The following is a 48,075-nucleotide window of genomic DNA, read 5'->3' as shown; positions in this document are numbered from 1 at the left end:
GCTTCAGCTTTCCAGGTACCGACAAGGTGAAGGTATTCGGCACCAACCTATGGCGTTCAGGTCGTTTCGTCAGTCTGAAGGGCTTGGGATATTGGCCGGAAGCGCATCCGCTTCCGGCCGAGTACCGCAGTGCCGAGCAGCGCTCGTCGATGCTCAAAGGATAGGGCAGACGGACACGGCTCACTCCGCAGCCGGCAGGTAAACGTCCCCACCCCTCTCCCGAAGCCGCTCACTCATCTCCGCCATCCCGGCCTCCGCGTCCTCCACCGACACGAACGTCTGCACCGGCGCATTCTCCATCGCGGCAAAATCCCGCACCTCCTGCATGATCTCCATCGAGCAGAATCTGGGGCTGCACGTCGAGCAGAAGTAGGCGGCCTTGGCGGCCTCCCCAGCGGATGCGCGGCCAGTGGATCACCTTCATTCGAAAATCTCGCTGGTATCCATCCGCACGCCCCGGAGTCTTTCCGTTTCACGGTGCTCCGCCTGCAGCGCCGCTGCCGCATAGAGTAGCAGCAGCGACCGGCGGGGGGCGCCGCTGTGGTTGGTGGTCGCGCCGTGGAGGGTGTCGGGATCGAAGATCAGGATATCGCCCGCTGCACCGGTCAGCACGGTCGGCTCTGCCGCCGCCTCGCCCCCCTCGCCCTCCTCGCCGCGATGCGAGGCGGGGACGATCTGGGTCGCGCCGTTGTGTTGCGCGTAAGGGTCGAGCCAGATCATCGCCGCCATCAGCTGCCTGGGGGAGCCCGCGCCGTCCCGGTGCAGTGGCTGCGCCATATTGCCCCGGCACGGCGCGCGCCCCTCCACCTGCGACAGGAAGAACGGGGCGTTCAGCACATGCCGCGCGGCGTCGAGCAGGACCGGCAGGCGGCAGACGCGCTGCACGTACGGATCGGTGTCGAGCAGCGCGTGCTGCCAGTCGCGGCCGCGCGGCACCGGCCACTGGTCCGAAGGGAGCACGCCGGCATCGAAGGCGGCGCGCAGCGGGCCGATCCAGTCGTCGGGGACGCCGGCGCGCACCACCAGATAGCCGTGCTCGTCCAGCTCGCGTAGCGCCTGCGCATCGAGGCCCCGGCCGGCGCCAGGTGTCGCGACGGGCAAGGCATCACCGCTTGCCGTCACTGGCGGATGGTCAGTCATGCTCCCGCGCGGCTGCTCCCATGTACAGCTCGCGACCAGTCTCGTTGTAGAGCTTGCTCATCCCGGCCATCCCGGCTTCCGCGTCCTCCACCGCGACGAACGTCTCGACCGGCGCGTTCTGCTTCGCGGCGAAATCGCGGACCTCCTGCGTGATCTTCATCGAACAGAATTTGGGGCCGCACATCGAGCAGAAATGGGCGGTCTTTGCGCCCTCTGCCGGCAAGGTCTGGTCGTGGTAGTTCTCGGCCGTGTCGGGATCGAGCGACAGGTTGAACTGGTCGCGCCAGCGGAAGTCGAAGCGCGCGCGTGACACCGCGTCGTCGCGGAGCTTCGCGGCGGGGTGGCCCTTGGCGAGGTCGGCGGCGTGGGCGGCGAGCTTGTAGGTCACCACGCCGACCTTGACGTCGTCGCGGTCGGGCAGGCCGAGATGCTCCTTGGGGGTGACGTAACAGAGCATCGCGGTGCCGTACCAGCCGATCATCGCAGCACCGATGCCGCTGGTGATGTGGTCGTAACCGGGCGCGATGTCGGTGGTGAGCGGCCCGAGCGTATAGAAGGGAGCCTCCCCGCACGCCGCCAGCTGCTTGTCCATGGTCTCCTTGATCTTGTGCATCGGCACGTGGCCGGGGCCTTCGATCATCACCTGGACGTCCTGTGCCCAGGCGCGCTTGGTGAGTTCGCCCAGCGTGTAGAGTTCGGCGAACTGCGCCTCGTCATTGGCGTCGGCGATGCTGCCGGGGCGCAGGCCGTCGCCGAGGCTGTAGGCGATGTCGTACGCCTTCATGATCTCGGTGATCTCGTCGAAACGCTCGTAGAGGAAGCTCTCCTTGTGGTGGCTGAGGCACCATTTCGCCATGATCGAGCCGCCGCGGCTGACGATGCCGGTGACGCGCTTGGCGGTCAGCGGCACGTACGGCAGGCGGACGCCGGCGTGGATCGTGAAATAGTCGACGCCCTGCTCGGCCTGTTCGATCAGCGTGTCGCGGAAGATCTCCCAGGTCAGCTCCTCGGCGATGCCGCCGACCTTTTCCAGCGCCTGATAGATCGGCACGGTGCCGATCGGGACGGGCGAGTTGCGGATGATCCATTCGCGGGTGTCGTGGATGTTGCGGCCGGTGCTGAGGTCCATGACCGTGTCGGCGCCCCAGCGGATCGACCAGACGAGCTTGTCGACCTCGGCGGCGACGTTGGACGCGACGGCGGAGTTGCCGATGTTGGCGTTGATCTTGACCAGGAAGTTGCGGCCGATCGCCATCGGCTCGGTTTCGGGGTGGTTGATGTTGTTGGGGATGATCGCGCGGCCTCTTGCCACTTCATCACGAACAAACTCGGGGGTGACATGGTCGGGGATCGACGCGCCGAAATCCTGGCCGTCGCGGATGTGCGCGACCAGCGCGTCGCGGCCGATATTCTCGCGGACGGCGACATATTCCATCTCGGGGGTGATGATGCCGCGGCGGGCGTAGTGCATCTGGCTGACGTTCGCGCCGGCCTTGGCGCGCAGCGGGCGGCGGACGACGTTCGGGAAGGGCTGAACGCCGCCCGAGCGGTCGGGACCGAGCTGGCCGTTGTCCTCGGGACGGAGTGCTCTCGCGTCGTAGCTCTCGACATCGCCGCGCGCGACGATCCACTCGCGGCGGCGCTGGGGCAGGCCGGCGCCGATGTCGATGCGGGCGTCGGGGTCGGTGTACGGGCCGGACGTGTCGTAGACGTTGAGCGGCTGCTCACCCGAGGAGGGGTCGAGATCGATCGCGCGCATCGCGACGCGGTGTTCGCCGACGTGGATCTTGCGGGATCCGCGGATCGGGCCGGTGGTGACGCCGATGTCGAACTTACTGGGGATGTCGGCCATGCGTTTCGCTCCAAGGAAACGGAGCGAGCGCGGGTTTCGGGATCGAAAGCCGCTCCCTCCCTCCGCCGGTATCAACCGGATCAGGTTCGGCGGGTCCTGGACGCTCTTGCCCAATCTCAGCCGTTTGGCGGCTCCCCGGGGATGGGAGGGTAGTAGTGGCGTTGTTACGGCGGGTCCAGCGAACATCACGCGTCTGTCGATCCACCACGGATGCCATCCGGACACGAAAAGGCCGCGCGGGGTCGCCCTGCGCGGCCATTCGTTCTGCGCCTTGGATCAGTTGGCGGCGCTGGTCCTGAACACGCCGTTCAATCCCGCCGGGAAGAATGCGCCGGCGCTGACCGATGTCCGGGTGCCGTACACGATGTTCAGCACCTGCTGTGGCGTGCGGCTGTAGGCCAGCGCGTTGGCGCTGGTCGGGACCAGGTTGGACACGCCGGCCGTGCTGGGCGTCGCCGTGATGCCCTGATCGTCGTCAGGTCCGATGCCGCGGATCGCGTCCTCGGTCGGCGTGCCGTCCACCGTATCGCGAAGGTCGGAGACCTGCTGTGCGGTGGCGATCAACGCAGGCGTGGTCTGCCCGCGCGAATACAGGATCGCCCGCACCAGACCGGCATGAGAGGCCTCCGCAGCCAGGATGCCCGCCGCTGCTTCCAGGAAGGTCGCGCTGGTGAGCAAGGGCGCCGCGCCCTTGTACGCCGTCACGCCGACATCCTCGAAGATGAATGCACCGATCAGGAAGTTGTTCGGCGACTCATAAGGATCGAAGATCCCGGTCGGGCCGACCACGCCGGCGGCACGCGCCACCGCCGTGAATGCACCCGTGGCATCGCCGGAGATGTTGATCGCCGGCTGCGCCACCGCAGCCGATGCCAGCGCGGTGCGCAGGGTCGTGTGACTGCCGGCGCTAGAACGTCCAGGCCAGCCCGACCGCGCCCAGCCATTGACTGCGACTCCCCGCGACGCGGGTCACCGGGCTGTCACCGAAATCGTTGAGCAGTCGCGCATAGGTGACGCCGCCGACCAGCTTGAGCCCGTGCAGCAGGTCGCCGGTCAATGCGACGGTGGCGAGCGCGCCGACCGTATAGTTCTTCCACCCACCGCGCGCGGCATAGGCGGGCAGGCCCGACGACAGCGTCTGCGCGGGCCTGACGGTGAAATAATAGGCGGCATAGTCGTCGTCGGCATGTTCGGCCGAGGCGAACAGACCGATCGCGGCCTTGCGGCTCAACGGGGTCAGATAGTTGATCGACGGCTGCCAGATGCCGCCCTCGTGCGCGCCGGCCACGTCCTTGCGATAGGAAACCGACACGCTGAGCCGATCATAGTCGCTGGTGAAGACGCCCGTCTTGCCGATGCCGACGAAGCCGCCCAGTTCGATCGCGGTGTCCAGTTCGCCCAGCGCCCTGACGCGCGCGTCGTCGATGCCCTTGATCGACGAGCGGTTGAAATTGACCACGGCGACCGGCCCGAGCTGGAAATCGACGCCGGGGCCAGACGCGTTGGGGATCAGATCGGCCGAGAAGCGATTGCCCGCCAGCGTGAAGCTGAACCCCTTGTACGACCCGATCGCGCCCGGCGCGGCGGTGAAGCGATAATCGTCCGAGCCTTCATAATCGGGCAGGTACACCCCGCCCGCGCCGATCGTGATCGAGTCGCCGTCGGCATCCTCGGCCACACCCCCGATGTCGGGCGGCGTCGCGGTGGGCGCGCTCTGCGCCAGAACCGGAGCGGCGACGAACAGGCCAAGGAGTGCAGAGGCGAGATAGATGGGGTGCAAGGCTGTGCTCCGATAGGAGATTGTTTCCTTTGCGTAACACCTGCGCCGGCGTTTGTGTCCGGTCAGCCGTTGCTTCGCGTTGGTGGTGTTGCGGCCCTGCATCGGTGGCGAAGGTTGGGACTTACGTCGCGGCAGAGCCGCGCCGTCACGTCGGACGGGTTCGACTGCGTCGACCCGCCGGCCGAGCCTGTCGGTCGCGCGCGCAACTGCGCTGCGCGCGGACCGCCTGCGCTAGAAGATATACCGCATCCTCACGCGCTCCGCTCCCTCGTCGCCGGCCACCGCGAAGCGCGCGGCGGTGAAGCGGGGCGGGCCGAAGCGAGCGGCGGGATTGCGCGAAAAGCCATAGCCCTCGCGCGGGATGCCGGCGAACGTATCGAGCCGGCCGTTGCCGTTCTCGTCATGGATGACCGCCAGCGCGTAGAGGCCGTGGCGCAGCGCCGGCACGGTGAAGCGGCCTTGCGCGGCGGGAACGCTGAGCGTCACCGCGTCCGCGTCGTCGATGCAGGCGGGGAAATTGGCAGGGTCGGCGGTCAGGCAGACCCGGATCAGCCCCTTGGCGGAGCGCAGCTGGTCAATCGTGACGTCCAGCCGCGCCACCGGCGCCGCGCCCGCCAGCAGCGTGCTCGCCAGCGCCAGCGCCGCCGTGCCGTACAGCCGCCCTGGAGTGGTCTCGCGTAAAGTCGCCAACACCCCGGTCGGTGCCGCAGAGCCGATCCCAGACGCGGAAGTAGAGGCCATAGTTACACCCGTATTGTTCGTGGTGCCGCTGGTGATGACTGGCGGTGATCAGCCAGCCACCCAGTGGACCGCGCCACATGAACCGGGGGAAAACCTCCCATCCCATATGATTGGTCACCCCCATAACCGTCATGATCGCGAGCACCAGTCCGAGGGCGGCGACATGGATCGGAATGAGGAAGACCAGTAGCGGAATGGCCACAGCCCCGGTCAGCGCCTCCAGCGGGTGAAACGCCATTGCCGCCCAGGCGGTCGGCGGGCGGCTGGCGTGATGAACGGCATGGGCGAGCCTGAACGGCCGAGGCCGGTGCATCCAGCGATGCGTCCAGTAGAACCAGGTGTCGTGCGCGACGAGGAAGAGCAGCACGGACACCGGCAGCCACCACAGCGGATAGGCGGCGACATCGGTGTAGATCAGCGTCCACCCGCGGTTCTGCCACCCCCAGGCGACGATCCCCGCTGGCACGCCGTAAATGGCGGCGGAGGCGAGGCTCCAGCCGATCTCGCGCCGCACCTGCGCGTCGAGTCCGCGATACAGGCCAGGATGCCGCAGCCGCGTCGCCCACGCGAACCCGCCGGAGGTCAGCAGGTAGCGCACGCCGACGATCGCGGTCATCGCGACGGCGGAAAGGAAAAGCGCGAGGACGGCGGTCATCGCGGGGGCGATACAGGTCCTTGCCGTTCGCTGCCACCTTCGTCGACCTTATGCCGCCCCCAGCGTCCAGATCAGCCAGTCGCGGAACATCCGCACCGGCTTGGTCTGCAGCGCGCGCGGACGGCAGACGAACCAGTAGGAATACGGGCTCTCGACCACGATCTCGAACAGTCGCGCCAGCCGGGGATCGTCCGCGTCGACGAAGTGGCTTTCGTGCATGAACGCGACGCCCAGCCCCTGCGCGGCGGCCTCCAGCATCAGCGCGCCCGAATCGAAGTAATCGACCGCGAGCGGCTCGATGCCGCCGACACCTGCCGACTGACGCCACGCGGAGAAGGTATCGGGCATGTCGCGGTGGACCAGCACGGTGAGCTTCGACAGCTGCTCCGGCCGCATCACCGGGTCGGGGCCCTCGACCAGCGCGCGGGCGCCGATCGCGAATACGCTGTTGCGGTCCAGCCGGTCGGCGTGCAGCGCCGGGTCGACCTCGCGCGCCAGCACGATCGCCGCGTCCAGCCCGTCGCCGAGCCGGGTCACGCCGTGGCCGGCGGTGTCGATGTCGAGGTGCAGTTCGGGATGATCGCGGCGCAGATCGCCCAGGTGCGGGAACAACCGCTGGGAGGCATATAGCGGCAGCACCCCCAGCCGCAGCCGCAACAGCTCGGTCTCGCTGGTCATCGCCTCGACCGCGTCCGACAGCTGATCGAGGGCGGGCGCGAGATGCCCGAGCAGCCGCTCGCCGTCCGCGTTCAGCACCACCGCCTGGTGCCGCCGGTCGAACACCGGCTTGCCGATGAACCGCTCCAGCGACTGCACGCGACGGCTGAGCGCGGGGGCCGACAGCGAGAGTTCCTCGGCCGCCGCCTTGATGGAGCCGGTCCGCGCGACCTGGACAAAGGCTTCGATGGCTCCCAGCGGCGGCAAGCGACGCATCCGCGTTCTCCGGCACGATCCAAGTTCGCGCGATTGCACGAAACGCAAGCGTAAGCGATCACTTCGCACTTGCAACATAAAATGCCGCACTGCACATAGGACAGGCCTTTCAGGCATCCTCTCCTATAAACTTTCAAGCGCCGGCGGCCTTCGGGTAGCCGGCGTTTTTTTGCGCAGTTCGCACGCGAGCAGCAAAGCTGCGCGCCCGACGAACAAGCACGGCGGCGGGAAGCGCAGCGCTCCCGTTCGACGACGCGGCTGTGCCGCAGGGTGCCGCGAAAATGCCACCCTCGCAATCCCGGAACCCTACCCCCACTTCCCGCGCTTCCCCTTCTCCACAGGCTCGAGAAAACGACAGATGGCCGACGCCGACCCCACGACCCGCAAGATTCAGGTCGCCAACAGCCGCCCGGATGATTCCGGCCGTGGCCTCGCCCATGTCCCGCGCGCGCTGATGGCGGCGCTGGGGCTGACCGAAGGCGATGTCATCGAGGTCATCGGCAAGCGAGCCACACCGGCGCGCGCGGTGCGCCCGTACCAGGAGGACGAGGGCCTCGACATCCTGCGCATCGACGGCCTGCAGCGCGCGAACGCGGGCGTCGGGTCGGGCGATTTCGTCGAGGTGCGCAAGGTCGAGTCGAAGCCGGCGACGCGCGTCGTCTTCGCACCGGCGCAGCAGAATCTGCGGCTGCAGGGCTCGACCAACGCCTTGAAGCGGACCTTCGTCGGCCGGCCGCTGGTCAGCGGCGACATCGTCGCCACCGCCGGGCACCAGCGCGTCGACGAGATGAACCCGGTGGTGCGCAGCCTCATCACCCAGCCCGCCTATGCGTTGCAGGAGATCAGGCTGCTGGTCGTTTCGGCCGTGCCCAAGGGCGTCGTCCATATCGACGAGAATACCGAGGTCGAGCTGCGGTCGGAATATGAGGAGCCGCACGCGGCGCGCCGCGCCGACGTTACCTATGACGATCTCGGCGGCATGGCGACGACGATCGACCAGCTGCGCGAGATGGTGGAGCTGCCGCTGCGCTATCCCGAGCTGTTCCAGCGGCTGGGCGTCGACCCGCCCAAGGGCCTGCTGCTCTATGGCCCGCCCGGCACCGGCAAGACCCGGCTGGCGCGCGCGGTGGCGAACGAGAGCGACGCGCAGTTCTTCCTGATCAACGGCCCCGAGATCATGGGTTCAGCCTATGGTGAGTCGGAGGGCCGGCTGCGCTCGGTGTTCGAGGAAGCGGCCAAGAACGCGCCCTCGATCGTCTTCATCGACGAGATCGATTCGATCGCGCCCAAGCGCGGCAATGTCACCGGCGAGGCCGAGAAGCGGCTGGTCGCACAGCTGCTGACGCTGATGGACGGGCTGGAGCCGCGCGCCAATCTGGTCGTGATCGCCGCCACCAACCGGCCCGAGGCGATCGACGAGGCGCTGCGTCGACCGGGCCGGTTCGATCGCGAGATCGTGGTCGGCGTGCCGGACGAGCGCGGCCGGCGCGAGATCCTGGGCATCCACACGCGCGGCATGCCGCTGACCGACGGCGTCGATCTGGGCGAGCTGGCGCGTACCACCTATGGCTTTGTCGGCGCGGACCTGGCGGCGCTGACCCGCGAGGCGGCGATCGAGGCGGTGCGGCGCATCATGCCGCAGCTCAATCTGGAGGAGCGCACGATCCCGCCCGAGGTGCTCGACCAGCTGTCGGTCACACGCGACGATTTCCTCGGGGCGCTGAAGCGCGTCCAGCCGTCGGCGATGCGCGAGGTGATGGTGGAGGCGCCGCGCGTGCGCTGGGAGGATGTCGGCGGCCTCGACGATGCGCAGATGCGCTTGAAGGAGGGCGTCGAACTGCCGCTCAAGGATCCCGAGGCGTTCCGTCGGCTCGGCATCCGTCCCGCCAAGGGCTTCATGCTCTATGGCCCGCCCGGCACCGGCAAGACGCTGCTCGCCAAGGCGGTCGCGCGCGAGGCGCAGGCGAACTTCATCGCCACCAAATCGTCCGACCTGCTGAGCAAATGGTATGGCGAGAGCGAGCAGCAGATCGCGCGGCTGTTCCAGCGCGCGCGTCAGGTCGCGCCCTGCGTGATCTTCATCGACGAGCTCGATTCGCTGGTCCCGGCGCGTGGCTCGGGCGGCGGCGAGCCGCAGGTCACCGAGCGCGTCGTCAACACCATCCTCGCCGAGATGGACGGGCTGGAGGAGCTGCAGGCGGTGGTGGTGATCGGGGCGACCAACCGCCCCAACCTCGTCGACCCCGCGCTGCTACGCCCGGGCCGGTTCGACGAGCTGATCTATGTCGGCCTTCCCGACGAACCCGGCCGCCGCCGTATCCTGGGCATCCAGACCGCCAAGATGCCGCTCGCCGAGGACGTCGATCTCGACGCGGTCGCGCGGCGCACGGAGCGGTTCACCGGCGCCGACCTGGAGGATGTGACGCGCAGGGCCGGCCTGTCAGCGCTGCGCCGCTCGCTGGAGTCGGCGGAAGTGACGATGGCGGATTTCGAAGCCGCGCTGACCGACTCCCGCGCCAGCGTCACCCCGGAGGTGGAACGCGACTACGAACAGATGGCGTCGCGGCTGAAGCAGGACGCGAACGCGATCCAGCCGCTGGGCTTCATCTCGCCGGGCCAGCTGACGCCGAGGGGGGCGAAGGGGGTGGATTAGCCAGCCAGGTCGGCGACACGTCGATCGAACAGGCTGTCGACGACCGTAGCAAGTCCAAGCGTCGGATGATTCCGGAAGCCAGAATAGCTTTCGTTAGCAGCCGCTATCGCCGATCTCGCCGCCGCTTGCGCAGCGTCCGCTTGTCCAATGTCGTCGAGGATCAACGCTCGCGCTCCATGCCCATGATGTCGCTCTACTGGAAACGCGGCCTGCGGGACCTCTCGTTGGAGGATCTCAAGGGCGCGTGAGTAATGCACCGTTAGACCCGCCTCTGCGACCAACATCGCAAATCCGAGCCACGAGGAGGTCCGGTGACCCGGCTGCAATGCTTGCTCAGCCAGTGCTCCTTCAAATGCGTCCAACGCCGCATCAATATTGCCGGTGTCCCGGTAAATTTCGGCTCGCGTAACATAAGCGGCTGCCGCGTCGGGCTGCTCGCCAAGCTCGAAATACTGTTCGAGCAAACGCAGCGCCACATCCGGGTGTCGCTTAGCGAGGTGGATGGCTTGTATTCGCAGCGGCTGACCTTTGTTGCGAGCCCTGCGTAGCTTTGCATAAAAGCCTGATCGATCGCTGCGTTCCAGGATGTGTTGCGGAACCAAGAGTCCCGCACGCTCATGCCGGCTTTTCCCTAAGCGCCACCCACGCATAGACCGCCATCACCACGCACGCCGCGCCCGCCGTCAGATACGGCAGCGACTGCTGCATCCCGTACAGTCCGACGCCGATCGACGGCCCCAGCACGAAGCTGGCGCCGTTGACGCTCGTCACCTTGCCCGCGACCGAGCCCTGCGCCTCCGGCCCGACCGCCAGCGATGCGCCGGCGGTAAAGCCGGGGCGCGAGAAGCCGAAGCCCAGGCTGGCCAGTGCGAACGCGGTCGCGATGCCGAACAGCGACGTCGCCAGACCCGTCAGCGCCGTTCCCACCGCCGAGATCGCGAGTCCGATCAGCACCAGCTGGCGCGGGTTGAGGTTCAGCATCGGGATGATCCCCCATTGCACCAGCAGCGCCGCGCCCGCGCCCATCATCAGCACGATCCCGGTCGGCTCCAGCGCGGCGATGGGGGCCAGGTTCAACCGGTCGATGACCAGGAAGCCGATCGCCTGGCTGGTCATCGCCTGCGCATGCCCCATCACCAGACCGACGATCACCCAGGCGCGGATGCGCGGGTCGAAAAACCCGACCGGCTCGCTGCGCGACGCGGTCGCGGCGCGAACGCTCGCGCCGGTCGGCGCCCCGCCGATCGAGGGATAGGCCGACTGGGCGCCACTCGCGTCGCCCTCCGCACGCGGTTGCGGCCGGTCGTCGGGGAGCATGCGCCGCACGAACAGCCACACCAGCATGCCGAACCCGGCCATGATGAACGCCGGCCCGGCCAGCCCGACCTCTACCCCGCCGATGCTGCCCAGGATCAGCCACGGCGCGATGGCGGGGCCGACGATCGTGCCCAGCCCGAACGCCGACGCGAGCAGCGTCAGCGCCTTGGTCCGTTCCTCGCGTGTCGTGCTGCCCGCCACCAGCGCCTGCACGGCAGGGGGTGCGGCCGCCCCGAGGCTGCCATAGATCAGCCGCCCGACGATGAAGAGCGCGAACGCCGCCGGGCCCGAGATGTACCCGTTGATGCCCATCAGCAGGAACACGCCGCAGATCATCAGCGACGCCACCAGCCCGCCCATTCCGAGCAGGATCATCGTGCGCCGCCCCTGCCGGTCCGACCGGTTCGCCCAGAATGGCGCCGCCACCACCCATAGCAGCGCCGACACGGAGAACGCCGCCGCCACCGCGGCGTCGCTCACGCCAAGCGAGCGCCCCAGCGCGGGCAGCACCGATTGCAGCGCGGTGTTGGCCGCCGCCACCGTCAGCATGACCAGGAACATGAGCGCGAAATTGCGGTCGACGCGCTTGGTCACGGGACGCTCCAATCGTAATCACGCCGCACCTCGGCGACCGTTACCGTATAGCCGTCGTACCACCGCGCCCGCCCCGCCTCGCGGGTGAGGGCATGGTCGGGCTGATCGCGCCAAGCCCTGGCGGCGGCATCGTCCGCCCAGTAGCTGACGGTGATGCCGAACCCGTCGCTCCCGCGTGCGCTGACAATTCCGCGATAGCCCGGCTGCGCTTCGGCGAGCGTCTCCATGGCCGCCGCCGCCGCGCCGTACCCAGCCTCGTCGCGGCCGTTGCGCTGCGAGGTGAAGATCACGGCGACCTGACCGGCACGGCTATCGTTCATGGGCCGGCGTTACGCCGCCGCACGCGGCGCGCAACCCTTCGCCGCCAGAAAAGGTTGTGCCAGAAAAGGTTGTGCCAGAAAAGGTTGTGAGAGCGGGGCGGCTCCATTACCGCCGCGAAAACGTTGCCATGCCGCCGCCCAAGGATCAGGGAGCCCTATGCCGAGTTCGACCACTGCCACCAGGCGCGCCCGCTCCCGTGCCCCCGGCGTCCCCACCCCGTGGGGAATGTTCTTTCAGGGATTCCTGAAGCACCCGGTGATGGTCGGATCGGTCATCCCGTCGTCCGACCGGCTGATCGACAGGATGCTCGCTCCCGTCGACTGGGAGAATGCCAAGCTGTTCGTCGAATACGGCCCCGGCGTCGGCACCTTCTGCCGCCCGATCCTCGATCGTCTGGCGCCGGACGCGAAGCTGATCGCGATCGACACGAATGCCGACTTCGTCCGCTATCTGCGCCACACGATCACCGACCCGCGCTTCGCCGCCGTCAGCGGCTCGGCGGCGGACGTCGAACAGATCGTGCGCGACCACGGCCACGACGCGGCGGATTACGTGCTGTCGGGCCTGCCCTTCTCCACGCTGCCCGAAGGGGTCGGCCCGGCGATCGTCGCCGCCACGCATCAGGTCCTGCGCCCGGGCGGCGCGTTCCTGGTGTATCAGTTCTCGCCCAAGATCCGCCAATATGTCGCGGTCCATTTCGACCGCATCGACCACGGCATGGAATGGTGGAATGTGCCGCCGGCGCAGCTTTACTGGGCACACAAGGACTGATGGACCAACCCTCTCCCGCAAGCGGGAAAGGGTTTAGCGGCTCACCCTAAATTCAGCCGTCGCGACACCGTCGGGTCCACCACGGCGAGCAGCGCGTAGGCCACGAACTGCTTCACCCGCCGCCCCCAGCCCGTGCGGGCGCGATGCACCGCCGGGGTGATCGCCTCGCTGTTCGCGATCTCGCCGTCCACATAGGTCCGCATGTGCGCGGCGAACGCCGCGTCGTCGATTCGCAGCATCAGCTCCAGGTTGATGAACAGGCTGCGCATGTCGAAATTGGCCGAGCCGATCATCGTCGTGTCGTCGACCAGATACAGCTTGGTGTGCAACTTGGAGGGCAGATACTCGAAGATCCGCACCTTCTTGCGCAGCAGCCCGGCATAGGTGAAGCGCGCCGCCTCCACCGCAGCCGGGTGATCCGACAGCGCCGCGGAGACGATACGCACCTGCGCCTGCCGTTTTCCCGCGCGGTCGAGCTGGCGCAGGATCGTCGGCGAGGGTGCGAAATAGCCCGCGATGATGTCGATGCGCCTGGCGCCACGCATGTCCGCGCGCAGGCAGCGTGCCCAGGGTGACAGCCGCTTGACTGGCCCGCCCATCAACCAGCGCACCGACCCTTGCGACTCGCTGTACCGCCGCAGCACGCGGTTGAGGTGGCGCAGCTTGGCCTTGGGCTGGCTGCTCCAGGCGCGCAGCGCATCGAAATAGCCGACCATCCGCGCCGCTGCGGGGCCTTCCACCACCAGGCCCAGATCGCGCCAGATCAGCTCCGGGCTTTCCGCCCTGCCGACATAATCGTCCTCGATGTTGAAGCCGCCGACGATGATCCGCTCCTCGTCGGCCAGGGCCAGCTTCTGGTGATTGCGCAGCAGATAGCGGCGACCCCAACGGGGCAGGAACCAGCACATCGCGACGCCGGCTTCCTCCAGCTGATCGAAGAACGACCGCGGCGCCCGCAGGCCCGCGCCGAACCCGTCGACGATCAACGCCACCGATACGCCGCGCCGCGCGGCGCGGATCAGCGCGTCGTTGACCTGCTGCCCGGTATCGTCGTCGGCATAGAGGTAATAGACGAGCCGCAGCGACCGCTGCGCCCCGTCGATCAAGGCAAGCAGCGCGTCCAGCCGCCGCCGACCCGTGTCGAGCAGCGTCAGGCGATTGCCGTCGACGGTAAAGGAGGGTTGCGGTGCCGGTGGAGGTGGCGGTGGGGCCATGGCGCGCGGGCATGGGGCAGCGCCGCGCGGAGGGCAAGCGCGAGCACTTTCGTTGACTTGCGCGACCCCGTGCGCTAGACGATCGCGCTTTCCGGCAGCTGCTGAACACTTAAGGAAACGCCATGGCGCGCGTCACCGTCGAGGATTGCGTCGACAAGATCCCCAATCGTTTCGACCTGGTGCTGTTCGCCGCCCAGCGTGCGCGCCAGATCTCGGGTGGCGCGGACCTGACGATCGATCGCGATCGCGACAAGAACCCGGTCGTGGCGCTGCGCGAGATCGCGGAGGAGACGGTGCGGCCCGATCATCTGGAGGAGTCGGTGATCAACGGTCTCCAGCGGGTCCAGATCGACGACGAGGACGAGGCCGACGCGATCGGCTCGTTGCAGGCGTCCGCCGAAGCCTTGCGGCTCACTGCGGCCGCGCCGCCGCGGAACCAGAATATGGGTGGTGATTACGAATAACGCCTGAGGCTAACGGCTTGCCGCTAGCTGAAGATGAGCGTTATTCACGGCCAGCGACCGCGCGAGCTCGCACTCGCGCGTGTCGACCGACGGCGCGGCTTTGCCGCGGCGTGACCACACAAACAGCATCCAACCCACCGACCTCGCCCGACGGCGTGGCCAGTCTGCGCCGCAGAATAGCGCTACTGCGCTGACTCACCCTTGAAGCCCTGGCAGACAACGAACCACTCGACGCTGCCCTTGCGCGACGCCGGCGGCTTGGCATGCTTCACTGTCGTGAAGCGCCGCTTCAGTTCCGCGACCAGCGCCGCATCGGCGCCGCCCGCGAACACCTTGCCCACGAACGCGCCGCCGGGGCGCAGCACGCCATAGGCGAAGTCCGCCGCCGCCTCGACCAGCGCCATGGTGCGCAGGGCGTCGGTCTGCGGGTGGCCGACGGTGTTCGCCGCCATGTCCGACAGCACGAGGTCCGCCGACCCGCCCAGCGCGTCCTGCAACATGCCGGGCGCAGCGTCGGTCATGAAGTCCAGGTGCAGGATCGTGACACCCTCGATCGGGTCCACCGGCAGCAGGTCGATGCCGACCACGGTGCAGTTGGGCACCTGCCGCCTGATCACCTGGCTCCACCCGCCCGGCGCCAACCCCAGATCGATCACGCGCCGCGCGCCCTTCAGAAAGCCGAATCGCTCGTCCAGCTCGAGGAGCTTGTATGCCGAGCGGCTGCGATAGCCGTCGGCCTTGGCCTTGCGGACATAGGGATCGTTCAGCTGCCGCTCCAGCCAAGCGGTCGATTGCGGCGTGCGCTTGCGGGCGGTCTTGACGCGCTGCGGGCCGACGAGCTTCTTGGTCATGGCGTCCCGATCATGGCCGGGCGGCTCCCATCAGCCGCCGTAATATGCCTTCGCGGATGCCGCGATCGGCGATGCCGACCCGCTCGGCGGGCCAAAGGTCCATGATCGACTCCAGGATCGCGCATCCCGCCACCACCAGGTCCGCGCGTTCGGTGCCGATGCAGCTCAGCTGCGCGCGCTCGCTCACCGCCATCGCCGCCAGCTCGCCGCTGATCCGCCGCATCGCATCCGCCGGCACGATCAGCCCGTCGACCATCGAGCGATCATAGTGGCTAAGTCCCAGATGCACCGAGCCCAGCGTCGTCACCGTTCCCGACGTGCCCAGCAGACGCGGCCGCACGATGCCACGCGGCAGCCGTTGTGCGAAGGGCGCGAAGCTGTCGGTCACCATCGCCCGCATGCGCGCATAGGCGGCAAGCAGCCCGTCGCGCCCCTCTCCACCGCCGGCACTTTCGGTCAGCGACACCACACCCCAGGGCGCGGAATGCCAGTCGAGCACGCGCGGCACCACCCCACTGGTGTCGACCAGCACCAGCTCGGTCGAGCCGCCGCCGATGTCGAAGATCAGCGCCGGGTCCTCGCCCGGCTCGATCAGCACGTGACAGCCCAGCACGGCGAGCCGCGCTTCCTCCTCCGCCGAGATGATGTCGAGGTGGATGCCCGTCTCGGCATAGGCGCGGGCGATGAACTCGGCCCCGTTCTCCGCGCGCCGACACGCCTCGGTCGCGACCGACCGCGCCAGCGTGACGTTGCGCCGCTGCAGCTTGTCGGCGCAGATCCGCAGCGCCGCGAGCGTGCGGTCGATCGCCGCGTCGCTCAGCCGGTTGCTCGCCGCCAGCCCCTCGCCGAGCCGGACGATTCGCGAGAAGGCGTCGACAACGGCAAAGCCGGTGCCTTGCGGCCGCGCGATCAACAGGCGACAGTTGTTGGTGCCCAGATCCAGCGCGGCAAAGGCTTGCGCGGTTGACCAGCGACCCCGCTGGGGCCGTATCGCCGCCGATCGGTCAGGCTGCTGCCGCCGCGGCTCGTGGGCGGACGCATCCCCCATCGGCCAGAACACTCGCTTCTTCTGTTATGCCGGCGCGAGGGGTTGAGTCCCCCGCTCGGTGCTTGGTCGAGATGCTAGCGCGCCTGACGACCACCGGCAAGCCGGCCTTGATTCGCCCCCGCTTGCCGCCTAAAGCGGCCCGGACTGCCCGATCCTCTAATGGTAAGAGAGCGGACTCTGACTCCGTCAATCAAGGTTCGAGTCCTTGTCGGGCATCCATCCTTCCGCCAGCGCCGCTACCTCGTCTCCTCATAGACGTCCGCCCAGTCGGAATAGGCGTTCCAGACATCGTGCGCGAAGAACACGATCGGCACGCCCTTGCTCACGACCTTGCCCGCGGTGGCGATGTTCTTGTTCGTCGCCAGCTGCTTGCCGGCCTGAGCGGCGATCTGCCTGGGCGCTTCGGCCTTTCGCGTCAGCTTGGCGATCTTGCTGGCACTGCGCTTGCGCTCGATCGCGGCGTTGATCTCGGCGACCTTCTTCTGCGCGGCCTCCAACGCCTTGGTGTTGGCGTCCGCGTGGCTGGCGAGTGTGCCTTTCACGATGCCCTTGCTCGCATCCATGCCGGTGCCCAGCGATGCCTTGCCGACCTCGGTCTGGATGGCGACCGCGCCCGCATCGCTCAGTTGCCCGGCGTCCTTGATGAACGTGCCCGCGATATTGTAGCCCAGCCCGACGCCGGTCGCCGCGAGCGCCGTGCCGGCGGGCACGACCAGCGCCCCGACGCCGATCGCGCAGCCGACCCCGGCCAACAACAAGGTGGCGCCGAGCTGGATGTCCGCCATCCGCCGTGCACCCTGTCCCGCCAAGCCCGCGATCTCCCGGTTGATCTCGCCGACATCCTTGAACAGCTCCCTGGTCGACAAGATCGCCTGCTGCTTCACGCCCTGCATCTGCGCGGCATAATTATACGCGATTGCCGGGCCCTTGGTGGCGAGCTTGTCGAGAAAGGTGAGCAGCAGCTTCTGCCCGCGTTCGTCGGCTTCCTTGCGAATCCTGCCCCAGTTCTGGCTGACCTCGACGGTTCCGGGCTTCTGCATCCACGGCACCAGCCCATAGGCGATGTTGAGCACGGTGCTCTCGTCGTAATCCTTCCACTCGGCGCGGGTATTGCCCTGGATCGCGACGGCGAGACCGATGCTGCGGAAATAGCCGGTGAGGTGCTTCAGATCCATGCATGCGACGGTAACGGGCTTGGTATTGGCGGCCATCGGTTCCCCCCAGAACGAATCGCGTCAGCCAAGCAGAGCCCTACTCAGAGTCAAGTCCCCTGCGACACCTTTGCTTCGGCGATCAGCGCGCGCGACTCCGCCGACGCCCAGTCGCGCGCGCCAGCGACGCGCCAGATCTCGCGGCCCTGCGCGTCGTACAGCAAGGTGGTCGGCAGGTTGGCGGGCAACGCGACGCTGACCGCCATCTCGGGGTCGAGCACAGTCTGCAGGTTGGAGACCTTTACGCGTTGCAGGAACGCCTCGACCTTCGCCGCATCCTCTCCCTGATTGAGCGCGATCGCCGGTATGCCCACCGCCGCCGCGTCCAGCGCGGGCATCTCCGCGACGCACGGCGCGCACCACGTCGCCCACAAATTGACCAGCAGCGGCTTGCCGCCGAACAACGCCAGCGCGATCGGCTTGCCGTCCAGTCCGGTCATCCTGGCGGCCGGCATCGCCTCGCCCTTGTGACTGCGGTCGACCGCGCCCGCGCGCGCAGCCGGCGCGCTGGGCGGCGCTTCGTCGGGCGATGTCATGTTCGCGTCCGCTTGCGGGGGCGCTGCCGGCTCCTTAGTGCAGCCGACGGCGGTTAGCGCCAGGAGACAGGCGATCGCCGAGCGCCCCGACAGCGAAAACGACATGAGCGGCTCCAACAGCATGTGGGGTGGCCGCTTCGCCGAAGGCCCGGCGGCCGTGATGCGCGAGATAAACGCCAGCCTGCCCTTCGACAAGCGCATGTGGCGGCAGGATCTTCGCGGCAGCCAGGCGCATGCGGCGATGCTGGGCGCGCAGGGGATCGTCGATGCGGACGCGGTCGCGTCGATCGCCGCTGGCCTCGATCGGGTGGCGGACGATTACGCCGCCAACGGCGTGCCCGACGATCTGGCGCTCGAAGACATCCACATGCTGACCGAAAGCCGGCTCGCCGACGCGATCGGGCCCGATGCCGGGCGGCTGCACACCGCGCGGTCGCGCAACGATCAGGTCGCGACCGACTTCCGCCTATGGGTGCGCGACGCGATCGACGAGGTCGAGGTGGCGTTGAAGGCGTTGCAACGCGCGCTGCTGACGCGCGCGGAGGAGCATGCCGCCAGCGTGATGCCGGGCTTTACGCACCTCCAATCCGCGCAGCCGGTGACGCTCGGCCACCATCTGATGGCCTATTTCGAAATGCTGCGTCGCGACCGCAGCCGCTTCGCCGATGCGCGCGCGCGGCTGAACGAATGTCCGCTCGGGTCGGCGGCGCTGGCGGGCACCGGCTTTCCCATCGACCGCGACGCGACGGCAACCGCGCTCGGCTTCGGCCGCCCGACGCGCAACAGCCTGGACGCGGTCAGCGACCGCGATTTCGCGCTCGATTACCTGCAGGCTGCGACGCAATGCGCGCTGCACCTCAGCCGGCTGGCGGAGGAGTTCGTGCTGTGGGCGTCGCAGCCGTTCGGCTTCGTGGCGCTGTCGGATGCCTGGTCGACGGGCAGCTCGATCATGCCGCAAAAGCGCAATCCCGACGCGGCCGAGCTGGTGCGCGGCCATGCCGGGCGGATCACCGGCTGCCTCGTCGCGCTGACCGTGACGATGAAGGGGCTGCCGCTCGCCTATTCCAAGGACATGCAGGACGACAAGCCGCCGGTGTTCGAGGCGCACGACCTGCTGGGGCTGTGCCTCGCCGCGATGACGGGCATGATCGCGACCGCGACGTTCCGCACCCAGCGGATGCGCGAAGTAGCGGAGGCGGGTTTCTCGACCGCGACCGATCTGGCAGACTGGCTGGTGCGCGAGGCGGGCGTGCCGTTCCGCGAGGCGCACCACATCACCGGCCGTGCGGTGAAGCGGGCTGAGGAACTGGGATGCAAGCTCGACCAGCTGCCGCTCGACGATCTGACTGCGATCGATGCAAGGATTTCGGCCGGGGTGTACGACGTGCTGTCGGTAGACGCATCGGTAGCGAGCCGGACCAGCTATGGCGGCACCGCGCCCGCCAATGTACGCGCCGCGATCGCCGTCGCGCGAAAGGACCTGTCGTGAAGCAGTTGCTGATCTTCGCCCCGCTGGCGCTCGCCGGCTGCGGCTCCGCGGTCGGGCTGAAGCCGCCGCCCGGTGGGACGTTGCCGCCTGCGCCTTATGGCGCGAGCGCACAGCCGACGCCGACGCAGCTGGTGACGCCGACGCCGCAGCAACGCCCCCAACGTTCGGACGAACTGCTCACCAACGCCCAGGAGCGCCGCGCCGACGAATTCGATCTGCCGCCCGAATAATGGATCATTTCAGCTTCAGGAACGGCGTGCTGTATGCCGAGGACGTGCCGATGCCCGTCATCGCCGAGCAGGTCGGCACGCCCGTCTATGTCTATTCCGCCGCCACCTTTCGCCGCCATGCGCGCGTATTCCGCGAGGCGTTGAGCGGCCTGTCGCGCGTGCATCTGGCCTATGCGGTCAAGGCCAATCCCAACCTTGCCGTGCTGCGGCTGATGGCAAACGAGGGCTACGGCGCCGATGTCGTCTCGGGCGGCGAAATGACGCGCGCACTGGCGGCGGGCATGCCGGCCGACGCGATCGTCTTTTCCGGCGTCGGCAAGACGCACGCCGAGCTGGCGGCGGCGCTGGACGCGGGCATCGGCCAGTTCAACCTCGAGCTGGAGGAAGAAGGCGAGGTGCTCGCCCGCCTCGCGCACGCTCGCGGCCGGCGCGCGCCCGCGGTGCTCCGCGTCAATCCCGATGTCGACGCAGGCACGCACGCCAAGATCTCCACCGGGCGCAAGCAGAACAAGTTCGGCGTGCCGATCGCCGACGCAGCCGCGATGTTCGACCGGCTCGCGAAGCTCGACGGGCTGAATCTACGCGGCGTGGCGCTGCACATCGGCAGCCAGCTCGCCGATCTCGCACCGCTGGAGGCCGCGTTTGGCCGCATCGGCGACTTCGTCCGCACGCTGCGCGCGGCCGGGCACCGCATCGACCGCGTCGATCTGGGTGGCGGGCTTGGCGTGCCGTATCGCGAGGGCGAGCTGCTCCCCACGCCGGCCGATTACGGCGCGATGGTCGCGCGCGCCACGGCGGGCTGGGACGTCGAGCTGATGTTCGAGCCGGGCCGCGTCATCGCCGGCAATGCCGGCGTGCTGCTGACGCGGGTGATCTGGAACAAGCCGGGCGAGCCGAATCCCTATGTCATCGTCGACGCGGCGATGAACGACCTCGCCAGGCCGGCGCTGTACGATGCCTGGCACGATTTCGTCGCCGTCGAGCCCACCGGCGAGCGGATCACCGCCAATATCGCCGGCCCGATATGCGAAAGCGGCGACACCTTCGCGATGGGCCGCGACATCGATGCCGTGCGCAGCGGCGACCTGGCGGTGTTCCGCACCGCCGGCGCGTACGGCGCAACGATGGCGTCGACCTACAACAGCCGCGCGCTGGTGCCCGAGGTGCTGGTCGACGGCGACCGGTTCGCGGTGGTCGCGGACCGCGTCGAGCCGGCGGCGTTGATCGCCGCGGAGCGGGTGCCGGACTGGCTGTGAGCTGGCCGGGCCTGCCCGTGCTGGTGAAGGTGACGGGGCAGCCGGTCATCCTGCTGGGCGAGGGCGAGGCGGCGGACGCCAAGCGGCGCGTCCTGGAACGGGCCGGGGCGCGGGTCGTCACCGACCACCCCGACGCACGGCTGGCGATCGTGGCGATCGAAGAGGACGCGGCGGCGGTGGCGGCGGTCGAGCGGCTGCGCGCGCGCGGGGTGTTGGTGAATGCGGTCGACCGGCCGACGCTGTGCGATTTCACGCTCCCGGCCGTCGTCGACCGCTCGCCGGTGCTGATCGCGGTCGCCACCGGCGGCGTGTCGGCGGGCCTGGCGGCGGCGGTGCGGCAACGGCTGGAGGCGCTGCTGCCGGCCAACCTGGGACGGCTCGCCGACGCGCTGTTCGCCGCCCGCGATCGGTTGCGTGCCGCCCTGCCCGACGGTGGCGAGCGGCGGCGGGCGATCGGCGCGGCGCTGGCGGGAGAGCTGAACCCGCTGGATGGCGCCTCGGCGGGCCGGGTAGAAGGCTGGCTCGACGACCTCACCGAGGCCACCGCTGTCGACCCGACGCTTGTCCCCATCCTGCTGCGTTCTCCCGACCCCGACGATCTCACGCTGCGGGAGGCGCGGTGGCTGGCGCTGGCCGATCGCGTGTTTCATCCGCCCGACATACCTGCCGCCATGCTGGAACGTGCCCGTGCGGACGCGGCGCGGATTGCATGCGATGCGCCGCCGGGCGATGAACTGCCCGGACTTAGCGTTTGGGTGGGATGGGCGTGAACGGGTTCGGCTATCGGGTCACCGGCGAATCCGCGGAATCCGTGCCGATCGAGGCGGCGCTGGCGTGTGACGACGCGCTCGTCTGGGTGCATCTCAGCACCCATGCCGAAGAGGCGCGCGCCTGGCTGGCAGACGAGGCGAAGCTGGACCTGCACGTCGTCGAGGCGCTGACCGCGACGGAAACGCGCCCGCGATGCGACGAGTTCGCCACCGGCGCGCTGGTCAACCTGCGCGGCCGCGCCAAGGAAGAGCTGTCGCAGTCCGATCCGCTCGCATCCGTCCGTATCTGGGCCACCAAGGGCCGCGTCTTTTCCGTCAGTCGCGCACATCTGGTCGCCACGGACGCGGTCGAGGCGGTGGTGGCGGCAGGAAGCGTGCGCGATCCCGGCGACCTGATCGCCGCCTTCGCGACCGCGATCACCACCGACCTGGATCCGGTCGTCGCGGCGCTGGGCGACAGCCTGGACGATTGCGAGGAGCGGCTGTCGGCCGACCACATCTTCGACCTGCGCCGCAACGTCAGCGATGTGCGCAAGCAGGCGATCGGCTTTCGCCGCTTCCTCAACCCGCAGCGCGACGCGCTGGAGCGGCTGGGCGCGCTACCCGGCGACTGGCTGGAGGCCGACGACCGCGTCCATCTCGCCGCCGCCGCCGACCGTGCCGCGCGCATGGCGGAGGAGCTGGAGAGTATCCGCGAGCGATCGGCGCTGATGCACGACGCGCTCAGCGACCTGCGCGCCGAGCAGCTGGACGGGCGCGGGCTGGTGATCTCGATCGTCGCGATGATGTTCCTGCCGCTCACCTTCGTGACGGGCTTCTACGGCATGAACGTGAAGCTGCCGGGCGCGCAATCGCCGCATGCGTGGCAATGGATCACGCTGACCTGCGCCGCGATCGTGCTGCTCGTGCTCGGCTTCTTCCTGCGCAAGCACTGGTTCAAGGGTTAAGCCGCGCGCGCCGTTCGCCAGGCGCCGGCGATCTCTTCCAGCGTATCGGCGGTGTCGCGGAACGGGCGCGGGTCGTCGCCCATCGCGGCGTCGAGCACCGTCGCGCGCGCCCCGGCGTACAGACGCGCCAGCGTGCGCGACACGTCGCCGCCATTGTCGAAATCCAGCCCCGCTTCGAGCGCGAAAAGAATGGCGGTAGCGCGCGTCACCCGCTCGCTCTTGCCGCGATACTGCCCGTGCTCGACCGCGTGGCCGGCGGCCCGCAGCGCGGAGACCAGTTCCTCGTACAGCAGCTGCACCAGCGCCGGGCCGTCGGCGATCGCGGTGCGACCGGCGACGTCGATCTGGCGATAGGTGGCGGCGGGATCGCGACCGAGCGCGGACGCATACATCACGCCGGCCATCAGTCGCTCTTGTTCCAGGCTTCGACCTGCTGCTTGAGGAAGTCCTGCGTCGACTTGTACGCGGCGACACGCGCGTCCATCGACGCGAACTGGCGGACGAGGCGGGTCTCCATCTGCTCCGCCGCTGCCGCCGCCTTTTCCTTCGCCTGGGCCAGGTCGGCCTGGACGGCGGTGTAGCGCTGCACCTCCGCGTCGAAGCCGAAGCTGCGGTCGGTGGCGCGCGTGGTGATCGCGCCCAGCGCGGCGGCGAGGCCGCCGTTGCTCGCGCCGGTGCCGTCGGCGAACATCGCCTCGACCGCCGTCGGGAAGTCGGTCAGCGCCTTGGTCAGCCGCACCGTGTCGACCGACAGCGTGCCGTCGCGGCCGGTGCGCACGCCGATATCGCCCAGCGTACGCGGCGCGCCATCGGCATTGGTCGCCAGCGACACGGTGGTGAGCTGACCCAGCGAGCGGCGCAGCGTGGCGGCGGCGGGGTCCGCGCGCAACGCGCCGGTGACGGGGTCGAGCTCGGTCCTGATCACCGCCTGCAGCTCGTTGAACGTGGTGACGAAGTCGTTGACCGCCTGCGCCAGGTCCGCGCCCGGCGGCGTGGCCCCCAACGTCGTCGTGCCGGTCGCCTTCAGGTCCAGCCGCACGCCCGCGAGCAGGTCCGCGACGCTGTTGGTCGCGCGACGAAAGATCGCGCCGTCCAGCACCAGCTCGGCATCGGCGGCGGTGGTGCCGATGGTGGTGCCGCCAGCGCCTGTGCCGACGGACAGATCCGCGAGGCTCATGCCGGCAGCGGCGGCATCGATGTCGCTGCCGCTAATCGTGAAGGCGTTCGCCGCGCCCGTCGCGCCCTTGATCGTCAGCCGCGCGCCGGCTCCGTCGGTCACGACGGTGGCGGTCAGACCCAGCGTCGTCGCGCCGTTGATCTTCGCCGCGATCGAATCGAGCGTGTCGGTGGCGGCAATGGCCAGCGACGTGGTGGCGCCACCCTTCGTGATGTCCAGCGTGCCCGCGCGGAAGGTATCGGTCCGGGCGACGGCGGTGTTGGTGGTCGCGGCCTGCGCGGCGGCGAGCCGGGTGACGGTGAGCGTTGCCGACAGACCAGCGACCCTGCCAGCCGCAGTGGCGGTGGCGACGCCGGGAACGCTGCTGGTCGGCTGGGTGGCGAGACTGCCGCCCTTCACCAGCGCGCGCAAGGCGGCATCGAAGCCGGTGATGCCGCTCTTCAATTTGGCGATGCCGGATATCTGCGCGGTCAGCGCGTCGGATTTCTGGGTCAGCTGCGCGGTCTTGGCCGCGAACTGCGCCTCCACCAGCGCGGAGACGATCGCGCCGGTGTCGAGCCCCGAGCCGGTCCCCAGCGTCTTGACGATCGAGGCGGTGGAGCTGGTGGGTGCGGTCGTCATGATCGACTTGTAGAACGGCCGATTGCGCTGAACTTTTAGGTGTTATCCAACCTTGCCTTACCGGCCTCCCTTGCTGCGGCTGGATCGCATAAACCGGGTTTCCGGTGCGGGTCTAACCCGGAACGACCCCGTTCTCGTCGAACCGCGCCCCCGTCGGCACGTCGACCGGCGGCGGCGACCCCCCGGCGGCCGCGTTCAAGTTGAACACGAAGGCGAGCACCGTCGCGATCGCGAGATACAGGTCGTCGCGCACCTCCTGCCCTTCGCGGCTGGTATAATAGAGCGCGCGGGCGAGCTGCGGATATTCCAGCACCGGCACCGCCGCTTCGCTTGCCAGATCGCGGATCGCCAATGCGGTCGCGCCGCGCCCCTTCGCCACCACGACCGGCACCTGATCGCGCCCACGCTCATAGCGCAGCGCGATCGCGAAATGCGTCGGGTTGGTGAGCACGACATGCGCCTCGGCGATCGCCTTGCGGGTGTTGCGGTTCATCATCGCACGCGCGCGGGCACGTTGCTGACCCTTCACTTCCGGGTTGCCGTCGCTCTCCTTGTGTTCGTCGCGGACCTCCTGCTTGGTCATGCGCAGCTTCTTGAGCAGGCGGATCAGCTGAACCGGCACGTCGACGCCGGCAATGATGACCAGCCCCGCCGCCATCGCGAACAGCACGGCGGTGAAGGTATTGCCCAGCGTCGCGAGCGCAGCCCCGAGGTCGGAGCCCGCCAGGCCGATCGACTCGGTGGCGACGCGGCGCAGCATGTACCAGCCGATCACCGACAGCAGCACCAGCTTGAGCAGCGACTTGCCCAGCTCGATCCAGCCGGTCGGGCCGAAAACGCGCTTCAGGCCCGCGCCCGGGTTGATGCGCGACGCCTTGGGCATCAGCAGCTTGCCGTTCCAGCCCTGCGCGCCGAAGCTGACCTGGCTCAGGATCGCGGCGGCGATGCTGACCGCGAACAGCGTGAGGAGCGAGGGCAGCAGCTTGGCGCCGGCCTGCGCGATCGGACGAAACGGCGAGAACGCTTCCACCTCGTCGCGCCCGAAGGTGAACGAGGCCGCCATCACCTCCTTGCACGCGGCGAGCAGCGACGGGCCGGCGAACGCGAACCAGGCCGCGCCCGCGAGCACCACCAGCGCGGTGGCGAAGTCGCGCGAACGCAGAACCTGCCCGTCCTCACGCGCCTTTTCCAGGCGCTTGGGAGTTGGGGCTTCTGTCTTGTCGAGATCGCTCATGTGCCGAGCACCAGCCGTTCGGTGGCGGACAGGCCCTCGCGGACGATGATCAGCATGTAATCGCCCATCGCCGGAAAGGCGATCGCGAGCGCGATCACGCCGACGGCGAGGCTGGCGGGCAGGCCGACCGCGAACAGGTTCAACGCCGGCGCGGCGCGGCTCATCATGCCGACGATCATGTTGAGGCAGAGCAGCAGGAAGCCGACCGGCAGCGCCAGCAGCAGCCCGGCGAGGAACAGATACCCGCCGAACAGGGCGACACCCTGAACCTGACCGGCCGACAGCCACGCCCCGCCCGGCGGCAGCACCTCATAACTGCGCACCAGCATCTCGACGAGCACGAGGTGGCCATCGACCGACAGGAACAGCAGCGTCAGCATGATCGAGAAGAACTGCCCCAGCGCGGGCGTCGAGCGGCCGTTCTGGGGATCGATCGCGGACGCGAAGCCCAGCCCCATCGACGTGCCGATCACCTCGGACGCCACCAGCGGGCCGGCGAACGCGATCTGGAGGATGAAGCCCAGCGAGAACCCCACCAGCGCCTCCGCCCCGATCGCGGCGAACGTCGCGACGGAGAACACCTCGGCCGGCGGGGTGATCGTCTGCGTGCCCAGCACCAGCACGCCGATCGCCGCCGACAGCGCGATACGGACCTGCAACGGCACCCCGATCGCGCCGAACACCGGCGCGACGATGAACGCTGCGCCGATCCGCACCATCACGAACACCAGCGCCCACAGCTGGGGTTCGATGGCTAATCCGAACCCTAACAACTCGGCACTCCGTCATGCTGAACTTGTTTCAGCATCCACGCGAGACGGTCGACCGACGGACCGCGCTTCGAGGTCTCGCATGGACCCTGAAACAAGTTCAGGGTGACGGTGCTCATTTAACGACGTCCCCGATCCGCTCGAATTGCGCGACGGTAAAATCCGTCAGCAGGCCCAGGATCAAACTCCCGAAGATCAGGATCGAGAACGCGACCACCACCAGCTTGGGGATGAACGACAGCGTCTGTTCGTTGATCGAGGTCGCCGCCTGCACCATGCCCAGCACCAGCCCGGCGACCAGCGCGGGCACCAGGATCGGCGCGGACGCGAGCGCCAGCACCCACATGGTCTGGTTGGCGACGGTCAGGAAATATTCGGCGTCCATTACGATCTTTCCGTTCGTGTCGAGCGCAGTCGAGACGCATTGGTCGTTGTCTGTCCCTCGACTTCGCTCGGGACGAGCGTTGAAGGTGGCGGCGGTGGCGTCAGGTCACGAACGAGTTCGCCAACGACCCCATCGTCAGCGCCCAGCCGTCGACGAGCACGAACAGCAGCAGCTTGAACGGCATGGAGATGATCGTCGGCGACATCATCGCCATGCCCAGGCTCATCAGCACGGTGGCGACGACCAGATCGATGACGATGAATGGCAGGAAGATCAGGAAGCCGATCTGGAACGCGGTCTTCAGCTCGCTGGTGACGAACGCCGGCAGCAGCACGGCATAGGGGATGTCGGCGGGCGCGGCGTAGGGGCCCGACTTCGCCATCTCGGCGAACATCGTCACGTCCTTGATCCGCGTCTGCTTGACCATGAAGGCGTGCAGCGGCTTGCCCGCCGCCTCGATCATCTGTGTGCCGGCGAGCTGCCCGTTGGCATAGGGCTGGATCGCGGTGCGGTTCATCTCGGTGATGGTCGGCGCCATGACGAACAGCGACAGGAACAGCGACAGCCCGATCAGCACCTGGTTGGGCGGGGTCTGTTGAAGCCCCAACGCCTGGCGCAGCACGGCGAGCACGATGACGATGCGGGTGAAGCTGGTCATCATCAGCACGATCCCCGGCAGGATCGTCAGCAGCCCCATGATGATGAGGACCTGCAGCGACAGGCTGAGGCTGCCCGACTGGCCCTGCGACTGCCCGCCGAGCTGGCCGAGCGCGCGGTCGACTGCATCGCCTACGCCGGGTGCCGGAGGTGCGGTTTGCGCGAAGGCGGGGACGGCGATGAAGACCGCGACGATCAGCGCAAGGATGATCACGATCAGCCGAGATGCCCCATCGCCCTTCGCCGGCGAAAGCCGGGGCCAAGTCGCGCGCATCGGGCCAACCCCGGCTTTGCCGCCGGCGCGGCCGACCAGGCCCCGGCTTTCGCCGGGGAAGGGCTTTGAGGAACGCTCCTTGATCAGCGCCGGTCCGTAACCGTGACGAGTGACACTGGCCTTCACGACCCCGCCCCGCCCTCGACCTTGTCGAGGAGATTGACCCCGCCGCGCCCGACCGAGACGAGCAACCGCTTGCCCTCGAAATCCAGCACCGCGAGGCGCAGGCCGGGCGAGATCATCATGGTTTCCTTGACGCTAATCAAGCGTGTCGACGGCTTGCCCGGGATGCGGCTCTCCAGCCGCCGCCACAGGTACAGACAGCCGATCATCAGCCCGCACACCAGCGGCAGCAGGATCACCAGCTTGAGGATATAGGTCCACAGCATGGGCCTCAGGCCGCCTTCTTGTCCGGGTTGACCAGCTCGGTCATGCGCACGCCGAAGCGATCGCCGACGGTGACCACCTCGCCGCGACCGATCAGCGTGCCGTTGACGAACACGTCGAGCAGCTCGTTGGCCTGGCGGTCGAGCTCGATCACCGAGCTCTCGCCCAGCGCCAGCAACTCGCGCAGCGTCAGTTCGGTGGAGCCGATCTCGACGGTCAGCTTGACGTCGACGTCCTGGAGCAGCCGGAAATTGGTCGCCAGCGCAGAATCGACAGGAAACCCGCCGCTCATGTCGTTCATGGGTGTATTCCTTCGATGCGGTGTAGCGACGTTAACTGGATGGCGGCGCGGCCGTTCGATGTACCGACGGTGCCCGCGCCCAAGCGGTCGCGGCCGACCATCACCGGCACGGCGGCGGCGACGGTGATCGGGATGACGTCGCCGGGCTTCAGCGCCAGCAGCACCTGCAACGGCACCACCGGCTCGGCGAGCACCGAGCGGACGGGGAAACGCACGTTCATCACCGACCGCGCGAGGCCCGAGCGCCAGGCCGGGTCCGGCTCGGCCTTGTCAAGCACCTTGCCGGTCAGCGTCGCGGCGTGAGGCTTCAGCGCGCTGACGGGGTAGAGGATATCGACGAACACCGGCGAGCCCGTGCCGCCGGCGAGACCGAAACGGGTGACGACGGCGGCGTCATCGGCATCGATTCCGGTCACCGCGGCGGCGTTGTTCTCGACCCGGCCCGGGCGGAATTCCAGCTTGGCGAGCGGCTCCCACGCCGCCTTGAGCTGACTGGCAAGGCTGCTGCCGAGCCGCGCGATCATGGCGTCGGCGGCCGGCGAGAATTCGGTCGGGCGGTGCGCGATCGCGGCCCCGTTGCCGCCGAAGAACAGGTCGAGCATCTCCAGCACGAAGCCGCCGTCGAGCACGATCAGCGCGGTGCCAGGCTGCCCCCCGGCCAGCCCGATCGTCATCGGCAGCCAGGCGGTCAGCGTATCGGAGCGCTCGGCGCGATAATCGGCGAAGCGCTGCACGGCGAGCGGCTCCGCCCAGCTGCGCACTTCGCGGCGCAGCAACGGCTCCCAGACACCCTTCAGCGCCCGCGCCAGGCGGGCCGACAGGTGCTGGAGCGTATGCAGGTCGCCGAACGGATTGAGCTGCGTCTGCCCCAGCGCATGCTGCGACGCATCCGGGCGGATGCGCTCGCGGCGGTCGGTCGTTGGCGGGGCGTTAACCATGCCTCACTGAACGACGAAACTGGTAAAGTAAGTGTTACCGATGCCGCCGAACCCCTCCTTTTGCTTGAGGGTGGCATTGATCGCTGCGGTGAGTCGCTTCTGCAGCTCGCGCTTGCCCTCGCTGGTGAAGATCTGCTCTTCCGTGGTGTCGCCCAGCGCCATCAGCACCGCCGAGCGGACCGCGATCTCGTTGGTCTTCAGGTTCTCGACGACCGTCTCGTCATAGGGCGTCGACACGGCCACGCCGACCTGCACGAAGTGAACGGAGTCGCGCAGGTTGGAGGTGAACTCCTTTTCGAACGAATAATAGTTGGAGGCGTATGGGTCTCCGCCTTGCCCCTCCGGCGTCGGCTTGCCGACGCCGCCGCTCGCGCCGGCCTCCTCGGCCTGCCCCTCCCTGGGAACCCCCTTCGTCTGCTCGCTCTTGGGCACCAGTCTGGGGCCGGCATGCTCGCTCCCATCGCCTGCGCCGGCGGCATAAAGGCCACCGGCGACGCCGCCGCCGACCAGCACCAGCATGGCGGCGGCCATGACGATCAGCTTCTTCTTGCCCTTCTTTTTGGGCGCATCGGTTTTCGCGTCGGTGTTGGCCATCGATCGGGTTCCTGCTTAGGCGAGACGGGTTTCGGATGAAGACTCGGTGACGTCGCGTGCCGATGCCGGACGCGGCGGAAGCACGGCTTGCGGCGCGGGCGCCTGCCGGCGGTCACCACCGGGATTGCCGGCGCCGCCGTCGACGCCAGACTGCGCGAGTTTCAGCCCCTTGGCATCGGCGAGCTCGACGAGGCGCGGCTGCGCATCGGCGAGCAGCCGCGCGGTGGCGGGATCGGCGGCGGCGAGGTGGACGTGCACCGCCTCGCCCTCCCGCCGAACCGTCACGTCGATCGGCCCGAGCGCGTCGGGGTGGAGGCGGATGCGCGTATCGGCCGCGTTCTGCGCGTCGCGGATGTGCTCGATCCGCGCCACCATCGCCTCCGGCCAGCGCGCCTGCATCACGTCGATCGGCGCGGCGATGCCGGGCGCGGTGAGGCTCGGCGCCACCGTCGCAGGAAAGACGAAGAGCGGCGGCAACTCTGCCCCACCCGGTGCGGGACGGCGCTCGGCGGCCGCGGCGCGGTGCAGCGCTGCCCCGAACGCCTGCAGCGCCGGACGAACGATCGGTCGCGGCGCACCGGGCGCCGCTGGTATGACCGAAAGCGCCGATGCAGGTTGATCCGCGCGCGCGCCCGTCACCGGCGCGTCGTCAACCGGTGCGTCCCGTAAGGTAGTGACCGGCGGATGCCACGCAGCAACGATGGGCAGCGGCGGCGCGCCGGTGGGCGGGGCGAGGGCAGAATTCGGTGCGACGGATATTGGTGCTTGCGGTGTGGCTATGGCGGTGGGCAGCGTCACGGGCGGCTGACCGCCGGTCAGCGACACGATCGCTGCCTGCGTCACGGCGGAACCCGGGCTACCGCCCCCCGGCGTGGAGACCGTCGTGGGGGAGCCAATCGGTTCGTCCGGTGCCGCTGTCGGTGCCGCGTCCAGTCGCCGGGTTGCCGACGGCGCGGTCATCCATCGATCGACCGGGTGGGCGTGCCGCGTCGCGGGCGCGAGCGAGACAAATGACGGTTGCGGCAGCGCCGCAACCCGCATGGCAACGGGCGCAGTAGGCTGGGCAACCGGCTCCGTGACGGCCGCCGCTTGCTGCCCCTCACTTGCGTGCACAAGCGGGGCGACGGCCAGCTTGGCAGCACGGCCGCGTGCGGGCACTGCAGCTCGCTCCGCCATCGGCAACACAGGTTCCGGTGCTGCGACGACGGTTGGCAGTGGCGAGGCCGGTGACGGCAACCGGGCGCTTGCCTCCCTTGGATGATCACCGGCCGCCCCCGTGGCGAGGTGCGACAAGGTGGACGGTGCAGACTGCTCGTTGTCCGGCCGAGGGTCCGCCACGGGTCTTGGCGAGCGGAGGTCAGGCCGCGACGATGGTGCCGATGCCGGCACATTCACGGGAGAGATCGTCACCCCGTCAGGCACGCGATGCTCGTCCGGCATCGGTGCTCGCGAAGGTGAGGAGGTCGATGCCGGCGCGCTAACAGGACCGGCCTCGTCGGGCGTTGGAGCAGGCGGAGAGCCGAGCACAGCTGGTAAGGGCTGACACAGGGCGGGTTGCTCGAGCGGCAATGGCTCAGTCGAATGAGCCTCCACCGATCGAACCGGACCAGCTGCCGCTTCAGCGCTCGCCAGCTCGGGCACGGGAGCAGCGAATCGGAGCGGTCGTGCTCCGGGTTCAGACGCAGCGTGTGGGCGTCGAGAAGGCGTGAGCTGCGGGTCGGATTCCACGGGCAGTTCGGGCTTGGCAAGCGCACCGCGCCCGACCGGCGGCTCGGTCGGACCCACTTCCGCTCCCGCCTGCCCTGACTTCATCAGGGTCTGCTCTGGCTTCGCCGGGACGGCTCCAGGCTCTTCCGCGGCGGAAGTCGGGGTCCAGTCGGCCGCGCGGGACCGGACTGCAACGGGCGTGGCGGAAGGCGTGGGGGCGAGTTCGGGCACGGCAACCGCAACCTCGATCGGCAATCGGCTGCCGTCCGGCGGCAAGGTCGTTCCGGGCGACGGCACCGGCACGCCCGCCACTTCCATTCCTGTTGGCGGAGAGGTGCCGAGCAACGCGGCCAGCACCGGGGCGAATGCCTCGCCCGCGCCGGGCGTGGAGGTCGGCGGATCGGTCGGGGAGAGGACCGGCGAAAGGGCTGCAATCAACGTCACGCAGCTCGATCAGCAAGGATCGTGCCGAAGCCGGCGGACGGGCATCGGTGCACCCTCCATTGCCCGGATCGCCGCCAGCGCCGCATCGGCATCCGCGCGGGACTGGAGCTTTTCCACCGCCTTGAGGTCGCGTTCGGCCGCCTGCGCGGCATCGCTCGCGGCAACCGCGCGCTGCTCGGCAGCTTCGACGCGCGAGGCCGCGAGGTGCGCGGATTGGTGCAGCCGGTCGCGATAATGCGCCGCTGCCGACAACGAGAAGCCGGCACCCGCTACCGGCGCGGGCGCGATCGCCGCCGCCAGCTGCGCGATGCGGCTGTTGAGCGCGGACTCGCTGGCGGCATGCGCCTCCGCCTGCGCCTGCGCTGCGCGTGCGAGCGAGAGCTGAACGGTACGCACGCGATTGACGCGCGCGAGCTGCTTCGCGCTCGCCCCCATCGCTAGTCGGCGCCGAACACGCCGGTCAACTCGGCGGCCGAATCGGCCAGCGACACGACTTCGTCGGCATCCTGGCGAATGAAGGCGGTGATCGCGGGATGGCTGGCGACGGCGGCGTCGACCTGCGGGTCCGCGCCGGCGCGATAGGCCCCCATCAGGATGAGGTCGCGATTCTCCTCGTAGGTCGCCAGATGGCGCCTGAGCACGCGCGCGGCGCGGACGTGTTCGACCCCGACAATGTCGGTCATCACGCGGCTGACCGACGGGCCGATGTCGATCGCGGGATAGACGCCGCGCTCCGCCAGCGCCCGGCTGAGCACGATGTGGCCGTCCAGGATCGAGCGCGCGGCGTCGACGACGGGGTCGTTGCCGTCGTCGCCGTCCGCCAGCACGGTGTAGATCGCGGTGATCGAGCCGCCGCTGGTCACGCACGCGCCCGCGCGCTCGATCAGATTGGGCAGCATCGCGATCGCCGACGGCGGATAGCCGCGCGCCGACGCGGGTTCGCCCAGCGCCAGCCCGATCTCGCGCCCGGCATGCGCCACGCGGGTCAGCGAATCCATGATCAGCAGCACGCGCTTGCCCTCGGCGCGGAAGCCTTCGGCGATGGCGTGCGTGCGCAGCGCGCCGCGGATCCGCAGCACCGGCGAATGGTTGGCGGGCACCGCGACGACGACGGAGCGCGCGCGCGCCTCGCCCGCGACCTTGGTCTCCATGAAATCCGCGACCTCGCGCGATCGTTCGCCGATCAGGCCGATCACCACCACGTCGGCGGCGGCGGCCTTGACGATCATGCCGAGCAGCACCGACTTGCCGACGCCCGATCCCGCCATGATGCCGATCCGCTGCCCCTGGCCGATGGTGAGCAGGCCGTTGATCGCGCGCACGCCGACGTCGAGCGGCTCGCGCACGCGGCCGCGATCGAGCGGCCCCTGCAGCTTGCCCGCGAGCGGCCAGTGCCGCGCGCCCCTGATCGCGCCCAGCCCGTCGATCGGCTTGCCGGCGCCATCGACGACGCGGCCGAGCAGCGCGGTGCCGACCTCGGCCTCACCCGGCGGCCCGACCGGCTGCACGCGCGCGCCCGGCAGCAGCGGCGCGGGCCCGCCCAGGTTCATCAGCAGCGTCCGGCCCTGGCGGAAACCGATCACCTCGGCCTCGACGCGATCGCCGACCCGGCAAACCGTGCCGACGGGCAGCTGCAGGCCGATCGCTTCCATCAACAGGCCGTCGAACGACGACAGGCGGCCGGACACGCGCGGGCGCGCGGTGAAGTCGGCGCCCGCGAGCGTGTCGAGATAGTCGGTCGCGAAGCGGTTCAGCATGACGGAGTGCTAGGCACCGCCACCTTGTCGATCGCCGCAGCAAGCTGATCGAGCCACAAATCGGGTCCGTCCTCGACCACCGTCGACGCGCTTTCGAGCACGAATCCGCCACGCGCCACTGCGGCATCGCCGACCGCGAATACGGTGGACGGCAGCCGCCCCTCGACCAGCGCGACATCATCGGGATGCAGTCGCAGCAGCGCCGACTCGGCGGCGTCGGCGAGCAGCTCGGTCGCGGTCGCCACCCGCTGCGTGAGCAGGTCCGGCGAGACCCCCGCCTCGCCGACCAGCTTCGTCACCAGCAGCAGCACCGTATCGCGGATCTGCCGGGCGACACGCTCGCGGTCGATGCGCCCGGAGGTGGCGAGCGCCGCCGCGAGACCGGAGAGGAGCGCCCGATCCACCGCACCGCGCTCGGTGGCGGCGGCGAGCGCGGCGGCCTGCCCCTCGGCGAAGCCGGCGGCATGGGCGGTGGCGACGGGATCGAGGAACTCGGACGGCGCGGCGTTGGCATCCAGCGGGTTCCACCCCGCCGTCGGGTTGGTCCCGCGATCGGCGGGGCTGAAATGACGCGGCGTCGCGGCACCTACGGCCACCGCAGCGAAATCGCGCGGCACCGGCGAGAACGCCTGCTGCAACAGCTCGGCGGCGGCGGCGTGGCGGGCGGCGAAGCCGGCCCGGAATGTCTCAGACATAGTCGTCGTCGGCCCCGCCACCCATCTGGATCGTGCCGTCACTCGCCAGCGCGCGAGCGATCTTGATCATCACCTTTTGCGCTTCCATCACCTCGGCGAGCTTGGTGGGCCCACGCGCTTCCATCTCGTCGCGGATGCCGTCGGCGGCGCGTGCGGACATGCAGCCCAGGATGCGGTTGCGCACGGCCTCGTCGCAGCCCTTGAGCGCCTTGACCAGAATCTCGCCGTCGACGTTGCGGATCAGCGAGCCCAAATTCTTGTCGTCCATTTCCAGCAGGTTCTCGAAGACGAACATCGCCTCTTCGATCTGCTTGGCCAGTTCGCGATCCAGCTTGAACAGCTTGGGCATGACGCGCTGCTCGGTCGCCTTGCGTGCACCGGACAGGATCTTCGCCGCCTCGCGCGCGCCACCCAGCGTCACGCCGCCCTGCGTCGAACCGCCCGTGTGGGCTGCGAGCACGCCCTTCAGTGTCTCCACCGCTTCAGGCGTGATCGGGCCGAGCCGCGCGATGCGGTGCAGGATGTCGGGCTGACAGGCATCGGGCAGCAGCTCCAGCACCTGGCCCGCGACTTGCGGGTCCAGGTTGGCGATCAGCACGGCGGCGATCTGCGGATGCTCCTTCTCGATCATCGCCGCGATCTCGCCCGCGTCCATCCATTCGAGCATCTCCAGCTCGCACGCGGCGTCGGACGGGGTGATGCGCGCGAGCACGCTGTCCGCCTTGGTGGTGCCCAGCGCCTTGTTCATCACCGCCTCGATGCGCGGGCGCGGGTCGAACTGGATCGACGAACGCTCACGGGCGCGGTCGACGAAGTCGTCGAGCACGTCCTCGACCGCCTGCTCGCTGACGTCCGCCACCGCGAACATCGCCTTGCCGAGCTGGCGCACTTCTTCGGGGTCGAGCTTTTGAAGGATGGCCGCGGCCTCCTCCTCGCCGACCAGCATCATCAGCACCGCGGCGCGCTCGACGCCGGTGTAGGTGCGCTGCGCAACCGCCGTCACTTCGCGTCCGCCTTGATCATGTCGCGCACCGCCAGCGCGGCGCGCGCGGGATTGTCGCGGGTGAAGCCACGCACCACGCCCAGCCGATCGTCCATCGCCCGCGCCCCGGCGAGCTGGTCGAGCCCGATGGGCGCGGCGACCGCGATGCCGTCCGCGCCGACGCTCAGCATCTGTTGTGGGGTGGCGTCCTCGCGCTTCTTCATCAGCGCCTTGGCGAGCGGCCGCACACCCAGGAACAGCACCAGCAGCGCGATCAGGATCGCAGTTGCATTTCTTGCAAGTACCGGCAGCCAGGCATTGTCATACCACGCCGGACCGCTCTCGACCGCAACTTCCACCCCTGCGAACTTGCGTGAGATGACGGTAACCTGGTCCTGGCGCACCGCGTCAAATCCGACCGCGCTCTTCACCAGATCGGTGACCTGCTGCACTTCCAGCCCCGACCGGCGGCCCTTGTCGGGCTCCCGCAGCAGCACCGCTACGGACAGGCGACGCACCGTGCCGGGCATGTTGCGCGTGACCGATACTTCGCGGCCAAGATCATAGGCGCGCTGGTAATTGTCGGACTGCTTTTCGCCGTTCACGCCTGATCCGCCCGCTACCGGCCTCGCGTCGCCGCTTGTGCCGATGGCGGGCTGCGGCGCTTCCAACGTCGAGGCAGGCGGCGGCGTGTTCGACAGCGCGCCGGGAATCCCGCCCGGCGCCGCAGCACCTGGTGCCTGATTGCCCGTCCAGCTGCCCGTCTCGGCACGCAGCGCGCCCTGCTTGTCATAGCTCTCGCGCGTCGCCTGCGTCTCGTCGAGATTGACCTCGGCCTGCACTTCGGCGGTGAAGTTGCCCGCGCCATAGAGCGGCGTCAGCAGCTGGGTGAGCTGTTGCCGATACTTTTCCTCGACGCGGCGCTGAAACGCGATGCGCTTGTCGCCCGCCGCTTCGCCCGCGTCCGCACCGCCCGATTTCGACAGCAGCGCGCCGAGCTGATCGACGATCGTCACCGCATCGGGCTTCATCCCCGGCACCGAAGAGGCGACGAGGTTGACGATCGACGACACCTGCGCATCCGACAGCGAGCGTCCGGCCTGTAGCTTGACGATGACGCTGGCGCTCGGTGCCGCCTTGTCGCGCACGAACACCGATTGTTCGGGCGTGGCGAGATGGACGCGGGCGTCGGCGACGGCGTCGATCTCCTGGATGGAACGGGCAAGCTCGGTCTCGCGGGCCTGGCGCAATCGCTCGCCCTCTACGGCGCGACTGACGCCCATCGGCAGCTGGTCGAGCAGCGCGTACCCGCCGGGAGCGGCTTTGGGCAGGCCCTGCCCCGCCAGCAACATGCGGGCGCGGCTGTAATCTTCTTCGGCCACGGTCAGCGAGCCGGTGCCCTCGTCGATGCTGCTGGCGATGCCGCCCTGTTGCAGCGCAGACGTGACCGCGGCCTTGTCGGCATCGGGCAGGCCGCTGAACAATGGCTTCTGCGGCGCGGACGACAACGACATCCACGCAAGCGCGGCGGCACCGATCAGCGCCACCATCAGGATCATCGGCAGCGAGCGGCGCACGGCGGGTTGTGCCAGCATCCCGCGCATCTGTTGCAGTGGGTTGGCGAAGCGCTCCGGAAGCGCCGTTGCGCCAGAAGCTATTGGGGTGGTGAGAGCCGTGCTCATCTTACACCGACATGCTCATGATGTCCTTGTAGGCGGACAGGATCTTGTTCCTGACCTGCAGCGTCGCCTCGAACCCGATCGACGCCTGCTGGCGGGCGAGCATCACCTTGGCGATGTCGACCGTCTCGCCCCGTTCGTACGAGGCAGACAGGCGCGACGCTTCCGACTGACCGTCATTGACCTGCTTGAGCGCCGTTTCGAGCGTGTCGGCGAAGCTGGTCGGCCCCGCCTTCGACGGCGCTTCCGTCGGCCCGGTTGCGCCGGCACGCGACAGCGCCTCGTTGCGCGCCAGGATCTCCGCACGCAATTGCATGACGCGGTCGACGCTCATCGCGCCGCCGATGGACGAGATGCCGCTCATGCGCGGCGTGCCCAGCTATGCGGGGCGACGATGTCTTCGCCCTGCTCGCGCGCCTTGGCGAGGCGATAGCGCAGCGTCCGCTCCGAGATGCCGAGCCGACGCGCGGTCTCGATCCGGCTGCCGTTGCACGCGTTGAGCGTGTCGCGGATCGCCTGGAACTCGCTCATCTGCACGACCTTGCCGAGCGTGGCATCGGCGGGCGGCGCTGCGGACGGCACCGGTGTCGCAACCGGCATCGCCGGCAGGAAGGTGAAGGAGATCGCGCGATCGAAGACGATGTGGCTCGCTTCGATCGTGTCGCCACCAGCGAACAGCAACGCACGCTGGATCACGTTTTCCAGCTCGCGGACATTGCCCGGCCAGTCGTGGCGCAGCAGCGCGTCTAGTGCGTCGGAGGTCGGCCAGGGCACTGTCGCACGGTTGCCGACATGACGCAGGATCATGGTCGCCGCGAGCGAGGCAATATCCTCCGGCCGTTCCGCGAGCGGCTTGGTGGCAAGCGGAAACACCGCCAGCCGATAATAGAGATCGGCACGGAAGCGGCCGGCGGCAACTTCGGTCTGCAAGTCGCGATTGGCGCAGGCGATGACGCGGACATCAATCGATTGCGGCACGGACGCGCCGAGCGGCACTACCTCGCGCTCCTGCAGCACACGCAACAGTTTCGCTTGTAGCGACAACGGCATCTCGGCGATCTCGTCGAGCAGCAGCGTGCCGCCGTCGGCCGCCCGGAAAAAACCTTCGCTGGCTCCCGCCGCGCCGGTGAACGCACCCTTCTGATGCCCGAACAGCAATGCTTCCAGCATCGATTCCGGCAACGCGGCGCAGTTGATGGCGATGAACGGCCCCGCGCGCCGGGGGGATTGATTGTGGATGGTGCGTGCCAGCACTTCCTTGCCGGTGCCGGTCGGACCGTTGATCAGCACGGTGATGTCGGCCTGTGCGACGCGCTCGGCGAGCGCCAGTAGCGCCAGGCTTTCCGGATCGGCGGCGGTCGGCATGTCGGGCCCGGCGACGAGCGCGCGCGCAAAGCCGTAGCCGATGCGTGCGTCCGCCTGCCCAAACGAAATGCGCGCCGGATTACCGTCGCGGGCGGGCTGCACGAAGCGGCCCTCCTCGCCGATGATGACGGTGCGCGCCGGCGCCGGTGCCACCTCGCCATCGGCGATCAGGAACAGGTCGCCCGGTGCGGGCAGACCGCTGCCGAACGTGCCGACGCCGAACCCCTGCGCACGAAGCGAAGAGACCAGCGCGAAGCGGCGGGTAGTGATGGCGGCTGACGGGAAGATCGAACGCATGAGAAACCCCTCTGACGGGTCCAGATGCGGCCAAGGTGGTAAAGCGACCGTTAACCGCGTTGCCGCCCGGCAGGTTTTTTCCGGGCGCGACGCCCGCTCACGCGCACGCGAGGCCGCCGTCGATTTTCTCCTAAAGCCACCGGCGACACGGCCGTTATCCATCGTGACGGCTCGGCCCTTCCGCTCAGGGGGCGGCGGGGGGGCGTCAGGCAACGAAGGAGTTTTCTCATGACTGTGATCGGAACCAACACCGCATCGCTGCGCGCCGCGAATGCGTCGACCAGCGCCAACATGAGCCTGCAGACGGCGATGGAGCGCCTGTCGACCGGCAAGCGCATCAACACCGCCAAGGACGATGCCGCCGGCCTAGCCATCGCGTCGTCGATGACCAGCCAGGTGCGTGGCATGAACCAGGCGATCCGCAACGCCAATGACGGCATCTCGATGGCGCAGACCGCCGAGGGCGCGCTGGGCGAACTGACCAACATGCTGCAGCGCGTCCGCGAGCTGGCGGTTCAGTCCGCGTCGGGCACGTACAGCGATGACGATCGTGCCAATCTGCAGGCCGAAGTGTCGCAGCTGACCACGCAGATCAGCGACATCATGAGCAATTCGAAGTACAATGGCGTGACGCTGTTCACCAATGCCGCTTCGACCGAAACGGCGACGGCAGACGGCAACACCAAGGTCGTGTCGATCCAGACCGGCGCCAACAGCGCCGACACGGTCGACCTGAAGATCAAGGCGTTGAATCTGACGTCGATCACTGGTTCGGCTGCAGTCGCGGCGAGCAGCGACTTCGTCGCGGCATCCGATGGTGGCACGCCGGCCGATACGTCGGACGATACCGCGCAGGTCGGCACCGCGGCAACGGCGGCAACGACCGGGCTGAGCATCACTTCGCAGACGACGGCGAGCAGCGCGCTGGCGACGCTCGACACCGCACTCAAGGACGTGAACTCGGTTCGCGCCAACCTGGGCGCGGCACAGAGCCGCATGCAGTCGGTGGTCAACAACCTGACCAACAACGTCACCAACCTGACGGACGCACGCAGCCGCATCGAGGACGCGGACTTCTCCGCCGAGACGGCGGCGCTGGCGAAGGCCCAGATCCTGACCCAGGCGTCGACGGCGATGCTCGCTCAGGCGAACCAGAGCCAGCAGGGCGTGCTGAAGCTGCTCCAGTAATCCGGCTCGGCGCCGGCACCGCCCCCGAAAGGGTGTCGGCGCCGGCCCTCTGGCGGAGGGCAAACGGACCCCGGCACGCGGCAACGCGCGTCGGGGTTTCGTGCGTGCTCGCTCGTTGCATCGCGCGACGTGCCGACTATCGTGTGGCCGTTCCTTCGCCAGAAAGGCCACCATGTTCCGCTTGTCCCTCGTGCTGCTCGCCCTCGCTTCCCCCGCCCATGCGCAACTGACGCGGCAACCGCCCGCGACCACAGCGACAGCGATCGAGGATGCCCGATTGGTCGCGTTCCTCGACAAGGCGTTCGACGAACAGGTGGCGACCAGCCCGGAGACGCAGACCGCGCTGGGACTGAAGACCAATTACGATCGGCTCAACGACCATACCGATGCCGCCAATGTGCGCCGTCGCGATCTTGGCGAACGGCAGCTGGCCGACATGCGGCGGCAGTTCTCGCCCGAGCGGCTCGGGCCGAGCGGGCGGCTGAGCTATCGCTTGTTCGAACAACAGGTGGTGCGCGGCCGCGACGGCTTTCGTTTCCGCAAACACGGCTTCCCGGCGTCGACCAACGGCAGCCCGATGGGTTCGATCCCCGTCTTCCTGATCAACAATCACCGTGTCGGCAGCGTCGCCGATGCCGACGCTTACGTCGCCCGCCTGCGCGATACGGAGCGGGTGATGCGCGAGACGGCGGCGCTGATGCGCGAACAGGCGGCGCTGGGCATCGTCCCGCCGCGCCTCAACTTCGCGCCGGTACGGGCGGACGGTCGCAAGGTGCTCGCCGGTGCCCCCTTCGTGGATGGTCCTGATTCGGCAGTGATGGCGGATTTTCGCAAGAAGGTCGGCGCGCTATCCGTGGCACAGGCCGAGAAGGACCGGCTGATCGCTGCCGCTGGCGCGGCGCTGACCGGGCCCTTCAGGCGCGGCTATGACACCATGTTCGCGGCGCTCGACGAGGTCGAACTCAAGGCGACCGGCAACAACGGCGCATGGGCGCTACCCGACGGCGCCGCCTTTTACGCCAACCGCCTGCGCGGCGCGACGACGACCGAAATGACGGCAGACCAGATTCATCAGCTCGGCCTGCGTCAGGTCGCTGCGATTCGCGCCGAGATGGAGGCCGTCAAACGCCGCGTCGGCTTCGCGGGCTCGCTGGAACAGTTCTTCCAACAAGTCCGCACGGACCCGCGCCATAAATACCCGAACACCGACGCCGGTCGCGAAGCCTATCTGGCCGACGCACGCAAGGTGGTGGCGACGATGATGACGGCCGCGCCGCGCTTCTTTTCCGTCCTGCCCAAGGCCGGGCTGGAGGTGCGGGCGGTGGAGAAGTGGCGCGAGGGCACCGCGTCGACCGCGTTCTACAATCGGCCGGCGCCTGACGGATCGCGGCCTGGCATCTTCTACGTCAATCTTGCCGACATGACGCAGTCGCACAAGATCCAGCTGACCGGCATCGCGGTTCACGAAGGCGCGCCGGGCCATCATTTCCAGATCGCCCGCGCGATGGAGCTGCCGTCGCTGCCGCGCTTCCGCACGATGGGCGGCTATGGCGCCTATTCCGAGGGCTGGGGCCTCTACACCGAGCGGCTCGCGAAGGAGATGGGCGCCTATGGTGACCCCTATGCCGAGTTCGGGATGCTGTCGCTGCAGGTCTGGCGCGCGATCCGGCTGGTGCTCGACACCGGCATCCATGCCAAGCGCTGGACCCGCGAGCAGGCGGTCGCCTATTTCAAGGCGAACAGCTCGATCAGCGATACCGACATCGCGCGCGAGGTCGATCGCTACATCAACAATCCCGGCCAGGCGACGAGCTACATGGTCGGTCAGCTCAAGATCGCCGAGCTGCGCGCGAAGGCGGAGCGCGACCTGGGCGCGCGGTTCGATATCCGCGACTTCCATGAAGCGGTGCTGGCGCAGGGCGCGCTGCCGCTGGACGTGCTGGAGGAGGAAGTGAACCGCTACATCGCGACGAAGAAGAGCTAGGCGCGCTCCAGCGCCGGCATTGTTCAGGCGCGCTCCAGCGCCGGCATTGTTCAGGCGCGCTCCAGCGCGCGGGCACGGCGGCGCTGGACCGAGCTGCCGATGCCCATGCCTTCGCGGTATTTGGCGACGGTGCGCCGGGCGATGTCGAAGCCCTTGCCCTGCAATCGCTCGACCAGCGTATCGTCCGACAGCACCTGATCGCCCTCCGCCGCGATCAACGCCTTGAGCGCGCTGCGCACCGCTTCGGCCGATACCGCATCGCCCCCGTCTGCCGCCTGGATCGCGGAAGTGAAGAAATATTTGAGCTCGTACAGCCCGCGTGCGCAGCTCAGATACTTGTTCGACGTCACGCGGCTGACCGTCGATTCGTGCATCTCGATCGCGTCGGCGACGCGGGCGAGCGTCATGGGCCTGAGGTGCGCGACGCCGTGAAGGAAGAACGCTTCCTGCTGCTTCACGATCTCGGTGGCGACACGGATGATCGTTCGCTGCCGCTGGTCGAGCGCCTTTACCAGCCAGTTGGCGCTGGCGAGCATGTCGCCTAGCCACGCTTTCGCCGCCTTGTCCTGCGGTCCCGAGGACAGCTCGGCATGATACCGACGGTTGACCAGCACGCGCGGCAGCGTCGCGGCGTTGAGCTCGATCGCCCAGCCGGCCTTTGTCCGTGCGACGAACAGGTCGGGCACCACCGACTGGACCGGCTCGCCGCCATAACGGCAGCCCGGTTTTGGATCGTACCCCCGCAGTTCGCGGATCATGTCGGCCATGTCCTCGTCGTCGACGCCGCACATGCGCTTCAATCGCGCCAGGTCGCCGCGCGCGAGCAGATCGAGATTGTCGAGCAGCCGCGCCATGCACGGATCGTAGCGGTCCGCCTCCTTGGCCTGCAGCGCGAGGCATTCCGACAGGTCGCGCGCGCCGACGCCGGTCGGGTCGAGGGTCTGGACGGTGGCGAGCACCGCCTCGACCCGTGCCTTGGGCACACCCAGCCGCAGCGCGATGTCGAGCAGCGGTACAAGCAGATACCCGGCCTCGTCGATCTGATCGATCAGGTGGTGGGCGATGAACAGGTCGGCGGCATCCACCGCCGCCCCCGCCTGCGCGAGCAGGTGATCGGCGAGGCTGGCCGGCGGCGCGCCGAGCGAATCGAGGTCGGGCAGTTCCTCTCCACCAGCACCGCCGCCGATCGAGCCGATGGACAAGGCGGCTTCGGTGGGCCCGTCGTCGAACCGCTCGGCGGCGACATCGACGTCCAGCGCCGCCTCGCCCGTCGCGGTTCCGCCCATCACCAGTTCGTCCGCACCCGCCGCCTCGCGCTCGACCGGCTCGGCGCGCACGACCTCGTCCGTCTGGGTCGCGTCGAGCAGCGGGTTGCGCTCGACCTCCTCGGCAATGAACGCCTCGATCTCCAGATTGGACAGCGCGAGCAGCTTGATCGCCTGCTGCAGCTGCGGCGTCATCACCAGCGACTGCGACTGGCGCAGATCGAGGCGGGGAGCCAAGCTCATGATTACAGCTCGAAGCTCTCGCCCAGATACAGCCGGCGGACATTCTCGTCGGCGACCAGCGCTTCGGGCGAGCCGGTGAACAGCACCCGGCCGTCATAGATGATGTAGGCGCGGTCAACGATGTCGAGCGTCTCGCGGACGTTGTGATCGGTGATCAGCACGCCGATGTCGCGGCGTTTGAGGTCCTTTACCAAGTCACGGATGTCGGCGATCGAGATCGGATCGATGCCGGCGAACGGCTCGTCGAGCAGCATGATCGACGGATCGGCAGCCAGAGCACGCGCGATCTCCGCGCGGCGGCGCTCGCCCCCCGACAGCGCCATGGCGGGCGCGGCGCGCAGGCGGGTAAGGCCGAAATCGTCGAGCAGCGTATCGAGCTTCTGCTGGCGAACCGCCTTGTCGGGCTCGGACAGCTCGAGCACGGTGAGGATGTTCTTCTCGATCGACAGCCCGCGAAAGATCGAGGTTTCCTGCGGCAGATAGCCCAGCCCCAGGATCGCGCGCCGGTACATGGGCAGACCGGTGATGTCGTCGCCATCCAGCATGATGCGACCCGAATCGGGCTTTACCAGGCCCATGACCGAATAGAAGCAGGTCGTCTTGCCCGCCCCGTTGGGGCCGAGCAGCCCGACCACCTCGCCACGGCCCACCGATACGGAGACATCGGCCAGCACCGTGCGCTTGTCGTATGACTTTGCGATCGACACGACCTGCAGACCGCGGTCGACCGGCGGCTCGTCCAACGACGAGGGCAGCGTCTGGGTCAGGGCATCCATGCGTCGCGGGCCTCGCAGACAGTGGTTAACGGTTCGTTACGCCCAACAGCATCGCCAACCGCCTTGGCAGGATTCCTGCATGAGTTCGCGACGCTTCGCCAGCCCGTATCGTGTTTAGCCGCTCAGTTGCGGTTGGGAACGGAGAACGTGCCCGTGACGCGGCCCCCGCGCGTCCTCGTCCCGGCCGCGCTGGCGCCGCCGCTGCCCACCGAGGAACCGTCGATCACCGCGCGGCCGGTGTCGAGGTTGAGCGTCAACCGCCCGCCATTGACCGTGTTCGGCCCCTGCGTCAGCGTCACCGCGCCCAGCATGGTGATGACGCGCCGGTTGAGGTCGTAGATGGCATAGGACGCGCGCGCCGTCTGATCGGGGCGGCGAACCGTCACTCCACCCGAAGCATCCAGCCGCGACACCTGCGGGTTTCCGCCCACCACCTGCCCCGTATAGGCGACCGTCATCCGGGCCGCAGTGAGGTTGAGGTCAGCCTGACGCACCGAAACGTTGCCCGACAGCACCGCACGGTTGGCGCGGTCCTGCAATTCAATTTGATTGGCGCCGAAGTCGATCGGCGCGTTGGTGTTGTGGCGGGTTTGCGCATTCAGCGGCGTGACGAGGGCAAGGATCAGGAGCAGGGACGCGCGCATGGGTCCTATCTTGGTCCTCGCGGCTGGATGCGCAAGCGGGCGTTGCCATCCAGCAACACCGTGCGACCTTCCAGGTCGGCACGCAGATGGTTGGCGGAAAAGCTGCCCTGCCGGACGTTGCCGGTCACCGCGCCGCTGCCGACGAGGCGCCGGGTCTTGAGGTCGACCAATGCGTCGTGCGTGTCGAGGCGATAGCCATTGGCGGCGTCGAAGCGCACCGGCCCGTCCACCTGCACCTGCTCGTTGTCCATGTCGTACCGGCCGTTGCCCGCAGTAAGCCGCGCGGGACCGTCGCTAAGCCGGATGCGCGCGTTGAGGTCGTTGAGTTCCACCACCGGTTCGGCCGAGGTGCGCTGCACCGCCGAGCCGGCGTCCAACGTGAATGGCTGGCCCTTCGCGTCCTGCCCGCGATATTGCGCGGCCTGGATCTTCATCCGCTCCTTGGCCACCTCGACCTCGTTCTTGTCGAGCACGAACGACACGTCGCCGCCGGAGTAGATCGGCGCCATGACCAGGAAGGCGGCGAGCACACCGACACCGACGGGCAGCGCGAACGAGAGCAGGCCGATCAGCTTGTCGTGACTGCCGCCCGGCGCCGCCCATTGCTGGCGAGTCGAGCGCTCGCGTCGTGCCGGCGCCGAGACAGGCCCTGAGCCAAGTCGGGCATCAAGCATGAGCAAAGATATCGATCTCGGGCCAGCCGGCAAGATCGAGCGCGGCGCGGGTCGGCAGGAAATCGAAGCAGGCCTGGGCCAACGCCATCCGGTTCTCGCGCACGAGGCGTCGTTCCAGCTCGTCCTTGAGCCGGTGGAGGAAGCGCACGTCCGACGCGGCGTACTCACGCTGCGCGTCCGACAAGTCGGGTCCGCCCCAATCCGACGACTGCTGCTGCTTGGAGAGATCCTGGCCCAGCAGTTCCTTAACCAGCTCCTTCAGTCCATGCCGGTCGGTGTAAGTACGGATCAGCCGCGAGGCGATCTTGGTGTCCCAGGCGGGGGCTGCGAGAATGCCGAGATAATGCTGGAGCGCGGCGATGTCGAAACGCCCGAAATGATAGAGCTTCAACCTTGCCGGATCTGCCAACAATGCCTTGAGGCGCGGCGCGGCATAGTCGCTGCCCGGCGAGAAGCGGACCAGATGCTCGTCGCCACCACCGTCCGACAGCTGCACAACGCACAGCCGGTCGCGCGGCGTGATCAGGCCCATCGTCTCCGTGTCGACAGCGATCGCGGCACCCGGCGCGAACATCGCATCGGCGGGCAGGTCTTCCTCGTGCAGGTGAACGGTCAATGCGCCGCTCCCGCGGTGCCGGCAGCAGCCAGCCGTTCGCGACGCTTGCGCGCCAGGATGTTGAGCAGCTCGACCAGCACCGAAAAGCCCATCGCGGCGTAGATATAGCCTTTGGGCACATGCACGCCGAAACCGTCGGCTATCAAAACCGCGCCGATCATCAGCAGGAACGCCAGTGCCAGCATCACCACCGTGGGATTATGCTCGATGAACCTGGCCAGCGGATCGGCGGCGAGGAACATGATCCCGACCGTGACCACGATCGCGACCGCCATCACCGGGACGTCGTCGGTCATGCCGATCGCGGTCAGGATCGAATCGATCGAGAAGACGAGATTGAGCGCGGCAATCTGCGCAATCGCGGCCCCGAAGCTGACGGCGACATGTCCCTTCTTGTCCAGCATGTCGCCGGACGCCTCAGGGTCGACCGCATGGTGGACCTCCTTGGTCGCCTTCCACACCAGAAACAGCCCGCCTGCGATCAGGATCAGGTCGCGGCCGGAGAAGGCGGTCTCGAACGCCGGTTGCCCGTGTTCGCCGACCGGTCCCACCCATCCCAGGTCGAACAGCGGCGCGCTGAGCGAGATGATCCAGGCGATCGCCGCCAGCAGCACGAGGCGAAGGATCAACGCCAGCGCGATCCCGATCCGCCGCGCGCGGCGCTGCTGCTCGGGCGGCAGCTTGTTCGACAGGATCGCGACGAACACCAGATTGTCGATGCCGAGCACGACCTCCAGCACGATCAGCGTCAGCAGTGCGATCCACGTCGCCGGGTCGGAGAAGAGGGTGATGATGTCTGTCATGCGTCCACCTGTGCCGTTCCGGCCACGGTAAGGCAATGATCCACTTCGCGCCTGCACGAATCGAGTCGCAGGGCGACAAGGAATAGGCTATGGCGGAATTGAGGCGCAGAAGGTTTCGCGCCCGACTCCCTCCGTCTGTCGTCCGACGGGGGGTGGCAAGAGCTTGGACGAGCCGGGAAGACTGACAGGGTTATGAGTTTCGATAAAGGTGGCCGCGGCAATCGTGGCGGGCGTGGTCGTGACAAGCGCGACGGCTTTGGTGGCGACGAGCCGAGCGGCGGCGGCGACTTCGGCGGCGGCGGGTTCAACGCGGGCGGCGGTGGTTTCGGCGGCGGCGGCTTTGGCGGCGGCGGCGGTAGCGGCGGCTTTGGCGGCGGCGGCGGTTTCCGTGGCGGCGGCGGTGGCGGCTTCGGCGGCGGCAATGGGGGCGGCGGCGGTGGTTTCCGTGGCGGCGGCGGTGGCGGCTTCAGCGGCGGTGGCGGCGGCGGCGGCGGCAACCGCATGCCCCCGCAGGTCGTCGGCGAGGGCACCGGTGTGGTTAAGTTCTTCAACGCACAGAAGGGCTTCGGCTTCGTGGTGCGTGATGACGGCGGCGAGGACGTGTTCGTCCACATCTCCGCGGTCGAGCAGGCAGGCCTGACGGCGCTCGCCGAAGGTCAGCCGCTCGGCTTCACGCTGGTGGATCGCGGCGGTCGCATCTCGGCAACCGAGCTCAAGATCGATGGCGAGCCGATGGCGGTCAGCGATCGTCCGGCACCGCGCGAGCCTCGCGAGAGCGGCGGCTTCGGTGGCGGGGATCGCGGCCCGCGTGCGGGCGGGGGCGGCGGCTTCGGCGGGGCCGGTGG

At 68.6% G+C, this 48,075-nt stretch carries 50 protein-coding genes, 1 tRNA gene, 1 pseudogene and 1 riboswitch; of the genes and pseudogenes, 12 read left to right on the top strand and 40 right to left on the bottom strand.

The window, feature by feature from the left end:
* Positions 1–180: 180 nt before the first annotated feature.
* The 8 genes and pseudogenes from JWN21_RS02070 to JWN21_RS02035 form a co-directional block, all read right to left on the bottom strand.
* Positions 181–390, bottom strand: a pseudogene (locus JWN21_RS02070) (phosphomethylpyrimidine synthase ThiC); the annotation flags it as partial.
* A 30-nt stretch (positions 391–420) separates the two neighbouring features.
* The gene (locus JWN21_RS02065; protein WP_299645741.1) at positions 421–1,140 is read right to left on the bottom strand and encodes a phytanoyl-CoA dioxygenase family protein; all 720 of its coding nucleotides are present in this window, start codon (positions 1,138–1,140) and stop codon (positions 421–423) included.
* Complete coding sequence (gene thiC / locus JWN21_RS02060; RefSeq protein WP_299645740.1) at positions 1,133–2,992, bottom strand: phosphomethylpyrimidine synthase ThiC; 1,860 nt, start codon at positions 2,990–2,992, stop codon at positions 1,133–1,135. The genes JWN21_RS02065 and thiC overlap by 8 nt, the downstream gene beginning before the upstream one ends.
* A 40-nt stretch (positions 2,993–3,032) precedes the next feature.
* Positions 3,033–3,140: riboswitch (TPP riboswitch) on the bottom strand.
* Between the two features lie 128 nt (positions 3,141–3,268).
* Positions 3,269–3,880: a ferritin-like domain-containing protein gene (locus tag JWN21_RS02055; RefSeq protein ID WP_367182897.1), complete on the bottom strand. Its 612-nt coding sequence runs from the start codon at positions 3,878–3,880 to the stop codon at positions 3,269–3,271.
* 19 nt (positions 3,881–3,899) lie between these two features.
* Positions 3,900–4,772, bottom strand: coding sequence for a MipA/OmpV family protein (locus JWN21_RS02050; protein WP_299645739.1), 873 nt, complete (start codon positions 4,770–4,772; stop codon positions 3,900–3,902).
* Positions 4,773–5,003: 231 nt separating this feature from the next.
* Positions 5,004–5,372, bottom strand: coding sequence for a DUF2141 domain-containing protein (locus JWN21_RS02045; RefSeq protein WP_299645738.1), 369 nt, complete (start codon positions 5,370–5,372; stop codon positions 5,004–5,006).
* Positions 5,347–6,168, bottom strand: a complete 822-nt coding sequence (locus JWN21_RS02040) for a sterol desaturase family protein (protein WP_299645737.1) — start codon at positions 6,166–6,168, stop codon at positions 5,347–5,349. The genes JWN21_RS02045 and JWN21_RS02040 overlap by 26 nt, the downstream gene beginning before the upstream one ends.
* A 48-nt stretch (positions 6,169–6,216) precedes the next feature.
* Positions 6,217–7,101, bottom strand: coding sequence for a LysR substrate-binding domain-containing protein (locus JWN21_RS02035; RefSeq protein ID WP_299645736.1), 885 nt, complete (start codon positions 7,099–7,101; stop codon positions 6,217–6,219).
* Positions 7,102–7,459: 358 nt separating this feature from the next.
* Between JWN21_RS02035 and JWN21_RS02030 the strand changes: the two genes are divergently transcribed.
* Positions 7,460–9,754: a CDC48 family AAA ATPase gene (locus JWN21_RS02030; RefSeq protein ID WP_299645735.1), complete on the top strand. Its 2,295-nt coding sequence runs from the start codon at positions 7,460–7,462 to the stop codon at positions 9,752–9,754.
* Here JWN21_RS02030 and JWN21_RS02025 read toward each other — a convergent pair.
* The 3 genes from JWN21_RS02025 to JWN21_RS02015 form a co-directional block, all read right to left on the bottom strand.
* Positions 9,751–10,230, bottom strand: a complete 480-nt coding sequence (locus JWN21_RS02025; protein WP_299645734.1) for a hypothetical protein — start codon at positions 10,228–10,230, stop codon at positions 9,751–9,753. The two genes, JWN21_RS02030 and JWN21_RS02025, sit on opposite strands and share 4 nt — an antisense overlap.
* 139 nt (positions 10,231–10,369) lie before the next feature.
* The gene (locus JWN21_RS02020; protein ID WP_299645744.1) at positions 10,370–11,632 is read right to left on the bottom strand and encodes an MFS transporter; all 1,263 of its coding nucleotides are present in this window, start codon (positions 11,630–11,632) and stop codon (positions 10,370–10,372) included.
* Positions 11,633–11,661: 29 nt separating this feature from the next.
* Entirely contained in the window at positions 11,662–11,985 is a 324-nt protein-coding gene (locus JWN21_RS02015; RefSeq protein WP_299645733.1) for an antibiotic biosynthesis monooxygenase, read from the bottom strand.
* Between the two features lie 157 nt (positions 11,986–12,142).
* Here JWN21_RS02015 and JWN21_RS02010 point away from each other — a divergent pair, with 157 nt between their 5' ends.
* Positions 12,143–12,757, top strand: coding sequence for a methyltransferase domain-containing protein (locus tag JWN21_RS02010; RefSeq protein ID WP_299645732.1), 615 nt, complete (start codon positions 12,143–12,145; stop codon positions 12,755–12,757).
* Between the two features lie 41 nt (positions 12,758–12,798).
* On the opposite strand, the gene JWN21_RS02005 is transcribed toward JWN21_RS02010, so the two are convergent.
* Positions 12,799–13,971 (bottom strand): phosphatidylserine/phosphatidylglycerophosphate/cardiolipin synthase family protein, encoded by a 1,173-nt coding sequence (locus tag JWN21_RS02005; protein ID WP_299645731.1) that lies wholly within the window; start codon positions 13,969–13,971, stop codon positions 12,799–12,801.
* A gap of 122 nt (positions 13,972–14,093) precedes the next feature.
* Between JWN21_RS02005 and rpoZ the strand changes: the two genes are divergently transcribed.
* A complete protein-coding gene (rpoZ, locus tag JWN21_RS02000) occupies positions 14,094–14,435 on the top strand; it encodes a DNA-directed RNA polymerase subunit omega (RefSeq protein ID WP_299645730.1) in 342 nt (113 codons plus the stop codon).
* A gap of 182 nt (positions 14,436–14,617) precedes the next feature.
* Here rpoZ and JWN21_RS01995 read toward each other — a convergent pair whose 3' ends face one another.
* On the bottom strand, positions 14,618–15,286 hold the full coding sequence (locus tag JWN21_RS01995; protein WP_299645729.1) for an RlmE family RNA methyltransferase: 669 nt from the start codon (positions 15,284–15,286) through the stop codon (positions 14,618–14,620).
* Between the two features lie 10 nt (positions 15,287–15,296).
* Complete coding sequence (locus tag JWN21_RS01990) at positions 15,297–16,334, bottom strand: Ppx/GppA phosphatase family protein (RefSeq protein ID WP_299645728.1); 1,038 nt, start codon at positions 16,332–16,334, stop codon at positions 15,297–15,299.
* A gap of 145 nt (positions 16,335–16,479) precedes the next feature.
* On the opposite strand from JWN21_RS01990, the gene JWN21_RS01985 reads away from it, so the two are divergent.
* Positions 16,480–16,553, top strand: a tRNA-Gln gene (locus JWN21_RS01985).
* Between the two features lie 17 nt (positions 16,554–16,570).
* Here JWN21_RS01985 and JWN21_RS01980 read toward each other — a convergent pair.
* A complete protein-coding gene (locus JWN21_RS01980) occupies positions 16,571–17,509 on the bottom strand; it encodes a hypothetical protein (protein ID WP_299645727.1) in 939 nt (312 codons plus the stop codon).
* An 86-nt stretch (positions 17,510–17,595) separates the two neighbouring features.
* Positions 17,596–18,081: a TlpA disulfide reductase family protein gene (locus JWN21_RS01975; protein ID WP_299645726.1), complete on the bottom strand. Its 486-nt coding sequence runs from the start codon at positions 18,079–18,081 to the stop codon at positions 17,596–17,598.
* 121 nt (positions 18,082–18,202) lie between these two features.
* On the opposite strand from JWN21_RS01975, the gene argH reads away from it, so the two are divergent.
* From argH to JWN21_RS01950, 5 genes are read left to right on the top strand one after another with little or no spacing between them, the layout of a single operon-like run.
* Positions 18,203–19,570: an argininosuccinate lyase gene (argH, locus tag JWN21_RS01970; RefSeq protein ID WP_299645743.1), complete on the top strand. Its 1,368-nt coding sequence runs from the start codon at positions 18,203–18,205 to the stop codon at positions 19,568–19,570.
* Positions 19,567–19,800 (top strand): hypothetical protein, encoded by a 234-nt coding sequence (locus JWN21_RS01965; RefSeq protein WP_299645725.1) that lies wholly within the window; start codon positions 19,567–19,569, stop codon positions 19,798–19,800. The genes argH and JWN21_RS01965 overlap by 4 nt, the downstream gene beginning before the upstream one ends.
* Positions 19,800–21,056: a diaminopimelate decarboxylase gene (lysA, locus tag JWN21_RS01960; protein WP_299645724.1), complete on the top strand. Its 1,257-nt coding sequence runs from the start codon at positions 19,800–19,802 to the stop codon at positions 21,054–21,056. The genes JWN21_RS01965 and lysA overlap by 1 nt, the downstream gene beginning before the upstream one ends.
* Positions 21,053–21,826 (top strand): NAD(P)-dependent oxidoreductase, encoded by a 774-nt coding sequence (locus tag JWN21_RS01955; protein WP_299645723.1) that lies wholly within the window; start codon positions 21,053–21,055, stop codon positions 21,824–21,826. The genes lysA and JWN21_RS01955 overlap by 4 nt, the downstream gene beginning before the upstream one ends.
* Positions 21,823–22,773, top strand: coding sequence for a CorA family divalent cation transporter (locus JWN21_RS01950; RefSeq protein WP_299645722.1), 951 nt, complete (start codon positions 21,823–21,825; stop codon positions 22,771–22,773). Before JWN21_RS01955 ends, JWN21_RS01950 begins: the two co-directional genes overlap by 4 nt.
* Here the strand turns inward: JWN21_RS01950 and JWN21_RS01945 are convergent.
* The 18 genes from JWN21_RS01945 to JWN21_RS01860 form a co-directional block, all read right to left on the bottom strand.
* Positions 22,770–23,168: a flagellar protein FliS gene (locus tag JWN21_RS01945; RefSeq protein WP_299645742.1), complete on the bottom strand. Its 399-nt coding sequence runs from the start codon at positions 23,166–23,168 to the stop codon at positions 22,770–22,772. The genes JWN21_RS01950 and JWN21_RS01945 overlap by 4 nt on opposite strands.
* Before the next feature lie 8 nt (positions 23,169–23,176).
* Entirely contained in the window at positions 23,177–24,571 is a 1,395-nt protein-coding gene (fliD, locus tag JWN21_RS01940) for a flagellar filament capping protein FliD (protein ID WP_299645721.1), read from the bottom strand.
* 112 nt (positions 24,572–24,683) lie between these two features.
* Positions 24,684–25,805, bottom strand: a complete 1,122-nt coding sequence (gene flhB / locus JWN21_RS01935; RefSeq protein WP_299645720.1) for a flagellar type III secretion system protein FlhB — start codon at positions 25,803–25,805, stop codon at positions 24,684–24,686.
* Positions 25,802–26,578, bottom strand: a complete 777-nt coding sequence (fliR, locus tag JWN21_RS01930) for a flagellar biosynthetic protein FliR (RefSeq protein WP_299645719.1) — start codon at positions 26,576–26,578, stop codon at positions 25,802–25,804. Before fliR ends, flhB begins: the two co-directional genes overlap by 4 nt.
* Before the next feature lie 112 nt (positions 26,579–26,690).
* Positions 26,691–26,960: a flagellar biosynthetic protein FliQ gene (locus JWN21_RS01925; RefSeq protein WP_299645718.1), complete on the bottom strand. Its 270-nt coding sequence runs from the start codon at positions 26,958–26,960 to the stop codon at positions 26,691–26,693.
* Positions 26,961–27,060: 100 nt separating this feature from the next.
* The gene (gene fliP, locus JWN21_RS01920; protein WP_299645717.1) at positions 27,061–27,891 is read right to left on the bottom strand and encodes a flagellar type III secretion system pore protein FliP; all 831 of its coding nucleotides are present in this window, start codon (positions 27,889–27,891) and stop codon (positions 27,061–27,063) included.
* A 122-nt stretch (positions 27,892–28,013) separates the two neighbouring features.
* Entirely contained in the window at positions 28,014–28,280 is a 267-nt protein-coding gene (locus JWN21_RS01915) for a flagellar biosynthetic protein FliO (RefSeq protein ID WP_299645716.1), read from the bottom strand.
* A 5-nt stretch (positions 28,281–28,285) separates the two neighbouring features.
* A complete protein-coding gene (fliN, locus tag JWN21_RS01910) occupies positions 28,286–28,579 on the bottom strand; it encodes a flagellar motor switch protein FliN (RefSeq protein WP_299645715.1) in 294 nt (97 codons plus the stop codon).
* Complete coding sequence (locus JWN21_RS01905) at positions 28,576–29,517, bottom strand: flagellar motor switch protein FliM (RefSeq protein ID WP_299645714.1); 942 nt, start codon at positions 29,515–29,517, stop codon at positions 28,576–28,578. The genes fliN and JWN21_RS01905 overlap by 4 nt, the downstream gene beginning before the upstream one ends.
* 3 nt (positions 29,518–29,520) lie before the next feature.
* Positions 29,521–30,111 carry a flagellar basal body-associated protein FliL gene (gene fliL, locus JWN21_RS01900; RefSeq protein WP_299645713.1) on the bottom strand — a complete coding sequence of 197 codons (591 nt, stop codon included), beginning with the start codon at positions 30,109–30,111 and terminating at the stop codon, positions 29,521–29,523.
* Positions 30,112–30,126: 15 nt separating this feature from the next.
* Positions 30,127–30,954 (bottom strand): flagellar hook-length control protein FliK, encoded by an 828-nt coding sequence (locus JWN21_RS01895; RefSeq protein ID WP_299645712.1) that lies wholly within the window; start codon positions 30,952–30,954, stop codon positions 30,127–30,129.
* A 1,317-nt stretch (positions 30,955–32,271) separates the two neighbouring features.
* Positions 32,272–32,697 carry a hypothetical protein gene (locus JWN21_RS01890; RefSeq protein WP_299645711.1) on the bottom strand — a complete coding sequence of 142 codons (426 nt, stop codon included), beginning with the start codon at positions 32,695–32,697 and terminating at the stop codon, positions 32,272–32,274.
* A gap of 2 nt (positions 32,698–32,699) precedes the next feature.
* Positions 32,700–34,019, bottom strand: a complete 1,320-nt coding sequence (locus JWN21_RS01885; RefSeq protein ID WP_299645710.1) for a FliI/YscN family ATPase — start codon at positions 34,017–34,019, stop codon at positions 32,700–32,702.
* Positions 34,013–34,714, bottom strand: coding sequence for a FliH/SctL family protein (locus JWN21_RS01880; RefSeq protein WP_299645709.1), 702 nt, complete (start codon positions 34,712–34,714; stop codon positions 34,013–34,015). The genes JWN21_RS01885 and JWN21_RS01880 overlap by 7 nt, the downstream gene beginning before the upstream one ends.
* Complete coding sequence (gene fliG, locus JWN21_RS01875) at positions 34,707–35,717, bottom strand: flagellar motor switch protein FliG (RefSeq protein WP_299645708.1); 1,011 nt, start codon at positions 35,715–35,717, stop codon at positions 34,707–34,709. Before fliG ends, JWN21_RS01880 begins: the two co-directional genes overlap by 8 nt.
* Entirely contained in the window at positions 35,714–37,378 is a 1,665-nt protein-coding gene (gene fliF, locus JWN21_RS01870; protein ID WP_299645707.1) for a flagellar basal-body MS-ring/collar protein FliF, read from the bottom strand. Before fliF ends, fliG begins: the two co-directional genes overlap by 4 nt.
* A gap of 1 nt (position 37,379) precedes the next feature.
* Positions 37,380–37,739 carry a flagellar hook-basal body complex protein FliE gene (gene fliE / locus JWN21_RS01865; protein WP_299645706.1) on the bottom strand — a complete coding sequence of 120 codons (360 nt, stop codon included), beginning with the start codon at positions 37,737–37,739 and terminating at the stop codon, positions 37,380–37,382.
* A complete protein-coding gene (locus tag JWN21_RS01860; RefSeq protein ID WP_299645705.1) occupies positions 37,736–39,037 on the bottom strand; it encodes a sigma-54-dependent Fis family transcriptional regulator in 1,302 nt (433 codons plus the stop codon). Before JWN21_RS01860 ends, fliE begins: the two co-directional genes overlap by 4 nt.
* A gap of 228 nt (positions 39,038–39,265) precedes the next feature.
* Here JWN21_RS01860 and JWN21_RS01855 point away from each other — a divergent pair, with 228 nt between their 5' ends.
* Positions 39,266–40,225: a flagellin gene (locus tag JWN21_RS01855; protein WP_299645704.1), complete on the top strand. Its 960-nt coding sequence runs from the start codon at positions 39,266–39,268 to the stop codon at positions 40,223–40,225.
* Positions 40,226–40,397: 172 nt separating this feature from the next.
* On the top strand, positions 40,398–42,209 hold the full coding sequence (locus JWN21_RS01850) for a DUF885 family protein (protein WP_299645703.1): 1,812 nt from the start codon (positions 40,398–40,400) through the stop codon (positions 42,207–42,209).
* Positions 42,210–42,259: 50 nt separating this feature from the next.
* Here JWN21_RS01850 and rpoN read toward each other — a convergent pair whose 3' ends face one another.
* From rpoN to JWN21_RS01820, 6 genes are all read right to left on the bottom strand, one after another.
* Complete coding sequence (rpoN, locus tag JWN21_RS01845; protein WP_299645702.1) at positions 42,260–43,717, bottom strand: RNA polymerase factor sigma-54; 1,458 nt, start codon at positions 43,715–43,717, stop codon at positions 42,260–42,262.
* A gap of 2 nt (positions 43,718–43,719) precedes the next feature.
* The gene (lptB, locus tag JWN21_RS01840; protein ID WP_299645701.1) at positions 43,720–44,493 is read right to left on the bottom strand and encodes an LPS export ABC transporter ATP-binding protein; all 774 of its coding nucleotides are present in this window, start codon (positions 44,491–44,493) and stop codon (positions 43,720–43,722) included.
* A 122-nt stretch (positions 44,494–44,615) separates the two neighbouring features.
* Positions 44,616–45,137 carry an LptA/OstA family protein gene (locus JWN21_RS01835; protein WP_299645700.1) on the bottom strand — a complete coding sequence of 174 codons (522 nt, stop codon included), beginning with the start codon at positions 45,135–45,137 and terminating at the stop codon, positions 44,616–44,618.
* Between the two features lie 5 nt (positions 45,138–45,142).
* Complete coding sequence (gene lptC, locus JWN21_RS01830; protein ID WP_299645699.1) at positions 45,143–45,811, bottom strand: LPS export ABC transporter periplasmic protein LptC; 669 nt, start codon at positions 45,809–45,811, stop codon at positions 45,143–45,145.
* The gene (locus JWN21_RS01825) at positions 45,804–46,427 is read right to left on the bottom strand and encodes a ribonuclease D (protein ID WP_299645698.1); all 624 of its coding nucleotides are present in this window, start codon (positions 46,425–46,427) and stop codon (positions 45,804–45,806) included. The genes lptC and JWN21_RS01825 overlap by 8 nt, the downstream gene beginning before the upstream one ends.
* On the bottom strand, positions 46,424–47,230 hold the full coding sequence (locus JWN21_RS01820; RefSeq protein ID WP_299645697.1) for a TerC family protein: 807 nt from the start codon (positions 47,228–47,230) through the stop codon (positions 46,424–46,426). The genes JWN21_RS01825 and JWN21_RS01820 overlap by 4 nt, the downstream gene beginning before the upstream one ends.
* Positions 47,231–47,422: 192 nt before the next feature.
* Between JWN21_RS01820 and JWN21_RS01815 the strand changes: the two genes are divergently transcribed.
* Positions 47,423–48,075: cold-shock protein (locus JWN21_RS01815; RefSeq protein WP_299645696.1), on the top strand; the 653-nt coding region annotated here is incomplete at its 3' end.

The organism is Sphingomonas bacterium, from assembly GCF_028292945.1.
In the GTDB taxonomy this organism is placed as follows: domain Bacteria; phylum Pseudomonadota; class Alphaproteobacteria; order Sphingomonadales; family Sphingomonadaceae; genus Sphingomonas.
This window is presented reverse-complemented; position numbering and strand designations above follow the sequence as displayed.

Coding starts and splice junctions, on each gene's coding strand:
- JWN21_RS01880 (WP_299645709.1), bottom strand. CDS start 34,714: ATGTCTGAGACATTCCGGGCCGGCTTCGCCGCCCGCCACGCCGCCGCC.
- flhB (WP_299645720.1), bottom strand. CDS start 25,805: ATGAGCGATCTCGACAAGACAGAAGCCCCAACTCCCAAGCGCCTGGAA.
- JWN21_RS01860 (WP_299645705.1), bottom strand. CDS start 39,037: ATGCGTTCGATCTTCCCGTCAGCCGCCATCACTACCCGCCGCTTCGCG.
- JWN21_RS02030 (WP_299645735.1), top strand. CDS start 7,460: ATGGCCGACGCCGACCCCACGACCCGCAAGATTCAGGTCGCCAACAGC.
- JWN21_RS01915 (WP_299645716.1), bottom strand. CDS start 28,280: ATGCTGTGGACCTATATCCTCAAGCTGGTGATCCTGCTGCCGCTGGTG.
- JWN21_RS01885 (WP_299645710.1), bottom strand. CDS start 34,019: ATGCTGAACCGCTTCGCGACCGACTATCTCGACACGCTCGCGGGCGCC.
- fliL (WP_299645713.1), bottom strand. CDS start 30,111: ATGGCCAACACCGACGCGAAAACCGATGCGCCCAAAAAGAAGGGCAAG.
- JWN21_RS02015 (WP_299645733.1), bottom strand. CDS start 11,985: ATGAACGATAGCCGTGCCGGTCAGGTCGCCGTGATCTTCACCTCGCAG.
- JWN21_RS02020 (WP_299645744.1), bottom strand. CDS start 11,632: ATGTTCCTGGTCATGCTGACGGTGGCGGCGGCCAACACCGCGCTGCAA.
- JWN21_RS01890 (WP_299645711.1), bottom strand. CDS start 32,697: ATGGGGGCGAGCGCGAAGCAGCTCGCGCGCGTCAATCGCGTGCGTACC.
- JWN21_RS01855 (WP_299645704.1), top strand. CDS start 39,266: ATGACTGTGATCGGAACCAACACCGCATCGCTGCGCGCCGCGAATGCG.
- JWN21_RS01835 (WP_299645700.1), bottom strand. CDS start 45,137: ATGCGCGCGTCCCTGCTCCTGATCCTTGCCCTCGTCACGCCGCTGAAT.
- argH (WP_299645743.1), top strand. CDS start 18,203: ATGTGGGGTGGCCGCTTCGCCGAAGGCCCGGCGGCCGTGATGCGCGAG.
- rpoN (WP_299645702.1), bottom strand. CDS start 43,717: ATGAGCTTGGCTCCCCGCCTCGATCTGCGCCAGTCGCAGTCGCTGGTG.
- JWN21_RS01925 (WP_299645718.1), bottom strand. CDS start 26,960: ATGGACGCCGAATATTTCCTGACCGTCGCCAACCAGACCATGTGGGTG.
- JWN21_RS01975 (WP_299645726.1), bottom strand. CDS start 18,081: ATGACATCGCCCGACGAAGCGCCGCCCAGCGCGCCGGCTGCGCGCGCG.
- fliF (WP_299645707.1), bottom strand. CDS start 37,378: ATGAGCACGGCTCTCACCACCCCAATAGCTTCTGGCGCAACGGCGCTT.
- fliE (WP_299645706.1), bottom strand. CDS start 37,739: ATGAGCGGCATCTCGTCCATCGGCGGCGCGATGAGCGTCGACCGCGTC.
- JWN21_RS02035 (WP_299645736.1), bottom strand. CDS start 7,101: ATGCGTCGCTTGCCGCCGCTGGGAGCCATCGAAGCCTTTGTCCAGGTC.
- fliN (WP_299645715.1), bottom strand. CDS start 28,579: ATGAACGACATGAGCGGCGGGTTTCCTGTCGATTCTGCGCTGGCGACC.
- JWN21_RS02040 (WP_299645737.1), bottom strand. CDS start 6,168: ATGACCGCCGTCCTCGCGCTTTTCCTTTCCGCCGTCGCGATGACCGCG.
- JWN21_RS01850 (WP_299645703.1), top strand. CDS start 40,398: ATGTTCCGCTTGTCCCTCGTGCTGCTCGCCCTCGCTTCCCCCGCCCAT.
- JWN21_RS02010 (WP_299645732.1), top strand. CDS start 12,143: ATGCCGAGTTCGACCACTGCCACCAGGCGCGCCCGCTCCCGTGCCCCC.
- JWN21_RS01905 (WP_299645714.1), bottom strand. CDS start 29,517: ATGGTTAACGCCCCGCCAACGACCGACCGCCGCGAGCGCATCCGCCCG.
- JWN21_RS02065 (WP_299645741.1), bottom strand. CDS start 1,140: ATGACTGACCATCCGCCAGTGACGGCAAGCGGTGATGCCTTGCCCGTC.
- fliP (WP_299645717.1), bottom strand. CDS start 27,891: ATGCGCGCGACTTGGCCCCGGCTTTCGCCGGCGAAGGGCGATGGGGCA.
- JWN21_RS02005 (WP_299645731.1), bottom strand. CDS start 13,971: ATGGCCCCACCGCCACCTCCACCGGCACCGCAACCCTCCTTTACCGTC.
- lptC (WP_299645699.1), bottom strand. CDS start 45,811: ATGCTTGATGCCCGACTTGGCTCAGGGCCTGTCTCGGCGCCGGCACGA.
- lysA (WP_299645724.1), top strand. CDS start 19,800: ATGGATCATTTCAGCTTCAGGAACGGCGTGCTGTATGCCGAGGACGTG.
- JWN21_RS01990 (WP_299645728.1), bottom strand. CDS start 16,334: ATGGGGGATGCGTCCGCCCACGAGCCGCGGCGGCAGCAGCCTGACCGA.
- fliD (WP_299645721.1), bottom strand. CDS start 24,571: ATGACGACCGCACCCACCAGCTCCACCGCCTCGATCGTCAAGACGCTG.
- thiC (WP_299645740.1), bottom strand. CDS start 2,992: ATGGCCGACATCCCCAGTAAGTTCGACATCGGCGTCACCACCGGCCCG.
- JWN21_RS01820 (WP_299645697.1), bottom strand. CDS start 47,230: ATGACAGACATCATCACCCTCTTCTCCGACCCGGCGACGTGGATCGCA.
- rpoZ (WP_299645730.1), top strand. CDS start 14,094: ATGGCGCGCGTCACCGTCGAGGATTGCGTCGACAAGATCCCCAATCGT.
- JWN21_RS01995 (WP_299645729.1), bottom strand. CDS start 15,286: ATGACCAAGAAGCTCGTCGGCCCGCAGCGCGTCAAGACCGCCCGCAAG.
- lptB (WP_299645701.1), bottom strand. CDS start 44,493: ATGGATGCCCTGACCCAGACGCTGCCCTCGTCGTTGGACGAGCCGCCG.
- JWN21_RS01980 (WP_299645727.1), bottom strand. CDS start 17,509: ATGGATCTGAAGCACCTCACCGGCTATTTCCGCAGCATCGGTCTCGCC.